Origin of the sequence: Nocardia sp. NPDC050793, assembly GCF_040654065.1 — a bacterium.
In the GTDB taxonomy this organism is placed as follows: domain Bacteria; phylum Actinomycetota; class Actinomycetes; order Mycobacteriales; family Mycobacteriaceae; genus Nocardia.
On the sequence record NZ_JBFAHG010000001.1, the window covers coordinates 801,619 to 857,227 of the forward strand.

Consider the following 55,609-nt stretch of genomic DNA (forward strand, 5'->3'; position numbering starts at 1 on the left):
TCTACGACATCCACTCCCCACGGGTGCCGAGCGTCGAGGAGATCACCGCCTCGCTGCGCGCCGCGCTGAAAGCCGTTCCCGCCGAGCGGCTCTGGGTGAACCCGGACTGCGGTCTGAAGACCCGCGGACCGGTGGAGGTGGAGGCCTCGCTGCGCAACATGGTGGCCGCGGCCAAGGCGGTGCGCTAGCACGAAGGCCGGGCCGCGCTTCCCGCGCGGCCCGGCCGCTGTGCACCGAATCTCACCCGCCCCCCGGCGGACTCGACCTCCCCCGGCCCCCGGCTGCACCTCTCGGCCAGAAGCGATCTCACTCTCCCTCCGCCGGACGCCCTTGCTGCCGCCGCTTTCTCGGCGTGTAACTCTCGCAAGCCTCCCCCGCCTCCCGCACCGGACGCACCCGCGCCCTGGGACTCACCCCTTGCCGCCACGACGGCACACACCTCGACCTTTCCATGTCACCCCTCCTCACACATCGACGAAACCTTGCTCCCCACTTGCTTTGTTCGACGCGCGCCGCGTCCGTTCGGTTCCCCCCGCGGAGATCCTCGGTGCGGCAGGTGATCTCCACCGGTCAGCCAACAACGATTTTCGGCTGATCGTCAACGCCGGTCTTATGACGCCATCCATCGCCCGTCGGGCGGTCGTCGTACTACGCGTACTGGGATGAGCATGCCCTGCAGATCTGGGCGCCAAGTCGCGCCACTGCCGAGCCGAAAGTTGACGCCCTCAGCTCACAGTGTGTCGCTAACGGAAGCACTGTGGCGACGGAACCCGGGCATGAATCGGTTGGTCCGTGCCTGGTAGTCGCGGTAGCCCGGCCTCTTCTGCGCGCTGTAGTACTCGGCCGGGACAGCGCCGGTGTAGTACACGAGACACCAGTACATGATCGCCGACAGCGCGAACAGCCCGAGGCTGGCGCCGATCGCCGCGACGGGCGTGAATTCGTCGAATGCTCGGCGCAGCACCGGCAAGCACAGGACGATGATCGCGTTCCACTGCATCCACTGGAAGAAGTAGTTGGGGTGTCGGCTGTACTTCCAGAGTCCGACGTCGCAATGCCCCCGCGTATTCGTCCTCGACATCGACCGGACGAAACGGATTTTCTGAAAGTCGGCGACCGACTCCAGTACCCACGACACCGCCCACAAGATGATGCCTGCCGCTGCGACTGCGCTCATTCCGGCACCGTCGATCGCGATCACCAGCGCTGCCGGTACGGCCATGACGGTGATGTTCGAGAATGCCTGGACCAGGATCTCGGCTACGATGTCGAGCCGCTCGCTGCCCAGGGTGGCCTTTGCCCACCGCTTTCGCTGGAACCGATAGCGCGGCAGCTCACGGTCGAGTTCGCCGTGGCGCCAGAGGACCAGTGCAGCGATACCCATGCGTCCGCCCATAACCAGGAAGACGACGGCCACAGCTATGGCGAGCGGGGATCTGTCACTCATCGCGAGCGTCAGGACGCCGAGGGCAACGAGCCCCCATGGCCATGCGATGTCGACATAGGACATCCGGAGAGTGCGCCACCCCGGGATGCAGGCAGCGCCGACAAAGATGGCGAACTGGACGCCGACGTTCACCAGCAGGAAATCCCGCAGCGCTGACTCGGTGAGCATGGCGCCGAGGACGACCAGGGAAGCGAGGGACGGAAAGGCGCGGTTCGCTAGTCCTCGCGCATTGCTCGATGGGGACGGCATGCGCAAACGGTAAGATACAAGTTAGCAACTTGCAAGTGGGGTACTAGCCTTGTGGATTGTGACCAGAGTCAAGACGACACCACGGCGAAGCCAAGCCGAACGACGAGCAGAGACTCAGGATCGGCTGCTCGGGGCGACGGTATCGATGCTCGTCGAGCAGGGGTTCGTCGCGTTGAGCGCTGCAGCGGTGGCCGCTCGTGCCGGTGTCAGCCAGGGCGCGATGCAGCACTACTACCCGACGAAGGCCGCGTTGGTGAAGGCCGCTCTCGAGCGCATCGTCGAACGCTACGTGGCCGATGTGCAGGCCGAGGTCGGCCCGTTGCCGCCGGGCGCCGGGCGGTTCGAGGCACTGCTCGACTTGCTGTGGGAGGTCCACAACCTGCCGATAAGCCGTGCACTGCTCGAGCTGTACGCCGTCGGCCGCAACGATGCGGATCTCGCCGACGTTGCGGCCATGCTGGCGAACCTCGCGACTACCGCCGTCGGCGATCTGGCCGGCGAGCTCGTTCCCGAGGTTGCGGCGCGAGACGGCTTCCACGAATGGTTGCTGACCACCCTCGCCACGTTGCGCGGCACCGCACTCCTGGCGGTACCCGGGGCCGAACAGGCCCACCTCGACTGGCCCACACTCCGCGACCGGCTGACGGCCTCACTCCCGTCACCGCCGTAGTCGGATTCCGCGCGCATCGCATGGAAGAGCGCGCCGGACGCAAGGTCGGATCGACCTCAGCCCGGGAGGCCGAAGGCGCGGTTGATGGCGGCCATGTCGAAGTAGTCGCGCCAGGCGGTGATGGCGCCGTTGTGTACTTCGAAGACGCCCATGACGGGCAGTGGGGTGTCGCGGCCGTTGCCGCGCAAGGTGTCGGTGCGCTCGTTCATGACGACGTTGCCGGAGGTCACCTGGTGGTGGATGTCGAAATCGATGGCGTCGAAGGTGGTGAGGAAGCCGGCGATGAAATCGCGGATGGCGGTGCGGCCGACGATCGGCTCCATCGGAATGTTGTGGTAGACGGCGTCTTCGGCGAAGTACGAGCTGATCCGATCGGGGTCGGGATCAGACCAGCTCTGGCACATCGCGCGGACGAGTTCGTCGGGACCGGTCATGGCAACGCTCGCTTCCTTGGCGCCGGGCGGGGCATCGGGTCGATCAACCGATTCAACCAAACAATTGCTTGGTTCAACAGCGGTTGCGCCGATCGGCCCGCGCTCGCGCCGCGCGGAGGCGTCCCACACACGTTCTGCACGCACCACATAGCCGGTGCCTATGTGGCGCGTACGAAACCTTTGTGGCAGGTGTAGCCCCGCCTCGGCCGTGGCCGTTGCGGAGTTCGCCCGGCCATGACTCCTATCGCTGCCCCACCCCGCTCGCGACGAGCAGCTCGCGCTGCGGCACCCCCGTGTACTCCGACAGCGGACGGATGAGCGCGTTGGCCGCCGACTGCTCGGCGATGTGCGCGGTCCAGCCGGTGATGCGGCTCAGCACGAAAATCGGCGTGAACATCTCGATGTCGAAACCCATCAAGTAGTACGCGGGCCCGGCCGGGAAGTCGAGGTTCGGGCGGATGCCGGTGGCCTCGAACATAGTTCGCTCCAGCTCGTCGTACATCCGCAGCCAGCGCGCACCGCCGGTCACCGCGGCCACGTCGTCCAGCGCCGCCTTCATGGTGGGCACCCGGGAGTCGCCGTTCTTGTAGACGCGGTGCCCGAAGCCCATCACCTTCTGCTTGGCGGCGAGCTTGCCGCGCAACCAGTCCGCCGCGCGCTCCGGCTCGCCGATCTCCAGCATCGTGTGCATCACGGCTTCGTTGGCGCCGCCGTGCAGCGGGCCCTTGAGCGCGCCGATCGCGGCGGTGACCGCGCTGTAGAGATCGGAGCGGGTGGAGGTGACCACGCGGGCGGCGAAAGTGGAGGCGTTGAAACCGTGCTCGGCGTACAGGATCAGCGACGCCTCGAAGGCGCGGACGATCCGCTGGTCCCGCACCTCGCCGAAGCACATGGTCAGGAAGTTCTCGGCGAAGCCGAGGTGCGAGTGCGGCGCGATGGGATCGAGGCCGCGGCGGCGGCGCATGTCGGCGGCGACGACCGTCGGCAACACAGCGGTCAGCCGTAATGCCCTGGCCAGCAGGTCTTTCGGCGCGGCGACACCGTCCGGGTCGGTGCCGGCGTCCTCCGCACCGAGGTAACTCACCACCGTGCGGACGACGTCCATCGGGTGGCAGGTGTCGGGCATCTTCTCGATCAGCGACAGAATCGACCGGTCGATCCGCCGCTGCGCGCGCTCACGCTGGCACAGCAGCTCGAGTTGGGCGACGTCGGGAAGTTCGCCGTACCAGAGCAGGTAGGCGACCTCCTCGAAGCTACAGTGCGCCGCCAGATCCTGGACCGCGTAGCCGCGGTAGGTCAGCGAATTGGTCTCGGGCACGACCTTGGAGACGGTGGTGGTGTCGACCACCACCCCGGCCAGGCCCTTTCTGATCTCGGTCATGGTTCACTCGCTCAGCGTGAAGGTGAATATTCCGGAGTCGAAGTCGTTGTAGCGCTGGTAGTCGAGAAGTTCGTAGAGCCGCGCGCGGTGCTGCATGCGGTCGAGCAGACCGGATTGCGTTCCGGTCTCGGCGACCTCGGCAAGTCCCTGTTCCACCGCGTACATCGCCAGCCGCAGCGCGGTCACCGGGTAGATCACCGCGTTGTAGCCGAGCTCCTCCAGCGTCCGCGCCGAGAGCAGTTCGGACTTGCCGAACTCGGTCATGTTGGCAAGCAGCGGAACATCCACGGCGGCACGGAACTTCGCGAACTCGGCCGCGTCGGCCAGCGCCTCGGTGAAGATCAGGTCCGCGCCCGCGTCGGCGTAGGCCTTGGCGCGATCGATGGCTGCGTCCAGTCCTTCGGTGCCGCGCGCGTCGGTCCTGGCGCAGATGACGAAGCCGGGGTCGCGGCGCGCCGAGACGGCGGCGCGCAGCCTGCGCACCATGTCGTCCACCGGCACAACGGCCTTGCCGTCGAGGTGGCCGCAGCGCTTGGGGTTGACTTGGTCCTCGATGTGGCAGCCCGCCAGGCCCGCGTCCTCGAGCATGGTCACCGTGCGCGCGGCGTTCATCGGCTCGCCGAAACCGGTGTCGGCGTCGATGAGCACGGGCAGATCGGTCACCCTTGCGATCTGCCGACCGCGCTCGACCACCTCGGTCAGGGTGGTCAAACCGATGTCGGGCAGCGCCAATTCGGCCGACACCACCGCGCCGGAGACGTACACGCCCTCGAAGCCGATCCGCTGGATCACCGTGGCCACCAGCGGGTTGAAAGCGCCGGGCAGGCGCTGGATGCGACGGGAGGTCAGTCCGGCGCGGAAAACCGCCCGCTTGTCGGCTGCGGTGGTCGCGGCGGCCATCAGGCCGGAATGGAGTTGGTCGGGCATCAGAAGATCCCCTCACGAACCTCCGGTGCCCGGCCGAGGACCTCGGGCGCCACGGTGAACGTCAGCTGATCGAGTTCGCCCGCATCGAGTTTCGTGGTGCGTTGCGCCGCGTCGAGAAAACGGTCCTGCTCCGCAGGATCTACTACCCCGTCGGCCAGCGTCCGAAACTTTTCGATGTACTGGGCGCGGGCGAACGGACGCGCGCCGAGCGGGTGCGCGTCGGCGACGGCCAGCTCGTCGGCGATGGTCTCGCCGCTTTTCAGCGTCACCACCGCACGCGCGCCGAATGCCTTCTCGTTCGGGTCGGTCGAGTGGTAGCGGCGCGTCCATTCCGGATCCTCGACCGTGGAGATCTTGTGCCACAGCTCGACGGTGTCCGGCCGCTGCGCACGCTCGGGGGTGTAGGAGTGCTCGTGGTGCCAGCCGCCGTCTTGCAGCGCCACCGCGAAGATATAAGGAACGGAGTGGTCCAGGGTTTCGCGGCTGGCGTGCGGGTCGAACTTCTGCGGATCGCCGGAGCCGGTGCCGATCACCACGTGGGTGTGGTGGCTGGTGTGCAGAACGATGGACGCGATCCGATCGAGATCGCCGATGCGCGAGCGCATCCGGCGGGCCAGGTCGATGGGGGCCTGGCTCTGGTACTCGGCCGAGTGCTCCTTGGTGTAGCTGTCCAGGATGGCCCGCTTCGCCTCGCCCGGGGCGGGCAGCGGTACCTGGTACTCGGCGCCGGTTCCGCCGAGCAGCCACGCGATGACGCCGTCGGCGCCCTCCCAGATCGGCGCGGGCGCGCCTTCACCGCGCATCGCACGATCCACCGCCTCCACGGCCATCTTGACCGCGAACGCCGGTGCGTAGGCCTTCCAGCTGGAGATCTCGCCCTTGCGCGACTGCCTGGTCGCGGTGGTGGTGTGCAGTGCCTGACCGATGGCCTGGTAGATGGTCTCGGTGTCCAGCTCGAGCAGCGTACCGATCCCCGCGGCGGCCGAGGGTCCCAAATGCGCGACGTGGTCGATCTTGTGCTCGTGCAGGCAGATTCCGCGCACCAGATCGATCTGGATCTCATAGCCGGTGGCCAGGCCGCGGATCAGCTCGGCGCCGGTACGCCCGGTGTGCTGGGCGACGGCGAGGATCGGCGGGATGTTGTCGCCGGGGTGCGAGTACTCCGCGGCGAGGAAGGTGTCGTGGAAGTCCAGTTCCCGCACCGCGACCCCGTTGGCCCACGCGGCCCACTCCGGGGAGACCCTGGTCTGCCTGGACAATCCGAAGACGGTGCCACCCGACCGCCCCGCACGCGGTCGATACGGGTGCGCCGTGGCCTGGGCGCGGGCGCTGGTGACCGGACGCCGCAGCACCGAGGCCGCGGCGACGGCCGCGTTGTCGATGATGCGGTTCACGATCATCTCGGCCACCTCGTCGGTCACCTCGACCGGATCCGCGGCCACCTCCGCTATCTTCGCGGCCAGATGTTCGCCACGCGGAAACGCCTCGTCGGCGGCGCGAGCGCGTACGATATGAGTCTTCATGCATCCTCCGGTGCCAGACGGTCTGCTCGGCAGGCCCAAGGGCCTCTCTTCGCACGCTACGCAGCGAACGTCGAAGCAAGAACCCCTTGCAAATGCCGATCTTTGTGGGCGAGAAGTGCCGAATCTGCGATGTTTGCGAAGACAATGCGGCTAGGATTCGCCCGTGCGCAAGATGTATGCGGGCGCCCGGTTGCGGCGATTGCGCGAGGAACGGCGGATGACGCAGGCGGCTCTGGCGAAATCCCTCGATCTCTCGCCCAGTTATCTCAACCAGCTGGAACGCGACCAGCGACCGCTCACCATTCCGGTGCTGTTGAAGCTCAACTCCACCTTCGACCTGGATGTGCAGTTCTTCGCCGCCGACTCCGACGCCAGACTGGTCTCCGATCTGCACGAGGTGCTCGTCGACGCGGCGGGCGGCGACAGCGCGCCGCTGGCCGAGGTCGAGGAGCTGGCCACCAGACAGCCGGAGGTCGCCCGCCTGCTGGTCGCCATGCACCGCCGATTGCGCGCCGCCACCGACCAGTTGGATCTGCTCTCCTCCCGGGTGGCCGCGCCCACCGGCGCACCAGGCGTCCCGATGCCCTACGAGGACGTCCGCGATTTCTTCTACGACCACCACAATCACATTCCGCACCTCGATCACCTCGCCGAACAGCTCTTCGAAGAGAGCGGGCTGACCATCGGCTCGCTGGACCGGCAGCTGGCCAGGATCGCCGAGGAGCGGGCGGGGGTGACCGTACTGGTGCGCGGCGACGGCGCCGACCCGTCGATCCCGAAGCGCCACTACGACCCAGAGAGCCGGACGCTGACGCTGGCCCGCAGGCTGCGGCCTGGGCAGCGCGCCTTCCAGATCGCGACCACACTCGGCTTCCTGCTCTTCGGCGCCGAGCTGGACGCGGTGCTCGAGGAAACCCCCTCGCTCACCGGGGAATCCCGCGCGCTGGCTCGGATCGGGCTGGCCAACTACTTCGCGGGCGCGCTGATCCTGCCCTATGGCCGGTTCCTGCGCTCGGCCGAGGAACTGCGCTACGACATCGACCTGCTGAGCCTGCGTTTCGAGGTCGGCTTCGAGACCATCTGCCACCGCCTGAGCACCCTGCAGCGGCAGGGCCAGCGCGGCGTGCCGTTCTTCCTGGTCCGCACCGACCGCGCGGGCAACATCTCGAAACGCCAGTCCGCCACGGCCTTCCACTTCTCCCGCGTTGGCGGCAGCTGCCCGCTGTGGGTGGTGCACGAGGCGTTCGCGCACCCAGGCCGCATCCTCACCCAGATCGCCGCCATGCCCGACGGACGGCGCTACCTCTGGATCGCCCGCACCTCGTTCATCGCCCCGCACGGATTCGGCACGGCCACCAAGAATTTCGCCCTCGGACTCGGCTGCGACATCGAATACGCCGACCGCCTGGTGTATTCCACCGGCCTGCACCTGGACGACCCGGCCGCCGCGGTGCCGATCGGCGCCGGCTGCAAGGTGTGCGAGCGGCCCGCCTGCCCGCAGCGGGCGTTCCCGCAGATCGGCAGTCCGCTTGCGATGTCGGAGAACACCAGCACCGATCTGCCGTATCCGCGGATGCTGCGCTGAGCCTCACCCGCGCAGGTGGGTCAGCTTCTCCGGGTTGCGGACCGCGTAGACGCCGCGCACCTTTCCGGTGTCCGCCTCGATGTCCAGCACCAGGACGGCTTGCAGCACGCCGGCGGAGTACACGATCGCGGACGGTTCGCCGTTGGTCCACCCGAACCGCACGGTCATGTCGGGCACGGAAGCGATCACCATCGGGCTGGTGATCAGACGCGCGACCTTGTCCGGCCCGTGCACCGGCCGCAGCGCCGCCCGCAGCACGCCGCCGCCGTCGGAGAAGAAGGTGACGTCCGGCGCGAGCAGTTCCAGCAGGCCCGTCACGTCCCCGCTGAGCTGAGCGGCGAGGAAGCGCTCGGTCACCGCCCGCTGGGTCCGCGGATCGGCCTGATATCGCGGGCGCTTGGCCCGCACGTGATCCCTTGCCCGGTGCGCGAGCTGGCGGATCGCAGGGGTCTCGCGGCCGAGGATCGCGGCGATCTCGGCGTGCGGATAGCCGAACACCTCGTGCAGCACGAACACTGCGCGCTCCAACGGGGTGAGCGTCTCCAGGACGACGAGCATCGCCAGCGACACCGATTCACCGCGCAACGCGATATCGGCCGCGTCCGCGCTGTCCCTGATCTCGGGGGTGTCGGAGACCAGCGGCTCGGGCAGCCAGGGGCCGACGTAGGTCTCGCGCCGACGGACGAGACCCTCCCGGCGGGAAAGCGCGTTGTTCACCGCGATTCGGACCAGGTATGCGCGCGGACTGGTGATCTCGCCGAGGTCGGAGCGGTTGCGCGACACCCAAGCCAGCCAGGTGTCCTGCAAAACGTCCTCGGTGTCGGTGACGGTGCCCAGCATGTTGTACACGATCGAGAAGAGCAGCTCGCGATGCTCGGCGAAGACTTCCGTCGCCTGTTCGTCCATGGTCTCGATCATCGTTCCTCCTGTGCCGGAAAGCTCGCGCGGCTGTCGTTGTTCGAGAGCGTTTCGAGGCACGAAACGTGACATCGGGGCCGCGAATTGTGATCTGACTCTCGCGATGTCACCTCCCCCCGAGGCGCGGGCTCTTGGTTTGCGAGAGGACGAAAACCGTCCGAACTCGCAGAGAAGGACCCGACAGTGCGATCACCGACCGAACCACCCTCGTACCTCGCGACCCGCCGCGGCAAGCTCACGCTGGCGCTGCTGTGCACAGTCGCGTTCCTCGACTTCGTCGACGGCTCGATCGTCAATGTCGCGCTGCCGACCATTCAGCGCGAGCTCGGCATGGACGTGTCGACGCTGCAGTGGGTCACCAGCGGCTATCTGCTCACCTACGGCGGGCTGATGCTGCTCGGCGGCCGCCTCGCCGACCTGATCGGCCGACGCCGCGTGCTCGTCGCGGGCACGCTGCTCATCGCCGTCGCCTCGGCGGTCGGCGGACTCGCCGACGCCAGCGGACTGCTGATCGGCGCGCGGCTGGCCCAGGGCGTCGGTGCGGCGTTGATGCTGCCCGCCGCGCTGTCCATCCTCACCACGAGCTTCCGCGAGGGAAGCGACCGCACCACGGCGCTGAGCGTGTGGGGCGGCGCCGCGGGCCTGGCGTCGGCGGCGGGCGTCTTCCTCGGCGGCGTGCTCGCCGAAGGCCCCGGCTGGCGCTGGGTGTTCTACGTCAACACACCGGTCTGCGTGCTGGTGCTCGCGGCCATCCCGGCGCTCGTTCCGAACGATCGGCGCAACGAGATCCGCGGCGGCTTCGACCTTTTCGGCACCGCGCTGGGCACCGGCGGCCTGATGCTGCTGGTGTACGGCCTGGTGAAGGCGCCGGAGCACGGCTGGGGCGACGCGACGACGCTGACGCTGCTCGGCGGCGCGGCGGCGCTGCTCATCGCTTTCGTGGTCAACGAGCACCGCTCGGCCGATCCGCTGGTGCCGCTGTCGATCTTCCGCATCCGCGGTCTCGCCGCGGCGAACCTGACACACCTGATCGTCGCGGCGGGCATGCTCGCGATGTTCTTCTTCGTGACGCTGTACATGCAGTCGGTGCTCGGCTACGGCGAATTCAAGGCCGGCGTGGCGTATCTGCCGGTGAGCCTCACCATCGGTGTGGCGGCGGGACTCTCGGCGAAACTGTTCGCCAGGGTGGGCACCCGGCCGGTCATCGTGGGCGGCGCGGCGATCACCGGTCTCGGCATCGTGTGGTTGTCGTTCATTCCGACCGACGGGTCCTACCTGGCGCACCTGCTGCCCGGCATGCTGGTCATGTCGGTGGGCGCGGGCGCGGTGTTCGTCGCGAACACCACCGCCGCCAATGCCGGCGTGCCCGCCGAGCAGGCCGGGCTGGCCGCCGCGCTGCTCAACACTGCCCAGCAGATCGGCGGCGCGCTCGGCATCGCCGTGCTGACCGCGATCGCCACCTCCCGCACCACGGCGCAGCTGGCGGCGGGCGAGCCGCAGCGGGCCGCGATGACCGACGGCTTCCAGCGCGCGCTGCTGGTCGGCGGACTGATCGCGGTCGCGGCGGCGATCATCGGGCTGTGGACCGCGGACTCGCGCGGCGAGAACGCCGATGACGCTGCCGAGGAACAGCCGAATGCCTTTGCGGCATAACGCTATCGAAAACGAGGGACGGACCAGCCCGGTCCGTCCCTCCTTCGCGTCATGACTTGGCCAAGTACTCCAGCCGTTCACCGTCGACGGCGGCGCGCATCATGCTCGCCAAACCGGGATGCTCGCGCAGTCCCGGATCGGCCTCGACCAGCTGCCTGGCGAGATCCTGTGCCGCGGTGATGACTTCCAGGTCGTCGAGCAGGGAGAGCAGCTTGAGCGAACTGGCGGTGCCGGACTGCGCCGCGCCCAGCACGTCGCCCTCGCGACGCTGGCGCAGATCGAGCACCGCGAGTTCGAAACCGTCGGTGGTGGCGGCCACCGCTTCCAGCCTCGTCATCGCCGAACCGCCCGGCGCGGCATCGGTGACCAGCAGACACAGCCCCGCGTGCTTGCCGCGGCCGATCCGCCCGCGCAGCTGGTGCAGCTGGCTGACACCGAACCGGTCGGCGTCCACGATCACCATCACCGTCGCGTTCGGCACGTCGACGCCGACCTCGACCACGGTGGTGCAGACCAGCACATCGATCTCCGCGTCGTTGAAGGCGCGCATGACCTGGTCCTTCTCGTCCGAGGGCAGCCTGCCGTGCAACAGGCCGACCCGGACGCCCGCGAGCGGTCCGGCGCGCAGCATGTCGAAGACATCGACCACGGCTTGGGTAGCCGGACCCTCCTTCTCCTCCGCCGACTTGCCGCGACCGCGCCCCTTGCCCGACCCACCGTTCTCCTCGTCGTCGCCGATGCGCGAGCACACCACGTACGCCTGACGGCCGTCCTTCACCTCTTCTAGGATGCGTTCCCAGGCGCGGTCCACCCAGTTCGGATGCAGCTTGCGCGGAACGACTTTCGACGTGATGGGCGAGCGGCCGCGGGGCAGCTCGGTGAGCGTGGAGGTCTCCAGATCGCCGAGCGTGGTCATGGCGATGGTGCGCGGAATCGGGGTCGCGGTCATCACCAGCAGATGCGGGCTGCTTCCGGCTTTCGCCTTGGCGCGCAACGCGTCACGCTGCTCGACGCCGAAGCGGTGCTGTTCGTCGACCACCACCATGCCCAGGTCGAAGAACTCCACGTTGTCCTGGATCAGCGCGTGCGTGCCGATGACGATGCCCGCCTCGCCGGTGACGGCCTCGAGCAGCGCGGCCTTTTTCGCCGACGCCGACATCGACCCGGTCACCAGCACCACCCGGGTCGATGTCTCGGCGGCGCCGAGCTCGCCCGCGGTGCCGAGCTCGCCGAGCATCCCGCGCAGCGACCGATAGTGCTGGGCGGCAAGGACTTCCGTCGGCGCGAGCAGCGCGCACTGCTGTCCTGCGTCGACCACCTGGAGCATGGCGAGCAACGAAACGATCGTCTTGCCCGAGCCGACCTCGCCCTGCAGCAGCCGGTGCATCGGCTGGGTGCGGCCCAGGTCGGCGGAGATCTCCGAAACCACTTGCCGCTGACCGGCGGTGAGCTCGAACGGCAGCTGCCTGTCGAAGGCCGCGGCGATGCCGTCGGTGCTCGGCGGGCACGGTCGCGCGATCCGGCCGGCCACCTCGTGCCGCCGTTCGGCGAGCACCAGTTGCAGCGCCAGCGCCTCGTCGAAGCGCAGCCGCTCCTTGGCGCGGTCGATATCGGACTTGTGTTCCGGCAGGTGAATCAACCGCAGCGCGTCGGAGACCGGCATGAGGGCGCGATCGTCGCGAACGTCCTCCGGCAGCGGATCGTCGATCGGGTCGAGCTGTTCGAGCACCTGGCGCACGCAGGCGAGCAGATCCCAGCTCTGCACCTTCGCGGTGGCCGGATACACCGGGATGAATTCCCGCTCCATGAACGAGACGTCAACGCCGCCAGCGCCTTTCGCACTCTCCGCCAGACCGCGCAGGTCGCCCCCGCCGCGCACCTTGGTGAAGGTGCCGACCGAATCGTCCTCGGTCTCGGGCAGGATCAGGTAGCCGGGATGGCTGAGATTCCAGCTGCCAGGCCGCCAGTAGCTCACGGTGCCCGACATCATCGCCCGAAGTCCTTCTTTGACGACGTATTTCACCTTGTCCCCGTTGAAGAAGGTGACGTCGACCGGGCGGCCGGAGCCGGTGTCCAGCAAGACTTTCAGCAGCGAGCCGCGCCGGTTGCGCATCGGCTTGAGCTCGGTCTTGGTGATCCTGCCGATGACGGTGATGTGCGAGCCGTCCTCGGGCGCCTCCTCGGTGAGCGGCTGACCCTGGGTGGCGTAGCGCAGCGGGTAGTGCCGCAGCAAGTCCTCGACGGTGTGCATGTCGAAGGCGTCGGACAGCGAATCCGCGGCCTTCACGCCAAGGATGTGGTCCAGCCGATCGCTCAGTGTCGCCATGTCTCCGCCCTCGTGCTCAACTCATTCCACCCCGATCTGCGCCAGATCCCCTTGCTGCCCACCGGGATACACCGTGACCTCGACACCGGGGAAGCTCCGCGCGATGTGCGCGCTCAATTCCTCGGCCAGCCCCGCGTCCGCGTCCGCGCCCATCAGCAGGGTGACCAATTCGCCGCCGAGGCCGAGCATCCGGTCCAGCAGCGTCTGCGCCGCGCCGCGCACGTCGCGGTCGATCACCACCACGTCGTGGCCGACCAGGCCGAGCCCGTCGCCAGGCTCGCAGGTGCCGACCATGGTCAGCGCCCGATGCGAGGCCGCGCGCAGCGAACCCCACCGGGTGGCGGCGGCCGCCTCCGACATCGCGAACGCGTCGTCCACCGCGATGCGCCCGCGATCGTGCACCGCGAGCGCCGCCAAGCCCTGCACCATGGAACCGCTCGGCAGCAGCAGCACGTCGCGGTGCGCGTCGCGCGCGGCGACACCCACGGCCACCAGCTCGTGCGCGGGCAACGCGCCGTTGGGCAGCACCAGCACCTCGCGGTGCGGCATCCGCCGGATCGCGGTGAGCAGCGCGTCCGAGGTGACCGGGTGCGCCCCGAGCACCACGGCGCCCGCCGCCTCGAAGAGCGTCGCGGCGCCCGAGCCCGCGGCGACGGCGAGCACACCGCGATCGGCGGGGCCCTCGCCGCGCGGAGGCGGCGGATCCAGATGGTCGCGGCCGACCGGGGCCGTGATGGCGAAACTCTCGATCCGGATGTCGCGCGGGACGCCCGCCGCGAGCCCGGCCTCCACGGCGGCGCCCGCGTCGGCGCAGTGCACGTGCGCGGACCAGTTCCCGCTGCCGTCGCCCACCACGACCACGGAATCGCCGAGTTCGGCGAGACGCTCGCGCAGGCGGGTGATGCGCGCCAGGTCGGTGTCGGAGAGCTGGTACATGACCTCGAAATGCGGGGCGCCGCCCTCGCTTTCCACAACCTGCCCGGCCTCCGCGACCGCGGCGAACTCGCCGGGCAGGTACTCGGGCCTGGTCGGCGTCTCGCCGAGAACGACCGCGACGAGCGCGTCCAGCAGCACTACCAGACCGCGCGCGCCCGCGTCGACCACGCCTGCCGCCCGCAACACCCCGAGCTGGGACGGGGTCTCGCCGAGCGCCTTCGCCGCGCCGTCGGCGGCAGCGACGGCGACCTCGGCGAGCGTGTCCTCGGCGCAGGCCGACGCGCAGTCGGCCGCGCATTCCAGCACGGTGAGGATGGTGCCCTCGATCGGGACGCTCAACGCTTCGCGGACCAGGACCGCGGCGCGGCGCAATGCGGCGCGCAGGGTCGTCGCGGTGAGCGGTCCCTCCGTCGTCGCCTCCGCGATGCCGCGCAGTACCTGCGAGAGGATGATGCCGGAGTTCCCCCGCGCGCCCGCGGTGGCGCCGCGCGCCAGTGCCGCGGCGACCTGATTCGCGCTCACCCCTGCAGGCGCGGCATCGGCCGCCCGCACCGCGGCGCGCATGGTGGCGAGCAGATTGGTCCCGGTGTCGGCGTCGGCGACGGGGAACACATTGAGCGCGTTGATCTCCGCGCGGCGCTGTTCGAGGTCGTCCAGACAGAGGCGGCTCCAGAGCCTCAGCGCCGCGCCGTCCATCTCTTCCCGCTGCCCCGGCACCGTCACCTCGCTCCCTTCTCGCCACCGGCGTCACCACCGTTCGCCAGGTTAGCTGGCGATACCGACAGCGGGTGCGTGACACCGAATCGGTATGCTTTCCTCGTGTTCGACGGCCGGGACGGCCCGTCCGACCGGATCCCGGTTTGGCGGATCGGCGCGGCATTGGCTACCCTTGCTGGGTTGCTCGTGCGGCCTCAAGCTGGCCTGCGCTGGCCGACGTCAGTCGGCAGGGCACATCACGACATTGTTTCCGGACATGCCGCATCGTCGTGCGGCGGTCCCCACATGACATGAAGGAGTTCGCGACTATGGCTGCCGTCTGCGACGTCTGCGCCAAGGGCCCCGGCTTCGGGAAGTCGGTCTCGCACTCGCACCGGCGCACCAACCGTCGCTGGAACCCGAACATCCAGACCGTGCGCGCGCAGGTTGCCCCCGGCAACACCCGCCGCATGAACGTGTGCACCTCCTGCCTGAAGGCAGGCAAGGTGGCTCGCGGCTGATTCGGCCGCCGGTCGATCAGCACCAAGACACACGCCCCGGCGCCCGTTACGGGTGTTCCGGGGCGTCGTCGTCGGTAGGTATTCCAGTACGCCGACCTCACCTGGGGACATCGCATGGCCGAGGCTCCCGCGCGACTGTGGCGGATCACGCCGCTCGCCGCCGAACACGTGCACAGTCTGGCCGAATGCCACATCGCCTGCTGGCGTGAGGCCTATCGCGGCCTGGTGCCCGATCACGTGCTCGACGCCTTCGACGTGGATCGACGAGCCGAAGCGTGGGACCGCATCCGCCGCGCCCATCCCGGCAGCACGCACGTAGCGGTCGTCGGCGACGTCGTCATCGGGTTCGCGAGCTCTAGCCCGTCTCGGGACCGTGCCCCGGTCGCTCCGCTCGAACTCAACGCGCTGTACGTGCGCGCCGACTGGTACGGCACGGACCTGGCCGCCGAACTCCTGTCCGCCGCCGTCGACCCGGATCAGCCGTGCTCGCTGTGGGTGTTCGAGGACAATCCGCGCGCCCAGGCCTTCTATCGCAAACACGGTTTCGCGCTGGAGGGCGCGCGCAAGGTGGAGGACTTCACCGTCGCCATGCAGGTGCGGATGATTCGCCCGGGACGCGCGACCGGGTAGAACCGAAGCCGGAACAGGCGTCGAAACCCCGCCCGAGCGAACGATAGGGTGCCCTCATGACCTCCACCGCGCAGACCGAGTACGTCACGACCGTCGACGGCGTCCTCCAGATCACGATCGCCACGGCCGCCAACGGCACCTCGATGGATTTCGCCGGGATCACCGCGGGCACCGCGGCGCTCGACGACCTCGGCCCCGAGATCGGCGCGGTCGTGCTGGTCGGGTCTGGCGCGAACTTCTGTGCGGGCGGCGACGTGCGCGGTTTCGCCGCCGCCGAGGACCGCGCCGCCCACATCCACGGCCTGGCGACGGATCTGCACGCGTTCGTCCGCGCGCTGGACGAGACCAGGGTGCCGGTGCTCGCCGCGGTGCACGGCTGGGCAGCGGGCGCGGGCATGAGCCTGGTCTGCGCCGCAGACATCGCCCTTGGCGGTCCATCCACCAAGCTGCGCCCCGCCTACCCGGGCATCGGTCTGAGCCCCGACGGCGGCATGTCGTGGACGCTGCCCCGCATCGTCGGAGCGGGACGGGCCCGCGAGATCCTGCTCACCGACGCCGTCCTCGACGCCGAGGAAGCCATGCGGCTGGGCATCCTCAGCCGCCTCGTCGCGGACGACGAAGTGCGCAGCGCGACACTGGCGCTCGCACAGCAGCTGGCGCTGGGGCCGCGCTCCACCCATGCCAGCATCAAATCGCTACTGGCGCAGTCGAATTCGGCGACGTTGAGCGAACAGCTCGACCTGGAGCGCGATTTCATCGCCGCGGCGGCGAACAGCCGCACCGGCCGGGAAGGGGTGGACGCCTTCGTGGCCAAGCGCAAGCCGGACTACCGAAACCCGGCCTGACCTACGTCAGGTTCTCCACAACGAACTTCGCGACCGCGTCGGTGAAGGCGTCGTTGTCGTCACCGGCCGCGGTGTGCGCCGCGCCGCCGATCTCGACGAGCTGGGCGTGCGGCACCAGCGCCTGGAACGCCGCAGCGCCCTCGGCGCTCACCACATCGGACTGCATGCCGCGCACCAGCAGCACCGGAATACGCAGGGCTCTCGCCGCCGCCTCCATCGGCTCGATCATCGCGCTCGGATCCTCGACGCGGTCGCGCAGCATGTCCGGGTCCCAGTGCCAGTACCAGCGGCCGTCGCGCTGGCGCAGATTGCGGCGCAGGCCGTCGGTGTTCTTCGGCCGCGGCCGGTGCGGCAGGTAGTCGGCGACCGCGTCGGCAACCTGCTCGAGGGTGTCGAAGCCGTCGCGATGTTTGCTGAGGAAGTCGATCACCCTGGCGACGCCCTCGGGCTCGGGGCGCGTGACGATGTCGACGAGCACCAGGGCGCGGATCGCCGCGCCGCCCGGCGAGGCCGAGGTCAGCAGCCCGGTGATGCCGCCCATGCTGGCGCCGACCACGACCGCACCCCCGCCCGGTGCGGCCGCGGCGTCGAGCTGTTCCAGCACGAGCGTCAGGTCCGCGACCATCGTCTCGCGCGTGTAGTCGCGGTCCGGCGACCACTGGCTGTCGCCGTGGCCGCGGGCGTCCAGGGTGATCACCCGCATCCCGGCGGCGGCCAGTTTCGCGCCGGTCTGTTTCCACGAGTGCCTGGTCTGCCCGCCGCCGTGCAGAAAGACGACGAGCGGGCCGTCGACCGGGCCGAACTGGTCGGCGGCCAGCTCGATGCCACCCGAACCGCGCAGCCGCAACCCGGTGGGCTCGAGAAGATAGTTCGCATTACTCACGATCTGAGGATCGCACAGTACGCGCACGGCTCGTCGTGAGCCTCGGTGAACGCGATGCTCAGCAGTCCAGGCGCATGGCGCTGAAGGTCCGCTGGAACAGGCACGCGACCTTCGCGTTCACGGACGCGGAGATGGTGGAGGAGCCGGTCGAGGTGAACTCCTCGGCCACCGGCGCGTTCTCGCTGGTCGTCGCGGCGGGCTCCAGCGCAAGCGGCGCGGCGGTCGCCGCCGACGTGGCGCCCGCGATGGCGGCGGCCATGGCCAGCGTGGCGGTGGTGCCGCGCAGGGCGCCGCGAAGGGTGTTGTGCTGCATTGCAGTGCTCCTCGATATTTTGTTCGTGCGGTGATGCGGGTGGTGCTGATTCCCGGCGGGCCGGGAGGCGGAAGGGATCAGGGCAGGCGCCAGTCGACCGGTTCGGCGCCCAGTTCGTCGAGCAGTTCGTTGACCCGCGAGAACGGGCGCGAGCCGAAGAAACCGCGGGACGCGGACAGCGGCGAGGGGTGCGCGGACTCGATGTAGGGCACCTCGGCCTGGCTCAGCAGCGGCTTCAGCGTCGAGGCGTCGCGGCCCCACAGGATCGCCACCAGCGGTTCGTCGCGCGCGACCAGCGCGCGGATGGCCTGTTCGGTGACCGCCTCCCAGCCCTTGCCGCGATGCGAGGCGGGCTGGCCGGGCGAGACGGTGAGCACGCGATTGAGCAGCAGCACACCTTGGTCCGACCACGGGCTCAGGTCGCCGCAAGATGGCGTCGGGTGACCGAGGTCCTTGTGCAGCTCGGCGAAGATGTTGGCGAGGCTGCGCGGCACGGGCGAAACATCGGGCGCCACAGAGAAACTCAGCCCCATGGCGTGGCCGGGCGTCGGGTACGGGTCCTGGCCGACGATCAGCACGCGGACCTTGTCGAACGGTCGCTGGAAAGCCCGTAGCACGTTCTCCCCCACGGGCAGGTAGCCGCGGCCGGCGGCGTTCTCGGCACGGAGGAATTCACCCATCTCCGCGATCCGGTCCTCGACCGGCGCCAAGGCCTGTGCCCAGCCCGAATCCATGATTTCCGACAGTGGTTTCGCACCCATGACCGCACAACCTATCGTGGTTCGGGCCCGGACGCAGAGTCCGCCCCACGGAACGATTCCCAGCCGCTGCCGCCCCGGTGCGGCGCACCGTCGACGGTGACACCCGCCCCGGCCGTGACCCGGCCGATCGCACGCCATCCTTCCGGCAGCTCAGCACCCTGCGGCCAGGTCCCGGCGAAGGCGTGATCCTCGCCCCCGGCCAGAACCCATTGCGCCGCATCGGCATCCAGCCGGGAAGCGAGTGCGTCCAGCGCGGGGTCGCGTAGTGCGGCGGCGTCGAGATCGATCGCGACGTCCGAGGCCTCGGCGATATGGCCGAGATCGGCGAGCAGGCCGTCGGAGATGTCGGTGAGCGAGTGCCCGGCCCGCCACGTCGAACCGAGCACCGCCTGGTACGGCGGCCGCGGGACACGGTGGGCGGCAAGCGCTTCGGCGAACTCCTCGGCATCGACGCCCGCGGTGAGCGCGGCCAGCCCAGCGGCCGACCAACCGAGCCTGCCCGCTACCGCCACCGTGTCGCCTACGCGCGCACCGGCTCTGGTGATCGGTGCGCCGCCGCGCAGATCGCCGAACGCGGTGACCGAGAGGACCAGTTCGGGGCTGCGCACCAGATCGCCGCCCGCGATCGAGCCGCCCGCGCGCGCCGCCTCGGCCCACATGCCGTCGGCCAGTTCGTCGATCACCGCGACGGGCGTCTCGGCGGGACAGCCGAGCGCCACCACGAAGGCCGTCGGCGCGGCGCCCATGGCGACCACGTCGGCGGCGTTCTGCGCGATCGCCTTGCGGCCGATCTCCCTCGGGCTCGACCAGTCGCGCCGGAAGTGCCGCCCCTCGACCAGCATGTCGGTGGTCACCACGAACCGGCCGTCGGGCGCGGCGACCAGCGCCGCGTCGTCGCCGGGGCCGAGCAACACGGCGGGCGACTGCACCCGGCGGGCGTTGATGCGCTCGATCAGCGCGAACTCTCCCAGCTCACGCACCGTCCGCGGCGCCGCGCTCTCGCTGATGACCGGTCCCTTCCCGAGGTTGTGCCAGCTGGAATCGGCTCGACGGTACCCTGTCCTGGGCAATCGAGACCACCGAGTCGGTGCGCGTGCCCGGCGCGACGCAGGCAGCGCGACCCGCGCCGACCGGCTCCAGCGAGCGCGAAGAGGAAGGACCGGTACGCATGGCGGCGGACTCGTCGGACAGCGACTCGTCGAAGGGCAACGACCTCACCGAGGGTGAGAAGGCGACCGATCTCGGCAAGGTCGAGACCGGGAACGCCGCGACGGATCGGGCCGACGAGAAGCCCGCCGACGACGACGCGGACGAGGAATCCCGCCCGTACCCACCGGCATTGATCGCCACGGCGGTCGCACTGCCGGTGATCCTCGTGGTCGCGGTGCTGGTCGCCGCCGTGCTGGCCCGCCGCATGTCCGTGGAGCGCGAGCCGCTGGCGCTCGGTCCGGTGCCCGCGCCCGCCGCGGCGGGCGAAGCCTGCACCGAGCTGCTGCCCGCGCTGCCCGCCGAGCTGGGCGAGTTCACCAAGTCGACCCTGGTGGAACCCGCTCCGCCCGCCACCCGCGCCTGGCAGCGCCCGGACGGCGGGAACGCCATCGTGCTGCGCTGCGGCCTGGACCGGCCGCTGGAATTCCATCGCGCCTCGCCGTTGCAGATCGTCAACGACGTGCAGTGGTTCGAGGTGCGCGACGACGCGGCCGAGGCGAGCACCTGGTTCGCCGTCGACCGCGAGACCTACATCGCGCTGACGGTGCCCGACGGTTCCGGACCGACCCCGCTCCAGGAGGTCTCCGACACCATCACCGCGAACCTGCCCGCCAAAGAGCTCGACCCAGGCCCGCTGCCGAACTGATCCGCGGCGCACACGCTCGGAATTCGGGCCGGTACCAAGGACTTTCGCCCGCGAACCGCGATGAGCGATCTCGACCGCGGTGCAGCCTTCGCAGTCGGCCCGAGCGGCGGAATCCCTGCGGAGCGGAAGTCCTGTCGTGGACGACCGGCGTGTCCGATCAGCGCAGACCGGTACCGCGGGCCAGCGCCGTCTCGATGAGCGTCGAGATCAAGACGTCGTAGTCGATCCCGGTCGCCTCCCACATGCGCGGGTACATGGAGATCGCCGTGAACCCCGGCATGGTGTTGATCTCGTTGATCACCGGCCCGTCCGCGGTGACGAAGAAGTCGACGCGGGCCAGTCCCTGGCAGTCGAGGGCGCGGAAGGCGCGCACCGCCAGCTCCCTGATCTGCTCGGCAACCTCGTCGTCGAGCTTCGCGGGCACGTCGAATTCGCAGACGTCGTCGAGGTATTTGGTGTCGAAGTCGTAGAACTCGGGAGCGTCGTCGTCGGGCATCCTGATCTCGGCGATCACGCTGGCCTCGACCCGGCCGTCCGGGAATTCCAGCACGCCGCATTCCACCTCGCGACCGACGATGCCTGCCTCCACGATCACCTTCGGATCGTGCGCGCGCGCCGCCGCGATGGCGGTGTCCAGCTCGCTCCAGTCGTCCACCTTCGCGATGCCGAGCGAGGAACCGGCGCGGGCAGGTTTGACGAACACCGGAAGCCCGAGCCGTTCCCGCTCCGCCGCCGACAGCGTCGCGACGCCGGGCCGCAGCACCACCTGCGTGCCGATCGGCAGGCCCTCGGCCGCGAGCAGCTTCTTGGTGAACTCCTTGTCCATGCCGGCCGCACTGGCCAGCACGCCTGGGCCGACGTACGGGACGCCTGCCAGTTCGAGCATGCCCTGGAGGGTGCCGTCCTCGCCGAACGGGCCGTGCAGGATCGGGAACACCACGTCGACCGAGCCGAGTGCGGCGCTCGGGTCGTCCAGGGCCACCAGCGACCCCACACGCTGCGGGTCGGGGGCCAGCGTCAGGGCGGTGCCGGAGGCGTCCACGGAGGGCAGCTCGTCATCTTTGCGGCGCAGCGCGGCGACGTCCGCACCGCCGAGCACCCAGCCGCCCTCGGCGGTGATGCCGATCGGGACGGCCTCGTACTTCTCCGGATCCAGGTTGCGCAGCACGCTGCCGGCCGACAGACACGAGACGGCGTGCTCATTGCTGCGCCCGCCGAACATCACAGCCACCCTGATCCGGTTCCTCATGCCCCGAACCGTACCCGCCCGCAGCGGCGCGCCGATCGCGGACCGGGCCGGTGTGCTGCGGTCATAGCGACCGCTACCCTGCGGCGATCACTCCGGCTTGACGCGACGGCCGAGCAGATTGCCGACGGCTTCGCGCACCGAGAGGCCCTCGTGGCACACCTGGTGCACCGCGTTGGTGAGCGGCATTTCCACATCGTGCGCTGCGGCCAGCGCGCGCACCGATGTGCACGACTTCACACCCTCGGCCACCTGTCCATGGGTGGCCTCCTGGGCCGCCTCCATCGATCCGCCCGCGCCGAGCACGTGCCCGAAGGACCGATTGCGCGACAGCGGCGAGGTACAGGTCGCGACCAGATCGCCGACCCCGGCCAAGCCCGCGAGGGTGACCGGCTCGGCGCCGAGCGCGACGCCGAGCCGGATGATCTCGGCGAGGCCGCGGGTGATCAGGCTGGCGATGGAGTTGTCGCCGAGGCCCATGCCGGAGGCGATGCCGCAGGCCAGCGCGATGACGTTCTTGCACGCGCCGCCGATCTCGCAGCCGATCACGTCGGTGTTGGTGTACGGCCGGAAATAGCCGGTGTAGCTGGCCTGCTGCACCGCCTCCGCGCGCGCGGGGTCCGCGCACGCGATCACGGTGGCCGCGGGCTGACCGATCGCGATCTCCCTGGCCAGATTGGGTCCGGAGAGCACCGCGATGCGACTCGGCTCGGTGCCGGTCACCTCGGCGATCACCTGGCTCATCCGCAGCAGCGTGCCGGTTTCGATGCCCTTGGCGAGGCTCAGCAGCGTGGCGTCGCGCTCGGTGATCGCGGTGTGCAGAGCCGGCTTCCACGACTCGAGATTCGCGCGCAGCGATTGGGACGGAACGGCGAGCACGACGAGCTCCGCGCCGTCCAGCGCACGCTCGTGATCGTCGGTCGCGGCGACCGTTGGCAGCTGCACATCGGGCAGGTAGAAGGGATTGCGGTGCTCGGTGGCCAATGCCTCGGCCACCTCGGCGCGCCGCGCCCAGATGGTGACCTCGGTTCCGGCATCTGCCAACACCTTCGCGAACGCGGTGCCCCACGATCCCGCGCCAAGTACTGCCGCCCTCGTCATCAGCCCAATATGCCATGGAAGGATTGGGGCCATGCGCCCGCACGCCGTGCACGCCGTGATCGCGGTCAAGAGCCTCGATCTGGCCAAGAGCCGACTGGCCGACCGGCTGCGCCCGGAGCACCGGGCGCGGCTGGTGCTCGCCATGCTCGCCGACACCGTGTCGGCCGCCGCGGCGGTCCCGCAGGTCCGGTCGGTCACCGTCGTCACCCCGGATCCCGCGGTCGCAGAGCTGGCGGGCGGGCTCGGCGCGCACGTGCATCCGGAACCGCGCATCGCCGACTCCGACGGGCTGAACACCGCGCTGTCCGACGCCGCGGACGCGTTGCGCCGCCGCCACGGAGCTGTCGAACTGCTCGCGCTGCAAGCCGATCTGCCCGCGCTGCGCCCGGAGGAACTGGCGGACATGCTGACGGTCGCACCGGTCGGCAGGCGCGCGGTCGTCGTCGACCACGCCGGGACCGGCACCGCCGCGCTCGTCGTCCGGGACGGCGTCGCCCCGCTGGATCCGCGCTTCGGCGCCGACTCCGCCCGGCGGCATATCGCGGCGGGCGCAGCGGATCTGACCGGACAGTGGCCGGGACTGCGCCTGGACGTCGACACCGCCGCGGATCTCGACCTCGCCGTCGAGCTCGGGGCGGGCGACGCAACCCGTGCGGTGCTGCGTGACATCGGCTGGTCCTGTCGTGTTCACGAACCCGTTCGTCACGTGTGCTAGGCGATCGCCGAAGCGGCGTGATTCGCCCGGCAATCCCGATGCGGACCTGCACACAGGGCGGATAGTAGGGGATGATCGTTGACGTGAGCGATACGGAAACCATCAAGCAACAGCAGCTGCTTCCCACGCCTCCACCGGCCGTCACTCCGGTGCGGTCGGACCAGGCTTCGCAGCGGTTGCCACGTGATCGCTACTTGAACAGGGAACTGAGCTGGCTCGACTTCAATGCCAGGGTGCTCGCCCTCGCGGAGGACGCCTCGCTGCCGTTGCTCGAACGCGCCAAATTCCTCGCGATCTTCGCCTCCAATCTCGACGAGTTCTACATGGTCCGGGTCGCCGGGCTGAAGCGCCGCGCCGAGACCGGGTTGTCGGTGCGCTCGGCCGACGGCCGCTCGCCGAGCGAGCAATTGGAGCTGATCGCGGCACGCGCGCAGGAGATCGCGGACCGGCACGCGCGGGCCTTCCTCGATTCGGTGCTGCCCACGCTCACCGCAGAGGGCATCGCCATCATCGAGTGGAGCGACCTGAACGACGATGAGCGTCAGCGTCTCTCGGCCTATTTCCAGGATCAGGTCTTCCCGGTACTGACCCCGCTGGCCGTGGATCCCGCGCACCCGTTCCCCTATATCAGCGGGCTGAGCCTCAACCTCGCCGTGACGGTGAAGGACTCCGCGACCGGCGGCGAGCACTTCGCCAGGGTGAAGGTGCCCGACAACGTGGACCGCTTCGTTCGCGTGCGGCGCAACTCGTCCGGTTCCTCGGTCGCCGCCTTCCTGCCGATGGAAGAACTCATCGCCGCGCACCTGGATCTGCTCTTCCCCGGCATGGACGTGGTGGAGCACCACTCCTTCCGTATCACCCGCAACGCGGACTTCGAGGTCGACGAGGACCGCGACGAGGACCTACTACAGGCGCTGGAGCGCGAACTAGCCCGGCGCCGCTTCGGATCACCGGTGCGGCTGGAAGTCTCCGACGACATGACCGAGCACATGCTCGATCTGCTGTTGCGCGAACTCGACGTGGATCCCGGTGACGTGATCCAGGTGCCCGGCCTGCTCGACCTGTCCTGCCTGTGGCAGGTGTACGGCGTGGACCGGCCGAACCTGAAGGACGCGCCCTACGTTCCGGCCACCCCGCCCGCCTTCGGCGAGCGCGAGACCCCGCGCAACGTCTTCCAGGCGCTGCGCGAGGGCGATGTGCTGGTACACCACCCGTACGACTCGTTCTCGACCAGCGTGCAGCGCTTCATCGAGCAGGCGGCCGCCGACCCGCAGGTGCTCGCGATCAAGCAGACCCTCTACCGCACCTCCGGCGACTCCCCCATCGTCAACGCGCTCATCGACGCGGCCGAGGCGGGCAAGCAGGTGGTCGCGCTGGTGGAGATCAAGGCCCGCTTCGACGAGCAGGCCAACATCAAATGGGCGCGGGCGCTGGAGCAGGCGGGCGTGCACGTGGTGTACGGCCTGATCGGTCTCAAGACGCACTGCAAGACCTGCCTGGTGGTACGGCGCGAAGGTTCGACCATCCGCCGCTACTGCCACATCGGCACCGGCAACTACAACCCGAAGACGGCCCGCCTCTACGAGGACGTCGGATTGCTCACCGCCGCACCGGAAATCGGCGCCGACCTCACCGACCTGTTCAACTCGCTGACCGGCTACTCCCGAAAAGCCAACTACCGCAACCTGCTTGTCGCTCCGCAGGGCGTGCGCGCAGGCATCATCGACCGCATCCAGCGCGAGACCGAACTCGCGCTACAGGGCGTCGAGGCGCGAATCCGCTTGAAGGCCAACGCGATCGTGGACGAGCAAGTGATCGACGCGCTGTACCGTGCCTCGCAAGCGGGGGTGCCGGTGCAGATCGTGGTGCGTGGCATCTGCGGTCTGCGTCCCGGTGTGCCCGGCATGAGCGACAACATCGAGGTGCGCTCCATCCTCGGCCGCTTCCTCGAGCATTCGCGGATCATGCACTTCCAGGCGCAGGACGAGTACTGGATCGGCAGCGCCGACATGATGCACCGCAACCTTGACCGCAGAGTCGAGGTGATGGCGCAGGTGAAGGATCCCAAGTTGCGCGAGCAGTTGGGCTCCGTCTTCGACTCCGCCCTGTATCCCACCACCCGCTGCTGGGTACTCCAACCGGATGGCAGCTGGCAAGCGGCGCCTGACCACACCGGCGAAGACGGTGAACAGGTCCGTGACCACCAAGAATTCCTCATGCGACTGCGGAGACCGGAACAGCCGTGAGTGCCACGACGGGATACGAAATGGACGGGGGCCCATTCTGGGATCCCCGAGTGACGGCCAATATTCACGCCGCGGGCGCCGTGCTGTGGCGCCGCGCCCCCTCGGCGCCGCGCGGCGTCGAGATCGCGGTCGTCCACCGGCCCAAATACCAGGACTGGTCGCTGCCCAAGGGCAAGATCGATCCGGGTGAGACCCCGGTGCTGGCCGCCGTGCGCGAAGTGCGCGAGGAGACCGGCCTCGACTCCCGCCTCGGCCGGTACCTCGGGCACGTCACCTACCCTATTCCCGGCCATCGCAAACTCAAGCGCGTCGATTACTGGGCGGCGGAAGTGTCCGGCGGCGAATTCACCGCCAATTCCGAAGTGGACCTGCTGACCTGGCACCCGCTGGATCGGGTGATGGACGCGCTGTCCTATCCGATGGATCGCCAGGTCGTGCGGGCATTCAGCAGACTGCCCGCCACCACCGACACCCTGCTGCTGGTGCGGCACGCGAAAGCGGGCCACCGCGACCGATTCGAAGGTCCCGACGACGAACGCCCACTGGAGCGGGCCGGGCGCGACCAGGCCAGGGCGTTGGTGCCGCATCTGCTGGCTTTCGGCGCGAGCGAGATCTATTCGGCCGATCCCGCGCGTTGCGTGCAGACGATGGAACCGCTGGCCGAGAAACTCGGCGCGGAGATCCATCTGGAACCGCTGCTGTCCGAAACCGGTTACGCGGCAGCGCGGGACGAGGCGAGGGCGCGGGCCGTCGAACTGGAGCCGCACGGCGCGGTGCGGGTTGTGTGCAGCCAGGGCAAGGTGATTCCCGATCTGCTGCCGTGGTGGGCGGGCCGGTCAGGGCTCAGTCTTCCGCCCGCGCGCAACCGCAAGGGCAGCGTGTGGGTGCTGTCTTTCGCGGGCGGGCGGATGGTGGCCGTCGATCATCTCGATCGGTCGCTGTCGACGGGCTTGGTGAAGCCGTAGAGCCATTTCCGCCGGCCATAGGCGCGGCGGGAGATCCCGCCCCGAAAACCGGGTGCGGACAGACCGAAACGGCCCCGGGGCGATCCCCGGGGCCGTTTCCGGTCCGTATGGCGTGATTAGTCGGCCGGGCCGCCGACTACGCCTCAGCGCGCGCGGCGGGCCGGAGCCTTCTTGGCCGCGGTCTTCTTGGCCGGAGCCTTCTTCGCCGCCGTCTTCTTGGCGGCGGTGGCCTTGGCCGTGGTCTTCTTGGCCGCCGTGGTCTTCTTGGCGGCGGTGGCCTTGGTGGCCGCCTTCTTGGCGGCGGGCGCCTTCTTGGCGGCGGTCTTCCTGGCCGCGGTCTTCGCCGGAGCCTTGGCTGCCGCCTTCTTCGCCGTCGTCTTGGCGGGCGCCTTGGTGGCGGTCGCCTTCTTGGCGGCGGCCTTCTTCGCCGCCGTCTTCTTGGCGGCCGCCTTCTTCGCCGCCACAGGGGCATTCACGCCGCGCTTGACCGCAGGGCCGGTCGCCGCGAGCTTCTGCTTGCCCGCGATGACCGCCTTGAACTGGGCGCCGGGACGGAACGCGGGCACCGAAGTCGGCTTGACCTTGACGGTTTCACCGGTGCGCGGGTTCCGAGCCACACGGGCAGCACGCTTACGCTGTTCGAACACACCGAATCCGGTGATCGTGACGCTCTGGCCTTTGTGCACCGCGCGCACGATGGTGTCCACAACATGCTCGACTGCCGCGGTAGCCGTGCGCCTGTCCGTACCCAACTTTTCGGTCAGAACGTCGATCAGTTCCGCCTTGTTCATTGAATCCTCCGCAGACTAATGGCCCGTCGTCGGACCGACTAGGTACCACGGTAAACCCACTTTGAGCAAGAGTCTATGTGCCACGCCAAAATTCATGGTGGTTTAGCACACGTCTAGCTACCGCTCGCCATGACGTCCAGCTATCGCCCCTGATTGATTACGCCTGCGAAATATGCGCGGGCAGGGTGGTGGGCTTCCAAGCCGGCCTTGCCTTTTCGAACTCGGCGATGACGTCGCTACGCCGCAGCGTCAGCCCGATGTCATCCAAACCCTCGAGCAGGCGCCACCTGGTGTAGTCATCAATATCGAACGGCAACACGACGGTTCCCGCCGTCACGGTACGCGCCTGGAGATCCACTACCAATTCGAGACCGGGCTGTTCCTCGATCATCTTCCAGAGCAATTCGACATCGTTCTGTGACATCTGGGCCGCCAACAGGCCACCCTTGCCCGCATTGCCGCGGAAGATGTCGGCGAATCGGGGCGAGATGACCACCCGAAAGCCGTAGTCCGACAGCGCCCAAACGGCATGCTCACGTGAGGAACCGGTACCGAAATCCGGACCCGCAACCAGCACACTACCCCGGTTGAAAGGCTCGGTGTTCAAAATGAAGTCCTGGTCCGCTCGCCAGCCCGCGAACAGTCCGTCCTCGAATCCGGTACGAGTGACTCGCTTCAGATAGACCGCCGGGATGATCTGATCGGTGTCGACGTTGGAGCGGCGCAGTGGCACGCCGATCCCCTTGTGCACGGTGAAGGCTTCCATCGGATTCTCCTGGGTAGATAGGGGGTGTCGTGCGGCGTCAGTTCAGATCCGCGGGCGAGGACAGGGTTCCGCGGACGGCCGTCGCGGCGGCCACCAGCGGAGAAACCAGGTGGGTACGCCCGCCTTTGCCCTGCCTGCCTTCGAAGTTGCGGTTGGAGGTGGAGGCGCAGCGCTGGCCAGGCGAAAGCTGATCCGGGTTCATTCCCAGGCACATCGAACAACCCGCCTGCCGCCATTCGGCGCCCGCCGCGGTGAAAATCTCGCCCAATCCTTCTTTTTCCGCCTGCGCGCGAACCCGCATCGAGCCCGGTACAACCAGCATTCGCACGCCGTCCGCGACGCGCCGTCCCTTCAAAATCCCGGCCACAGCACGCAAATCCTCGATGCGCCCGTTGGTGCACGATCCGACGAATACGGTGTCGATCGGGATCTGCCGAAGCGGAGTTCCCGGCTCCAAATCCATGTATCGCAGCGCTTTCTCCGCGGCCTCGCGCGCCGTCTCGTCGGCAATCTCGGCCGGGTTCGGCACCGCGTCGCCCAGCGGCAGGCCCTGGCCCGGGTTGGTGCCCCAAGTGACGAACGGCGTCAGCTTGCTCGCGTCGATGTGCACCTCGGCGTCGAAAACGGCGCCCTCATCCGTCTTCAGCGCGTCCCAGGCCGCCACCGCGGCATCCCAGTCGGCGCCCTCGGGAGCGTGCGGGCGACCCTTCAGGAACTCGTAGGTGACCTCGTCCGGCGCGATCATGCCCGCGCGGGCGCCCGCCTCGATGGACATGTTGCACATCGTCATCCGCGCCTCCATGGACATGGCGCGCACGGCCTCGCCGCGGTACTCCAGGACGTAGCCCTGGCCGCCGCCGGTGCCGATCTGAGCGATGACGGCCAGGATCACGTCCTTGCTGGTGACACCGTGCGGCAGCTGACCATCGATGTTGACGGCCATCGTCTTGAACGGGCGCAGCGACAAAGTCTGTGTCGCCAGCACGTGTTCGACCTCGCTGGTGCCGATGCCCATCGCCAGCGCGCCGAACGCGCCGTGCGTTGAGGTGTGGCTGTCGCCGCACACCACCGTCGTGCCCGGCTGGGTCAGGCCGAGCTGCGGACCGACCACGTGCACGATGCCCTGGTCCAGATCGCCCATCGGGTGCAGCCGGACACCGAATTCCGCGCAGTTGTGCCGCAGCGTCTCGACCTGGGTCCGCGAAATGGGATCGGCGATCGGCTTATCGATATCGATGGTGGGGACGTTGTGGTCCTCGGTCGCGATGGTCAGGTCGGGGCGGCGCACCTTCCTGCCCGCGGCCCGCAGTCCGTCGAAGGCTTGCGGACTCGTCACTTCGTGCACCAGATGCAGATCGATGTAGATCAGATCGGGCTCGCGCGAGGCGCCTTCGCCCTCGCCGCGCGCGACGACATGCTGATCCCACACCTTCTCGGCCAGGGTGCGTGGGCGGTCGGCCATTCTCGATCACCTTTCGGACGAGCAGCGGACCCGCGCGATTCGGGCTGAGTGCGCGTGGCCTGCTGCACAGAGTTGTGGATTCGGGTCGTCGGACATCTCGACCGCGTCGTCCCCGCCCGGCCGCTCGTCTCGACGGCGGCGTTCAAGGCGGAGTTTGACTATCTCAATATCCGAGACGCTAATATCGTTCTATGAGACAGCATAGCGGTATCGGCGTCCTCGACAAAGCAGTGGCGGTCCTCTACGCCGTCGCGGAGCATCCGTGCGGTCTCAACGAACTGTGCACCCGCACCGGCCTGCCGAGGGCCACCGCACACCGGCTGGCCGTCGGCCTGGAGGTGCACCGCCTGCTCGCCCGCGACAACAACGGAACCTGGCGTCCTGGGCCGGCCCTCGCCGAGCTGGCGGCAGGCGCCACCGACCCGCTACAGGAGGCCGCGGCCGCCATACTGCCCCGGCTGCGCGAGATCACCGGCGAGAGCGTCCAGCTCTACTGCCGCGACGGCGGAGCCAGGGTCTGCATCGCCGCCATGGAGCCGCCCGTCGGCCTGCGCGACACCGTCCCGATCGGCGCCAGGCTGCCGCTCACCGCAGGCTCGGCCGCCAAGGTGCTGCTCGCCTGGGCGGATCCGGAGTTGCAGCGCACCATTCTGGCCGACGCGGTCTTCGGTGAGCGCGCGCTGGCCGAAGTGCGCAAGCGCGGCTGGGCGCAGAGCGCGGCCGAGCGGGCGGCCGGCGTGGCCAGCGTCTCGGCTCCGGTCCGCGACACTGCAGGCAACGTGATCGCCGCGGTCTCGGTCTCCGGCCCGATCGACCGGATGGGCCGCAGGCCGGGCGCACGATGGGCGGCCGACCTGGTCGCGGCCGCGGACGCGCTACACAAGCGTCTGTAACACGTTTCAGATTTTGTTCTCTAGAGTTGGCCCATGGGAGTCAACCAACGGGCGCAGATCGTCATGTCCGACGCCGAGATCGCCGAGTTTTTGGAGCGAAGCCGCATCGCGACGCTGGCCACCGTCGGTCCGCAGGGCAGGCCGCACCTGACCGCCATGTGGTACGCGCTGATCGATGGCGAGATCTGGTTCGAAACCAAGGTCAAATCGCAGAAGGCGGTGAATCTGCGCCGCGATCCGCGCATCACGTGCATGGTCGAGGCCGGACAGACCTACGACCAGCTGCGCGGGGTGTCCATCGAGGGGCGCGCCGAGATCATCGAGGATCCGGAGCGGCTGTTCGCCGTCGGCGTGAGCGTGTGGGAACGCTACACCGGCCCTTACAGCGAAGAGGTTCGCCCGCTGGTGGAGAACATGCTCAACAAACGGGTCGCGGTCCGCGTCGTCCCCGAGCGGGTCCGCAGCTGGGATCACCGCAAACTCGGCCTGCCCGCACTGCCGCTCGGCGGCACCACGGCCAACGCTCTGGACTGATCGCGCGTGCGCCGCGACGCACCGGAAATCCAGCTGACAGCGGCGCTCCCGCAGGCTAGCGTCGAGTCGTTCGACACGATTCGGCCGGGCAGCGCCGCCCCGCGGGTAGCGCTGCGCGCGGCCGCGACGACGAGGAGCATGCGATGACGGAATCGGGTAGTCCCAACGGCAGTGCCGAAGAAGTGAAGCGCAAGTTCCGCGAGGCGCTCGAGCGCAAGAACGCCCAGCACGGCAAGGCGGCCGACCACATGAACGGCCACTCCAAGGCCACTTCGGTCCAGGGCAGCGCCAGCCACAAGCGAGAGTTCCGCCGCAAGAGCGGATAACGACGACCCGGCACGGGGCGCCCCGCGGATCACGAGGCTCACCACCCGGATCCCATCGAAGGCGCCCCGTTCCCTTTATGTCCTCCGCCGTTCCGCTGACGTTCCCCGCGGAGGTGCTGTTCGCACGCCTTGTGTCCGCTGCGAGGCGTACAAGCGGTCTGCGCGGTCGATCTGGACAGCGAGGTGCGATGGGACAGCACCGAGCCACCTCATCGGGGTACTCGGCGCCTCCGTCAACGCCGGACCTGCCGGGTATTTCGCCACCACCTGCGCCAGGAACGCCTCGGCCGCGGCAACACCACGAGTCCTGAGAACCAACGACTCGAAGGGACGCCCCAGCGCAACGGCCCCGCTCGCCACAGAGGCCAACAGGCCAAGACTCGAAGGGACAGCCCCACAACCCCGCCCACTCACCAAGGAGCCGAAGGGCCAAAGTCCCGAGGGACGACCTCGACGAAACGGCCCCGCTCACAGCAAGAACGCAAGCCCCAGTACCGCGACCACCGAGCAGGCGCTCCTGCCGTGGGGCCGACTCACCAAGAGACCAACGGGCCGAATGCTCGAAGTGACAACGCCCACCCCTCACCAACGGGCCGAAGGACGAAGCCTCGAGGCGACTACCCCCACGCAACGCGACAACCACCAAGGGGACCGGGGCCGGGCAAAGCCCTCTCACCAAGGGGTCGAAGGGCGAAACCCCCCAGCCAACGACCGCCACGAAACGTGACGAACCCACCAAGCCCCAACGGGCCAAAGACTCAAAGTGACGACCCCCACAAACGGGACCACCCGCCAAGGGGGGTCCGGGGGCAACACCCCTCCGGGCGGGGCGTGGGGGTCGCACCCCCACAAAACACCTGCGAAGCAAGAAAGGCCCATGCTCTTCATGAGCATGGGCCTCCCACTTGCGTAGCCCCGACGGGATTCGAACCCGCGCTACCGCCTTGAGAGGGCGGCGTCCTAGGCCGCTAGACGACGGGGCCAGGACTGATCACTCACGTTCTCAGTGATCTCCGGTTGATCTTTCGATCGGTGGAAGCTCGGTTAGTTTAGCTGACCGAAGCTCGGCGACCAAATCGCCGGATGCTGAACTACTTTCGGCCGCGAACCGAGAGACGTACAACATTCTCCGCTGGGGTACCAGGACTCGAACCTAGAATGGCTGAACCAGAATCAGCTGTGTTGCCAATTACACCATACCCCAGTGACCAGGTCTCTCGACCCCGCTGTCTGGCTGACCTCGGGGCCGCGTTCCGGCCGAGAAAGAGATTACCAAACCTCTACCGGTAAACTACAAATCGCCTGGTCAAAGCCATGTTTTCGGCCCAAAAGGCACCTCGGAGGGGCCGGTCCGCGCACGGCGAGCGAACCGGTCCCGACGCCACTCGCCCCCGCGCGGCCGCCCTACCGGACGACGTCCGTGAGCGTCCCCGCGCCGGCCGGAGCGAAGGCGGGCAGCCCTACTCCGCGGCGGGCGACCACTGCTGCGCCGCACGCAGCCGCGCCATCGTCGTCTCCCGGCCGAGCAATTCCAGCGACTCGTACAGCGGCGGACTGATGTGCGATCCGGTCACCGCGACCCGCACCGGCGCGAACGCCTTGCGCGGTTTGAGCCCCAAATCATCGATCAGCGCGACTTTCAGCGCTTCCTCGATAGCCGGGGTGGTCCAGGACGCCAAAGGCTCCAGCGCGGCAATTGCGGCGTCGAGTACCGGTACGGCGTCCGTGGCCAGATTCTTGGCGCCCGCGGCCGGGTCTATGGCGAACTCTTCGGCGGGTGCGAACAAGAATCGCAGGAGCTCCCAGGCATCGGACAGCACCACGATTCTGGTCTGCACCAATTCCGCCGCCGTGGCGAACACCTTCTCGTCCACTTCGGCGCCGATGTGACCGTGTTCGGTGAGGAACTCACGCAGTCGGCTCGCGAAATCGCCGGGTGCCAGCAAACGGATGTGCTCGGCGTTCAGCGCGTCGGCCTTCTTCTGGTCGAAACGCGCCGGGTTCGAATTCACTTTCGAAATATCGAAGGCGGTCACCATCTCGGCCATCGAGAACACATCGTGATCGTCGGCGATGCTCCAACCGAGTAGTGCCAGGTAATTCAGCAAACCCTCGGGGATGAATCCGCGGTCACGGTGAGCGAACAGATTCGACTCCGGATCACGCTTGGACAACTTCTTGTTGCCCTGCCCCATGACGAACGGCAGGTGCCCGAACTCCGGGGTGAACTCCGCCACTCCGATCCGCTCCAGCGCCGCGTACAGCGCGAGCTGGCGCGGCGTCGAGGAGAGCAGATCCTCGCCGCGCAGCACGTGGGTGATCTTCATCAGTGCGTCGTCGACCGGGTTGACCAGCGTGTAGAGCGGGTCGCCATTACCGCGGGTGAGCGCGAAATCGGGCACCGTGCCCGCCTTGAAGGTGGTCTCGCCGCGCACCAGGTCGTGCCAGGTGAGGTCCTCGTCGGGCATGCGAAGCCGGATCACCGGCGGCCTGCCCTCGGCGCGGTAGGCCGCGATGGCCTCGGGGCTCAGATCGCGGTCGAAGTTGTCGTAACCGAGTTTGGGGTCCCGGCCTGCCGCGCGGTGGCGCGCCTCGACTTCGTCGGGCGTGGAGAAAGATTCGTACGCCTCGCCCGACTCCAGCAGCTTGCGCACCACGTCGAAATGCAGCTCCCGCCGCTCCGACTGGCGGTAGGGCCCGTAAGGGCCGCCGACCTCGGGACCCTCGTCCCAGGTCAGCCCGAGCCAGCGCAGCGCGTCGAGGATCGCGCGGTAGGACTCCTCGGAATCGCGTGCCGCGTCGGTGTCTTCGATGCGGAAGACGAAGGTGCCGCCGGTGTGGCGGGCGTACGCCCAGTTGAACAGCGCCGTCCGGATCAGGCCGACGTGCGGTGTACCGGTGGGTGACGGGCAGAAACGGACCCGTACTTCAGTCATGGCTCTCTTTCGATCAGCGTTTGGCGGCAACGGGATTGGTGAGGGTTCCGACGCCCTCGACGGTGACGGACACCTGCTGGCCGTTCTGCACGGGCCCGACGCCCTCCGGCGTTCCGGTCAGGATGACGTCGCCGGGAAGCAGCGTCATGACCGTGCTCACCCATTCGATCAGCTTCGGAATGTCGTGCAGCAGTAGCGAAGTGCGGCTGCGCTGGCGAACCTCGCCGTCGAGTTCGGTGACGATCTCCAGATCCGAAGGGTCCAGCGAGGTTTCGATCCACGGACCGAGCGGGCAGAAGGTGTCGTAGCCTTTGCCGCGCGTCCACTGACCGTCCTTGCGCTGCTGATCGCGGGCGGTGACGTCGTTGGCGACCGTGTAGCCGAGGATCACGTCCTTGGCACGGGCGGCGGGCACGTCTTTGCACGGACGGCCGATGACGACGGCGAGTTCGCCCTCGTAATCGACCTGAGAGGAGCTGGGCGGCAAGATGATCGGGGCGTTCGGCCCGACGATGGAGGTGCTCGGCTTCATGAAGATCACCGGCTCCTCCGGCGCGGGACCGCCCATCTCCGCGGCGTGCGCGGCGTAGTTCTTGCCGACACACACCACCTTGCTGGCCAGGATCGGCGCGAGCAGGCGCACGTCGGCCAGCGGCCAACTCCGTCCGGTGAACGTCGGCGTACCGAACGGGTGTTCCGCGATCTCTTTGGCGATGCTGTCGCTTTCCTCCCCTTCGATGCTGACGAACGCGACCCCATCGGGACTGGCAACTCGACCTAGACGCATGCCCCGAAGTCTATCGACCGGCATCGACCTGCTCGAACGCACCCGACCGAGCGGTTCGATCGGCGCGCGCGGCCGACCGCTTCGGCACGTCAGGACGGATCTCGCCGCCGACCGGACGCGGGCATCGAGTGTGAGTTTCGACTCGATCGGCGACGCGTTCGCGCCGGTCGCCGGGGACCAGCCGCGATCGCGATCGCTCCCGGAGCGAGAAATCCACTCGCCCTCGGGTGTAACGTAACCCGCGATGTTCATTCAGTGAGACTTACGTTCCATATTGTGAGATTCGAGGTGTGGCCCATGGCGACCGTGACAGAGATTCGCGCGGCACGACGGTGGTCCATGCTCGCCCTCGGCGTCTTCGCGCAGGCATCGAGCGCCGTGTTCATCCACGGAACGCCCTTCCTGCTGCCCGCGCTGACGGCGCGCGGAATGTCCTTGCCCACAGCGGGTCTGCTGGTGGCGATGCCCACCGTCGGACTGGTCTGCACGCTCATCGCGTGGGGCTACGTGGTGGACCGAATCGGTGAGCGAAAGGTGTTGGTCGGCGGGCCGCTGGTGATGTTCGTCGCGGGCGCCGCGGCGGCCGCCACCACGAACGACATCGCGCTCGGCGCGTTGCTGTTCCTCGGCGGCGCAGGCGCGGCCAGCACCAACGGCGCCAGCGGCCGCGTCATCGTCGGCTGGTTCCCGCCGGAGCGGCGCGGGCTGGCCATGGGCATCAGGCAGACCGCGCAACCGCTCGGTGTCGGCATCGGCGCGCTGGCGGTGCCCGCTGTCGCTGCGGCGCATGGCATTTCGGCCGCCGTTCTGGTGCCTGCGATCATGGCCTGCGTCGCGGCGGCGGCCTGCTACCTGGGCATCATCGATCCGCCGCGACCGGAGGGCAAGGGCGTCGACCGGGCCAATCCGTATCGCGGCGACGCCACGCTGTGGCGCATCCACGCGGTGTCCGTGCTGCTGTGCGTGCCGCAGGGCGTGGTGTGGACCTTCGCGCTGCTGTGGCTGCACCGCGACATCGGCTGGTCGCTGGCCGCCGCGGGCGCGCTGGTGACGGCGACCCAGATCCTCGGCGCGTTCGGCCGCATCGGCGCGGGCGCCTGGTCCGACCGGGTCGGCAGTAGGCTGGGCCCGCTGCGGACCGTGGCCATCGCGGCCGTCATGTCCATGGCGGCCTTGGGCCTGACTGCTTGGACGCAGTGGTGGTGGGCCGCCATCCCGCTGCTGATCGCCGCCTCGGTGATCACGGTGTCGGACAACGGACTCGCCTTCACGGCGGTCGCCGAGATCGCCGGGCCGTACTGGAGCGGGCGCGGTCTCGGCATTCAGAACACCGGCCAAAACCTCGCGATGGCCGCCATCCCACCGGTTTTCGGCGCGCTGATCACGATCGGCGGTTTCCCCGCCGCCTATTTGGCCGCCGCGGCGCTGGCCACGGCCGCCATCCCGCTGGTCCCCGCCGACCGCGACGCCGCGCGCTGATCATCAGCCGGGCGGGTCGTCGCTCGCGACTGCGGTCCTCCCGGCTACTTCGGTCACACGATCACGAGTACGCAACTCGCGATCGAATCCGCTTGCCGTGCAGGATCGGCACGATGACGACGGCGCCCTTGGGAACGTGGATGCCGTTGAGCACACCACCGTCACCGACGCAGTCCGCCGAACCGATGTCCAACGCGCGCCTGCGATCCGGCTCGTCCCAGCCGAGCGGACCAGAGGTAAACCGTTGCGCCAGGAGCCGACTCACACTTCGAGCAGCGTCGCCGGATCGACGCTGACGCGAAAGCGATTGCGGTGACCGATGTTCGCGCTCAGCGTCGCCCCTGGTCCGACAGGCGGTTCGGCGCGGTAGACATCCCCGTCGAGGACGAGCGGGAAGATGCGCACGTCCGGGTGGTGTTCGACGATCCAATACTGCGGTATGCCAACGGCCGCGTACTCTCTGACCTTTCGCACCCGATCGGTGCGCTCGCTGCCGGTTCCCGGCGCGACGACCTCCACCGCCAGCAGCACCTCGGAGCCGGGCAGCAGCCGGGGCGGGTCGGCGACGATCGCCGTGCGCACGACCTCGCGAGGCACCACGACGATGTCGGGTTTCCGAATGCCGTTGGGCGTGCTCACTTCCCAGCCGCCGCCGAGGCAGACGTGCGTCGCCAAATCGGCGGCGACATCGAGGAAGCGCGCCAGCCGCTGGGCGACGTGATTGTGCCGTGCGCCGCGCGCCACTTCGATCAGCCAGCCGTCCTCCAGCTCGAAGCCCTTGCCGTCCTCCGGCAGCGCGTGCAGGTCCCGGATCGTGTAGGGACCCGGCTCCAGCCGCTTGCTCGCTCGTCGCATGGCCATCCGGCCTCCCTGGTTCGCACTCGACCCGAGGATAACCAGTTCACACGGGAAAACCCCGCACCCGAGCCGCCGGATGCGGGGCTTCGCCGACGGTGGTCAGACCGCGGCGGCGATGCGGTCGCCGACCTCCACCGTGGAGGAAGCGCCGGACCGCTCGGCCAGGTCCTTGGCGACGGCGGCCTCGATCCGAGCCGCGGCCTCGGCGTTGCCGAGGTGGTTGAGCAGCAGCGACACCGAAAGGATCGCCGCGGTCGGGTCGGCCTTCGACTGGCCCGCGATGTCGGGGGCGCTGCCGTGCACCGGCTCGAACATGCTCGGGTTGGCGCCGGAGGCATCGATGTTGCCGCTGGCGGCCAGGCCGATGCCGCCGCTGACCGCGGCCGCGAGGTCGGTGATGATGTCGCCGAACAGGTTGTCGGTGACGATCACGTCGAAGCGGCCGGGGTCGTTGACCATGTGGATGGTCGCCGCGTCGATGTGCTGGTAGGCGGTGGTGACGTCGGGGAACTCCGCGGCGACCTCGTCGACGGTGCGCTGCCACAGCGATCCGGCGAAGGTCAGCACGTTGTTCTTGTGCACCAGGGTGAGGTGGTTGCGGCGGGCCTGCGCCTTGGCGAAGGCGTAGCGCACCACGCGCTCGATGCCGAAGCGGGTGTTGGTGCTCACCTCGGTAGCGACCTCGTGCGGGGTCTCGACGCGGATCGCGCCGCCGGTACCGGTGTAGGGGCCCTCGGTGCCTTCGCGCACCACGACGAAGTCGATGTCGGGGTTGCCCGCCAGCGGGCTGGTCACGCCGGGGAACAGCTTCGATGGGCGCAGGTTCACGTGGTGGTCCAGCGCGAATCGGGTGCGCAGCAGCAGACCGCGCTCGAGCACGCCGCTCGGCACGGACGGGTCGCCGATCGCGCCGAGCAGGATGGCGTCGTGCTCCTTCAGTTCCGGCAGCACCGAGTCGGGCAGGATCTCGCCGGTCGCGTGGTAGCGCTTGGCGCCCAGGTCGTACTCGGTCTTCTCGACTCCGGGCACGACGACGTCCAGCACCTTGAGCGCCTCGGCGATGACCTCGGGCCCGATACCGTCACCGGGGATGACAGCAAGCTTCATGACAACTCCGTTCAGTGTTCGACCGGACCTGGCCGGACGCTCGGCGAGCAACGACACGGTACTAGGCGCACCGCCGTGTCCGGCCAACCGGGCGGGGCGCGCCCGGCCATCCTGCGCCGCGCCGGGAACATACGACGCGCCGCCACCCGTGGTGACGGCGCGCGCACGATCTGGCTTCACGCCCGAGGGCGTGACTGGATCAGAACAGGTCGACCAGCGCGATCTTGCCTGCGCCGACCGCCTCGGCGATGGCGTTCTGCACGTCGGCGGCCACTTCCTTGTTGACGCGCAGGATGACGGTGGCGCCTTCCTTGTTCACGTCCTGGCTCAGCTGCGCGGCCAGGATGTCGACGTCGGCCTCGCCCAGCTTGGTGCCGATCTTGCCCAGCGCGCCCGGCCGGTCCTCGTAGTTCAGCACGGCCAGGTTCAGGCCCTCGGCGCGCATGTCGTAGTTGCGGCCGTTGATGTTGACGATCTTCTGCACCAGCTGCGGCTCGGTGAGGGTGCCCGCGACGTTCAGGGTGCGACCGTCGCCGAACACGGCGCGCACGTCGACGACGCTACGGTGGCTCGGGCTCTCCGAGGCGGTGGTGACCGTGGCGGTGATGCCACGGTCCTTGGCGAGCGCGGGGGCGTTGACGAAGGTGACCGCCGGGCCCTGTCCGTCGGCCTCGGCCAGCGCCGAGAAGATGCCGCGCAGCGCAGCCAGTTCCAGCACCGCGACGTCCTCGGAGGCGAGCTCGCCGCGCACCTGGACCTCGATGCTGACGGGCAGCTCGTCGGACAGCGCGCCGATCAGCGCGCCCTGCTTGCGCACGATCTCCAGCCACGGGGCGACCTCTTCGCCGACCGTGCCGCCGGTGACGTTCACCGCGCCGGGCACGAACTCGCCTGCCAGCGCGAGCAGCACCGACTTCGCGACATCGGTGCCGGCACGGTCCTGCGCCTCCGAGGTGGACGCGCCCAGGTGCGGGGTGACGACGACCTGCGGGAGGTCGAACAGCGGGCTGTCGGTGCACGGCTCGGTCTCGAACACGTCGAGACCGGCGGCGCGCACGTGGCCGGACTTGATGGCCTCGGCGAGCGCGACCTCGTCGATCAGGCCGCCGCGCGCGGCGTTGACGATGATGACGCCCGGCTTGGTGAGGGCGAGCTTCTCCTTGCTCAGCAGGCCCTTGGTCTCCGGGGTCTTGGGCAGGTGCACCGAGATCAGGTCGGCGCGCTGCAGCAGCTCGTCCAGGGTGACCAGCTCGATGCCGAGCTGGGCGGCGCGGGCCGGGGAGACGTAGGGGTCGTACGCGATGATCTTGGTCTCGAACGCGGCGAGGCGCGCGGCGAACAGCTGGCCGATGCGGCCGAGGCCGACCACGCCGACAGTCTTGTCGAAGATCTCGACGCCGTTGAACTTGCTGCGCTGCCAGGTCCGGTCGCGCAGGGTCGCGTCGGCGGCGGGGACCTGGCGGGCCGCGGCGAGCATCAGGGTGACCGCGTGCTCGGCGGCGGTGTGGATGTTGGAGGTCGGCGCGTTGACGACCATGACGCCGCGCTCGGTGGCCGCGGGCACGTCGACGTTGTCGAGGCCGACGCCAGCGCGGGCGACGATCTTCAGGTTCTTGCCCGCCTCGAGCACCTCGGCGTCGACGGTGGTGGCGGAACGCACGAGCAGCGCGTCGGCCGTCGGGACCGCGGCGAGCAGGGCCGGGCGGTCGGGGCCGTCGACCCAGCGAACCTCGACACCGTCACCGAGCGCGTCGACGGTCGACTGGGCGAGCTTGTCGGCGATCAGAACAACAGGACGGCCTGCTTGGCTCACTGTGGGGTACTCCTGGGGAAAGGGGGTCGGCAGTTACCGCCGACCAGCTTAGTAGCCGAGATTTCGTCCGGCCGTACCACCCGGTAGGCGGCTGCCGTCAGTGTGCGAGCGACGCGGCGGGGAGCCGTGCGACCGAGGGCGAATGCCGTTCTGCCGTAACGCCACCGGGTCCGCGTCGGGTGCGGGGATCCAGGCGCGTCCTCCGAAACGCTCGGAAACACGGGAAGACCCCGCATCGAGGGGATGCGGGGTCTTCCATCGGTCGTGCCGATCGAACGGCACGGACTCGATCGAGTTACTCGATCGCGGAGTCGAATCAGCGGCCGCCGAAGGATCCCGTCCACAGGGTGTTCAGCACACCGTGCAGCGCGGCACCGAGAGTGTCGAACAGGCCGTTGATGGCAGCACTACCGGTGTCGATGATAACGGGGATCATATGAATTCCTCTTCGTCGAAATTATCCAGTCGAACTGGCTGACACACGGCACATCGGCGGCGTCGCGAATGCGGTTACGAAATTCCGGACATTTGTGACGCAGACTACATTCGTTTATCGAATGCGGTGCATGTCACCAGACATCCCATGAATCACCCGGCGAAAATAGGCTTCTACCTGCACGTTTACCCACTCCAAGGGCTGGTCGCACGTCCAGATTCAGCGAGCGCGCGCCGTTCGATAATCTCTGAGAGAACTCTGAGGAATCACCGGAGAACCTCTGAGAATTCCAGCTCGAGGGCCACCGAAAAATTCGGGCGCAGAGACACCGGAGCGCGGAATCGGAGACATCACGCGAGGCGCGATATTCCTCGGCACGAACACCATCGAAATCGCCCGAGGTACACCGCGGTCGGATGACACAGCATCGGGTCACGCCCGGCCGCGACCTGTGTGAGCCCCTCGTCCAACATCCCAACCAACGGCCCTGCGAGACACTTTCGGGATGCCGACGTTCGAACGTATCGATCGCACATCGGATGCGTGTCGATCGCATGTCGAGTGCCGGTTGGCGCGGGAATGGACGGGATGTAGGGCGATCACCGCCGAGGTGGCGGCGCGCCGCCCGGACGGCCGCGCAGAGCTGACGCAGATCGCGGTGCCGGATGCGCGCGAAAGCGCGTCGGCATTGTTCGTCGCGGTGTTCGACGCCGCGATCGCGGCGGGCAGGCCGCTGAACGGGCTCGCCGGCGCTCATCGCACCGAGCATCGCGACCGGACCGGGCCCGACAGTGGTTGGCGCGGAGCGTGTTCCGGCCCGAAAATGAGCTGAAGCGCACACCCCGCTCCACATACCATCGGCGCATGTCGTTGCGCGCTGTTCCCGAGTCGATGGATCCGACGGTGGTCGGGTCGGTCGACGCCGAGCTGGACCGGATCGAGCGCGAGCATCGGGTGAGCGTGCGGCTGGCCATCGAAAGCGGCAGCCGCGCCTGGGGTTTCCCGTCGCCGGACTCCGACTACGACTGCCGGTTCGTGTACGTGGCGGGGCTGGACACCTACCTGTCGCCCTGGCGCACGCGCGATGTGATCGAGACGCCACTGGTCGGCTTGCTCGATGTGAACGGCTGGGATCTCGGTAAGGCGCTGCGGTTGCTGGTCAAGGGCAACGCGGTGCTGATCGAATGGCTGATGTCGCCGATCGTGTACCGGGGCGACGCGCGATTTCGCGCCGAGTTGCAGGAGCTGGCCGAACAGGTCGCCGCTCGCGACAAGGTGGCGCGGCACTACCTGCATCTGGGCGCGCGACAGTGGGAACTGTTCGACCGCAACCGATCCCTGAAGAAGGTCTTCTACGCACTGCGCCCGGCGATGGCGCTGCGGTGGCTGCGGGAGCATCCCGAAGCGGCGGTGGCCCCGATGCACCTGCCGACGCTGCTGGCGCAGTGCGAGCTGCCCGCCGACTTGGTCGCGGCCGTGTCCGAGCTCACCGAACTCAAATCGCGGACAAGGGAAATGGGCAGCGGAGGCGTGCCGGCGCCGATAGCCGACTTCATCGCGAGCGAATTCGACGGCGCCGCGGACGCTTTCCCGCGCACCGCGCCCCAGGATCCGGAACGTGCGCGGGAGCTGACCGCGGAGTTCTTCCGCGCGCAAGCACTATCGGTCCGGTAGACGCGACCGAACGGAGTTCGTCGACAGACCGCGCGGGAAGGCGAGGGTACGTTCAGCCGATGACGCGCACGCCGATCGCTTCCGGACCGGACTTGCTCTGGCGCAGCTCGAACTCCACCCGCTGCCCGGCCGCCAAGGACCGGAACCCCGAACCCTCCAGGTCCAGGTAATCCACGAACACGTCCTTGCCGCCATCGTCTTGGGCGATGAAACCGAAACCCTTTTCGGTGTCGAACCACATCACTGTGCCCTGGGCCATACGCCGTACCTTCTCCGAACGCGCAGAACCGGGGAAGGGTACACCGGCCGAGGCCGATCGGTCCATCACCCTGCGGCCCCAGGGGCGTTACCTGGCCTGGAACGACGAGAGGCCCCGCACCGAACCGGTGCGGAGCCTCGAAGTGCGTGTCGAATCAGGCGACGACGCGGACGTCCTGGGCCTGCGGACCCTTCTGTCCCTGGCCGATCTCGAACTCCACGCGCTGCCCCTCATCGAGGGACCGGAAACCCGAGCCGCTCACAGCCGAGTAGTGCACGAAGACGTCGGGACCGCCGCCGTCCTGTGCAATGAAGCCGAAGCCCTTCTCGCTGTTGAACCACTTAACAATGCCTTGAGCCATTTCATACTTTCTGTTGACGAGCCAGGGACTTGCATAGACACCCCGGTCTCGTAGATCCACAATGCCATCATCGGACGAATTTCTCCACATTCGGCACCACCTACTGTGAGCTATTCAACGAATCTCGTGGTCGGCGTCTTACCGGACTGCCATCGACCGCCCAGCGAACAGGCCGGCATCCCAGCCGGTGCGGGCGATCGCCCGCAGTCGTCATCGCCCGCGCACATAGCGCAGCTGAGCGGGCTTGTTCACCTCGTACTCGTCGCGACCGGAAAGATATTGCGGTACACCGACTTCCCACCACGCACCCGCATCGGTCCAGTCGCCCGCCCGCGTGCGCACCACGACGACCGCGGGACGCGACGCCGTGACCGCGGCCGCCCTGGCTGCCGCGTAGGCGGTCCGAAACTGGTCGGTACTACGTGCAGCGAATATCGAGCAACCGAGCGCCGCCGCGTGCGCCGCGAAATCGACCCGCGGCGGGTCGGCGAGGGTGGTCCGGCAGTCCGCGTACTGATTGTTGAACGCCGCGCCGCCCTGCCCCTCCTGCAGCCGCGCGATCACCGCGTAGCCGTCGTTGTCGCACACCACTGCGACGAACGGATGCCCGGCGAAGGCGGCCGAGAACAGCTCCGAATTCAGCATCAAATAGGAGCCGTCGCCGAGCAGTGTGGTGACCAGACCGGGCCGGTGCGCCATGGCGGCGCCCCACGCGCCCGCGAGTTCGTAACCCATACACGAGAATCCGTACTCGACGTCCATGCTCGGCGCTCCTCCCGGGGCGCGCCAGCCGCCGATCAGCTCGCCGGGCAAGCCGCCGGAAGCGGTCATGACGTAGTCCTCCGGCGCGGAAAGCTCGTTGACGATGCCGACCACCTGCGCGTAGCTGGGCGTCCCCGGCGTCGGCGCGCGCAGCTTGTCGATCCCTGCGTCCCAGGTCTCGCGCAGCACCGCCGCGCGCCCGGACCAGTCCGCGGGGGCCGTCCACCCCGACAGCTGCTCGTCCAGCTCGGTGAGAGTGGCCGCCGCATCGCCGACGATCGGCAGCGCACCGTGCTTCACCGCGTCGAAGCGGGCCGCGTTGACGGTGACCAAGCGGACGTCGGGCGCGAAGACCGTCCACGAGGCGGTGGTGAAATCCTGTAGCCGGGTACCGACGGCGAGCACCAGATCCGCGTCGGCGGCGAGCGCGTTCGCCGAGGCCGAGCCGGTGATGCCGAGCGGCCCCGCGTGGAGCGGGTGATCGTGGGGTACCAGGGTCCGGCCCGCGGTGGTCTCGGTGATCGGAATCCCGTGCCGCTCGGCGAATTTCACCGCCAGCGGGCCCGCACCGGAATAGCGCACCCCGCCGCCGACGATCAGCAGCGGCCGCCGCGCGGTGCGCAGGACGGCGGCGGCCTCGCGCAGTGCGCGCAGATCGGGACGCGGTCGCGGCACGCGATGCAGTACCGGTGCGAACAGCGCGTCCGGGAAGTCGAAGGTCTCGGCCTGCACGTCCTGGGGCAGCGCCAGGGTGACGGGTCCGGCGTCGGCTGGATCGGTCAGCACGCGCGCCACCTGCGGCAACGTCGCGATCAGCTGTTCGGGTCCGGTGATCCGGTCGAAGTATCGGCTCACCGCGCGGAAGGCGTCGTTCACCGTCGCGGTCGCGTCGCCGAAGTGCTCCACCTGTTGCAGCACCGGGTCGGGCGCGCGTCCGGTGAAAGTGTCGCCAGGGAGCAGCAGGAGCGGCAGCCGATTCGCGTGCGCGACCCCGGCCGCGGTGACCATGTTCAGCGCGCCGGGACCGATGGAGGACGTGGCGACGCCAACCTGACGCCGGTGGGTGGCCTTGGCGTACCCGACCGCCGCCAGCGCCATCCCCTGCTCGGTGTGTCCTCGCCAGACGGGCAGCTCGTCGCGGCGCTCGTGCAGCGCGGTGCCGAGGCCGAGCACATTGCCGTGCCCGAAGATCGCGAAGGCCACCGGGAAGAGCGGCACCTCCGCCCCATCCAGCGTCTCCGAGCGCTGTGCGACGATCCAGGCCACCAGGGCCTGGGCGGTGGTCAGCTCCATGACGACCGTCCTTCCGGGCCGGTGACCGGGCAACGCGGGTCGGTCGGCTCCTCCGCCCAGCCGTCCCGGACCCAGGCGTGCGCAGGATCGTCGCAGAAGGCCATCGACCGTTCGGGCGCCGGACCGGCCAGCACATTGAGGTAGTACATGGGATAGCCGGGCGCGGCGACGCAGGGACCGTGGTAGCCGCGCGGTATGAGGAAGACGTCGCCGTCGCGCACTGCCGCGTTCTCGTCCACCGCGCCGTCGGCGGTGTAGTTCCGGTGCAGGCCGAAACCCTCCCGGGACGGCGTGACGCCGTCGCGGCCCGCGATGCGGAAGTAGTAGATCTCCTCGTTGACCACCTCGCACTCGCTCGCCTCGTCGTGCTTGTGCGGCGGATACGACGACCAGTTGCCGTCCGGCGTGATCAGTTCGCAGGCGTTGAGCTTGTCCGCGTGCTCCCACACACCGGGCACGCCGAAGTTGTTGACCTGCCTGGTGGCCCGGCCCGCGCCCCTGACCTCGATCGGAACATCCTCGGCCGGACCGTATTTCGGCGCGAGCCGCCGCGTGCACTTGGCCATGGGCATGGCGAGCAGCACACCGTCGCCGCTGGAGATCTCCGCTTCGGCGTCGCGCGGCACGTACGCGAAGTCCGTCACGCGGTGGAAGACCGAAGCGCGCCCGGCCAATTCGAGGACGATTCCGTCGACGCGGACGACGCACGAACCGGAGAGCGGCAGGACGAACGCCTCGTACTCGCCGGTGGACAGCGTTCTGGTCTCGCCCGGCGCGACCGTCACCACGCGCAGGCCGGTGTAGCGCCACCCGGCGTCCTCGGCGGTCAACCGGACCGGATCTCGGCCGTCGGACAGTGTCCCGGCCGGACGATGCAATGTCATCGGGACTCCTTCGTCATCGGGACGCCTTCAGCATGCGGGCCGCCGCGTCGACGGCGGCGGCGACATCGCCGTCCGGCGGATACAGCAGGGTGCGCCCGACCACCAGGCCGCGCACCACGTCGTGGTGCAGCGCGTCGTCCCATGCGGCCAGGTCCGCCGCCGGGTCTTCGGAGGGCACGCCGCCGAGCACCACCACCGGCAGTGTCGTGGCATCCAGCACCGAACTGTCCTCGGGCGCGGGGATTTTCAGCCAGGTGTAGGCGGAGGTGACGCCGAGACCGGAGGCGACCGTGATCGCCCGCGCCAGGGAGGGCGCGTCCTTGCTCATCACCAGCGCGCCGGATTCGTCGCGGTGATACGGCAGCGGCTCCACCATCGCCATCAGACCGTGCGCCGCCAGCTCGGAAACCGCCTGCGCGCAAGCGTGCAGGGTGGGCACCGTACCGGGATCCGAATCGACGAGGCGCAGGAGCATTTTGCCGCCGTCGAGGCGGCAGCGGACGAGCGCGTCGGCGTCGTAGCCGGTGAACCGGTCGTCGATCTCCCACTCCGCGCCCGCCAGGCCGCCGCGGTTCATCGAGCCGATCACCACCTTGTCGTCGAGCGCGTCGAGCAGCAGCAGTTCCTCGACCACGTCGGGCGAGCCGAGCACGCCGTCTACAGCAGGATCGGCCAACGCGATCAGCAGCCGCTCCAGGAGCATGCGCCGGTCGGCCATCGCGGTGCGGTCCGAGCCGACGCCGAGCGCGCCGCGAGCGGGATGGTCGGCGGCCACCAGGAACAGCGTCTCGCGGTCCGACAGCACGCTCGCGCGCCGAATCCGCTTGGCGTAGGCGCGCTCGACGGCCCCGGGGTCCTTGGCTCGCATCCGCAGCAGCTCGGCCCAGCGGTCGTCGGTCAGGTACGGAACGGCGTTCATCGGCACAGCAGCTCCTCGATCTCCGCCGCCGTCGGCATGGCGTCCGCGCAGGCCAATCGGGACGCGACCAGCGCACCTGCCGCGTTGGCATAGGTGGCGATCCGGTGCGGTTCCCAGCCGGCGAGCAGCCCGTGGACCAGCGCGCCGCCGAAAGCGTCGCCCGCGCCGAGTCCGCACACCACCGTCACCGGGCACGGCGGCACTGTCCAGCGCTCGCCTGCGGTGGCCACGAGCACGCCCTCTGCCCCGCGTTTGATCACCGCGAGCCGGACACCGCGCGCCAGCAGTCGATCGGCCGCCGCGTCGGGATCGGCGGTGCCGACCGCAACGCCTACCTCGGTGCGATTGCCGACGACGACGTTCACGTGGTCGATCAACCCGCCGATCTCGGCGCGCGCGGTCGCCTCGTCGGGCCAGAACATCGGCCGGTAGTCCAGGTCGAGCACCGTGTGCCCGCGCCGGGCACGCCGCTCCAGGATCGCGCGCTGGGTGCCGCGGGCGGGTTCGGCGCTCACACCGGTGCCGGTGACCCACAGCAGCGGCACGGAATCGATGACATCCCACGGCACGTCGTCGGGTGTCAGGGTGAGGTCGGGCGCAATCGGGGCGCGATAGAACAGCAGCGGCGGATCGGCGGGCGGATTCAGCTCGCAGAAGACCACGGGCGTCAGCAGATTCGGCGCGGTGCCGACGAATTCCGCGGCGACGCCGAACTCGGTGAGCGCCGCACGCACGTAGGAGCCGAAGCCATCCGGGCCGACCTTGGTGAGGACCGCAGTGCGACGGCCGAGGCGCGCGGCGGCCACGGCGACGTTGGTCGCGGTGCCGCCCAACGATTTCGCGAAGGAGCGAACCTCGGCGAGCGGCACCCCGCTCTGCTCCGGATACAGGTCGACGCCGACGCGGCCGATGGTCAGCGCCTCCGTCGTGCCCGCCCCCGCGGCCGCGGTCACGAGCCGACCACCCGCGCCAATTCGTGTTGCAGCGCGTCCAATTCGGCCCCACCCGCCATCTGCCTGGTCAGCTCGGGAAGGTCGATTTCGGATTTCTCATGGGCGCCCAGCACCTCGCCGCGCTCGAGCAGCAGGAAGCGGTCGCCGACGGGGTAGGCGTGGTGCGGGTTGTGCGTGATCAGGACGACGCCGAGACCGCGTTCGCGCGCCTGCACCACGTATTTCAGCACGATTCCCGCCTGCTTCACGCCGAGCGCGGCGGTCGGCTCGTCCAGGATCAGCACCTTGGCGCCGTAGTGCACGGCCCTGGCGATCGCGACGCACTGCCGCTGCCCGCCGGAGAGGGTGCCGACCGGCTGCTCCAGGTCCGGGATTTCGATTCCCATGTCGGCCAGTGCCTTTCGCGCGATCTCGCGTCCGGACTTCCGGTCCAGCAGCCGGAACGGCCCGTATCCGACCGTCGGCTCCGAGCCGAGCACGAAGTTGCGCCACACGCTCATCAATGGCACCACGGCGAGGTCTTGATACACCGTCGCAATGCCGCGATCCAATGCGGCGCGCGGCGAGTCGAAACGCACCGGTTCGCCGTCGACGCGCAGTTCGCCCTGATCGTGCCGGTGCACACCGGCGAGAATCTTGATGAGCGTGGATTTGCCCGCGCCGTTGTCGCCGAGCACGCAGGTCACCTCGCCCGCCTTGACCACGGTCGACACCCCGCGCAGCGCGACGACGCCGCCGTAGTTTTTGCCGATGTCGATCGTCTCGATCAGCGTGGCGGTCATCGGCGTACCCTTTCGGCTCGCTTCTGGAATCTGTTGTTCACCAGCACCGCGGCCAGCAGCAGGACGCCGAGGAACAGCATGAACCAGTCGCTGTCCCAGCGCGCGAACACGATGCCCTGGCGGGCCATGCCGAAGATGAGCGCGCCGATGGCCGCGCCGATCGCCGAACCGAAGCCGCCGGTGAGCAGGCAGCTGCCGACCACGGCCGCGATGATGTAGTGCAGTTCCAGCCCGACGCCCTGATTGGCCTGCACGCTCGCGAAGCGCAGGATGTTGCAGGAGCCGGCCACCCAGCCCGCGAACGCGGTTCCCATGAACAGCAGGATCTTCGTCCGGTTCGCGGGAACGCCGACGGCCCGCGCGCTGGGCAGCGAGCCGCCGACCGCGAAGATCCAATTGCCGAACCTGGTGCGCACCAAGATGATCGAGGCGATCGCGGTGAGCACGATCCACCACACCACCGAGGCCTGGATGCGAGCGTCACCGATGTTCAACGTGGCGGCGAAGACCCAGCCCGCCGACTCGTAGCCCTCCGCCGCGCGCACGCCCGACACCTGCACAGTGCCCGTGACCACTCGGGTGACGCCGAGGTTGAGCCCTTGCAGCGCAAGGAAAGTGCCCAGCGTGACGATGAAACTCGGTAACCCCGTGCGCATCACGACCCAGCCGTTGAACGCACCGACGGTCAGCGCGAACACCAGCGAGGCCAGCAGCGCGAACCAGACGTTCCAGCCCGCGTGCACCGCGAGCAGTGCCGTGACCAACGCGGTCGAGGCGGTCATCACGCCCGCCGAGAGGTCGAATTCGCCGCCGATCATCAACAGCGCCACCGCGACCGCCATGATGCCGAGCGTGGACGCATCGTCCAGCCAGGTCGCGATACCGAGCGGGCTGAGGAAGCGATCGGTGACGATCGAGAAGAACACGAACACCAGCAGCGCGCCGAGCGCGGCACCGATCTCCGGCCGCACGGAAAGGCGCTGGAGCAGGCTCGGCCCCTCCGTTCGCGCGGACGGCGTGACCTCGGTGTCCTGGGTCGTCGTGGTCATGTCCGTGCTCCTCACCGGGTGCCCTGCGCGACGAGCGCGGCGACCGCCTCGACGTTGTCCGCGTCGACGAAGCCCGGACCCGTCTGCACCGGCGTTCCGCCGCCGACGGTGTTCAGGTTGGTGCGGTACAGCTGGAGCAGCACGATCGGCAGATATCCCTGTTCGTACTGCTGCTGATCGATCGCGAACAGCAGCGCGCCCGCCCGGATGGCCTCGACCACGTCGGTGTTCAGGTCGAAGGTCGCCACCGTCGCGGCCGACCGGGATTCCCGCACCGCGTCCACGGCGCGGGCGGCGACCTGGGAGTTCAGCGTCAGTACCGCGTCGATGGAGCGATCCGCTTCCAGCGCGCCCTTGATCCGCGATTGCGCGTCGGTGGGGTTGTTGATGTCCACCTGGAGCGTCGCGCCGTTGCCGAAGGCGCGGGTGGCGCCGTCGCACCGCTGGTTGGCGCCGATGTTGCCCGCCTCGTGGATGACGCACAGCAGCTTCTTGCGTCCGGCGTCGGCGAGCCGCCTGCCCGCCGCCTGGCCCGCGAGCCCTTCGCTCTGACCGACGTGCGCAAACGCACCGTACGCCGCGCTCTCGCTCTCCCCCGAGTTGATGGTGACCACCGGGATTCCGGCCGCGACGGCGCGCTCCACCGAGGGCCGCAGCGCCTCCGGGTTGGCCATCGAGACCACCAGACCGTCGACGCCCTGCGCCACCGCGTTGTCGATCAGTGTCGCCTGCTGGCCCGGATCGCCCGAGGAGTTGTATTGGACGGCAACGCCGAGCTCCTTGCCCGCGGCCTCCGCGCCGTTCTTGACGACGTTCCAGAAAGCGTCGCCCGCGCTGCCGTGGGTGACGACCGCGACAGACTCCAATTCCCCTGCCGCGACCGGTGATTGCGTCGTGCCGACGACATCCGCGCCCGGACCGCTACAGGCCGCCAGGATCACGCCGACCGCAAGCGACAGACCGATGCGCATCGAAAGCCGTCGAATCAGAGTGCCTTCGGCGCCACTACCGGGTACCCCGAGCATGATCGGTCTCCTACATCCGCGCCGACGTCGAGGCGACGCCCAGATCGGCGAGGTAGCGCAGACTGCGTTGCGCGTCCCGGCTCGCCGACTCCACCGGGTCGGTCGGCCGCAGCGCCGTGTCTTGCTCGATGACGAACCAGCCGCGGTAACCGGCCGCGTGGACGTCGCGCACCAGCGCGGCGATGTCGACGTTGCCCTCGCCGAGCGGCGCAAACAGTCCGCGGCGCACCGCCTCGCTGTATTCCACTGCGCCACTTCGCACTTCGGCCGCGAGGTCAGCGCGCACATCCTTGAGGTGGACATGGCCGATGCGGTGCGGATGCCGCCGGGCCAGGGCGACCGGGTCGGTTCCGCCGATGAGCAGGTGGCCGGTATCGACGCAGAGATCCAGCTCGGAGTCCGCGAGGAATCGTTCGACCTCGTCCTCGGTCTGCACCTGCGTGCCGACGTGCGGATGCACCGCGGTGCGCAGTCCCTGCGCGGCTGCGATATCGCGAATGGCCGAGGCGGTGTGCAGGAGGGTCCGCCACCCGGTCGCGTTCAGCCGGGGGCGGAGGTCGTAGCCGTCCAACCCCGTGGCGGCGGCCAGCACCAAGACCTCGGCGCCGGTCGCGGCGAACAGTTCGGCCGCGTGCCGCGCCGCCGCCAGCGCACGCTCGGGCGCACGGTGCAACGGCAGCGCGAGGAATCCGCCCACAGCGCGGATGCCGAAGCCGTCGAGCAGCGCGCGCAGCGCGGCCGGGTCCTCGGGGAGGTAGCCGGGCGGGCCGAGCTCGGTCGCGGTGATGCCGAGTCGCGCCATCTCCGCCAGCACGGTGGGGGCGTCGAGCACATGGCCCCAGCCGGGGACTTCGCACACGCCCCAGGAAATCGGCGCGGCCGCGATACGCAGCGGGTAGAGAGACTCGGTCATCGCACTCTCCGGCCTTCGAGGTGAACAGGTGCCCTCGCTTTGGAGCGCTCCAACTATGTAACGCGGGCCACAGTGTGTCAAGGGGTGCGACCCATCCGCGCTTCCCTGTCGCGACCTCGTATTTCGTTGCACGACACGACAACTTCGCGCGGCGCGACAGCCGGTCGGAGCCGGGTTGGAGCGCTCTATTGTTGGAGCGCTCCAACCCGTGTAACGTCCGATCCGGCACCCGGCGTCGCGCGTTCGACGGGCCGGGAGCCGCACCTCGGGACGGCGGACGGAGGCGAGATGGCGCGACCGACGATGGAGGACGTCGCCGCCCGTGCCGGCGTCTCGCGGGCACTGGTATCTCTCGTCATGCGCGATTCGCCCAAGGTCAGCGCGCACCGGCGCCGCGCCGTGCTGGAGGCGGCGCGTGACCTCGGCTATCAGCCGCACATCATGGCCAGATCGCTGGCCAGCCGCACCTCCAATATCGTCGGCGTCCTCGTCTCGGATCTCCGCAACGCCTTCTTCGCCGACGTCGTGGAGGGCATGGACGCCGTCGCGCAGCGGTCGGGGCTCGAATTGATCCTGAACACCGGCCGACGCAGCGCCGCCCGCGAGCGCACCGCGCTGGAGAGCCTGCTGTCGTTTCGCCCCGGCGGGATCATCCTGCTCTCACCCGTCCTGCCAGCTGCCGCGATTCGTCAAGCAGCCCAACAGGTTCCGGTTGTCCTGGTGTCCCGCGGCTCCACCATCGCGGGTGTCGACACCGTCAACGACGACGGCGAGATCGGTGGAGCACTGGCTGTCGACCACCTGGTTTCCCTCGGCCACAGTCGAATCGTGCACCTGGACGGCGGCGGCGCCTTCACCGCCGCCGCCCGCCGCCGCGGCTACCGGACGGCCATGGCACGGCACGGCCTCGAGCCGATGATCATCTCCAGCGAGCACACCGACTCGGCAGGCATGGAAGGCGTGCGCAAGCTGCTGAAGATCTTCTCCCCTAGCGCTTTTCCCACAGCACTGGTGTGCGGCAACGATTTCAACGCCGTGGGCGCTATGTCGGCGCTCGAGGAAGCCGGGCTGCGGGTGCCGGACGACGTCTCGGTCGTCGGCTACGACAACACGTCACTGGCCGCGCTGCGTCACATCTCGCTCACCACCATCGACCAGCCGCGCGTCCGAATGGGCGGGCTCGCCGTGGAGGCGCTCGCCGAACGTCTGCGCGGCGGCCGCACCGATCCCGTCCGCCGCAGACTGGAGCCCCAGCTCGTCGTCCGCGGCACCACCGCCGCACCCGGATCCGAATACCCAGGCACGCAATCGAATTCTTACTGACCAGGAGGATCGATGAGCACCACCGTCACGTTGGGCCTTGCGGGCGTAGGCCGCATCGGCACGGCGCACGCCGAAACGCTGCACGAACTCCCCGGGGTCGACCGCGTCCTGGTCGCCGACATCGACACCACCCGCGCGCACGCCGCGGCGGCCAAGCTCGGGGTCGAAGCCGTCCCCGACATCCAGACACTGCTCGCCGCCGGCCTCACCGGCCTCGTCATCGCCACCGCCACCGACTCCCATCCGGCGCTCATCGCCGCCGCCGTCGACCGCGGCATCCCCGTCTTCTGCGAAAAGCCCGTCGCCCCCGACATCGACGGCACGCTAGCCGTTCTCGACCACCTGCGCGACGTCACGGTCCCCGTGCAGATCGGCTTCCAACGCCGCTTCGACGCCGGCTACCGCGCCGCCCGCGCGACCGTCGCGAGCGGCGAACTCGGCTGGCTGCACACCCTGCGGGCCACGACGCTCGACCCGGCGCCGCCGCCCGCCGACTACATCCGGCGCTCCGGCGGACTGTTCCGCGACTGCGGGGTCCACGATTTCGACATCATCCGCTGGGTCACCGGCCGCGAAGTCACCGAGGTCTACGCGCACGGCGCCAACCGCGGCGACGAATTCTTCACCGCCGCAAACGATGTCGACACCGGTGCCGCTCTGCTCACACTCGACGACGGCACCGTCGCCACGGTGAACCTGAGCCGCTACAACGGCGCGGGCTACGACGTCCGACTCGAAGTCCTCGGCTCGCGCGGCAACGCCATCGTCGGCCTCGACGACCGCGCCCCGCTGCGCTCCGTCGAACCCGGCCACCCCGCCCCGCCCTACCCCGCGTATCCCGGCTTCATGGAACGGTTCCGCCGCGCCTACACCGCGGAACTCGCCACCTTCGTCGCCGTCGCCACCGGCTCCACGCCCAACCCCTGCACGGTGGCCGACGCGCTCGAAGCCTCCTACATCGCCGAAGCCTGCGAACTCTCCCGCGCCGAGCGCCGCCCCGTCGCGCTCACCGAAGTGCGCCGCTGAGTTCCCCACCCCGTTCACACATCACGAAGATACCCGCCACCCAGGCACAGCCGAGGGAACCATAACCTGTCGGACCCCACCGCCAGACTGTTGATACTCAACACAACAGCCGCCGCGCACACCGGCGACACGCACCAGGGGGTCCCATGTTCCAGGTCGCGCTCACCGCTGTCTCACTCACCTGCATCGCCACCGCCGTCCTCGCCCTCACCGCAGGCGGCATCGCCGACTCCCTCGCCGCCCGCGCCAGCAAAGCCTCCGAATCCTGCTTCATCGGCGACACGCTCCCCACCGACAAGTTCTTCGAGAACCGGCAGAGATACGAACGGCTGCACCGCATCACGGTGCGGTTGATGGTGGGTGGTTTGGGGACGTTGGTGGTGGGGATCACGGTCTTGGGGGTGGCGGCGTGGCAGTTCAAACACGCGGGGCGTTGACGAGCCCACACGCGATCACCACACGGAGATGCACCGGCCGATCCGCATCTCCCAGACGCTGACGGGCCATCCGCGCATGCACCACCTGCGAACCTCTATCGGCGGAACACGCAGGTGACCATCGAGCAGGGAGAGCCATGCGGGAGGCGAGCGGCCGGCTTTCGAGCAGCCACGATCCGACAAGAAGGGGAATGACATGTTCGAACACGCCAGCAGCGTTCCTGACGATGCAACACCAGCCATCGAAGTCGTAGTCGCCCGGGATCCCGACGGGCCAACCGAGATACAAGTTTTCGTAGACGGATCCCCGAGAACAGTTACCGAGTACCACGTCGATCCAGGGTCAGGATGGACATGGGCCGACTGGACGCGCGCTCGGGACAGCAATCTCGCGAGCGCTTCGCACGCCGCCCGTGCAGCGCTCAGGGAGGTATACGCGAATCCGCCAGGCGGTGAGTACATCAGCGACCGCGGCGGAGCGAGTTGGCTCGACGACACAGAGCCGGACGGCGGATAGCACCAAACGGCAGCCGCAACGAGGTGTGTGGCTAGCTCAGTTCGAAGCGGCCACGCCGGGTATCGAGTGCTGTCCCGATCAGCTTTCGCGCGGCTTCGCCGGTGACCGACTGTCGGGCAAGGGTGTCGAATGCCCGGCCGTAGAGGGCGATCTCCCGAGGTTGGGTGACGGTCAGTTCGGCGCTGATCGCTTCGACGAGGACGATCTTCTGATCGAACATCGAAAAGTTCGTTGGCGCGAATGGTATTCCCGCCGTGGCGGGCACGATCCCGAGCGTGACTCGGGGTAGCCCGGTTACAGCAAGTAGCCGGTCCAGCTGCCCGGCCATCACACCATCGGTACCCACCGTTGTGTACAGCGCCTGCTCTCCTACGAGCAAGTGAAAACGGCGGTTTCCTCGGTACATGAGTTGTTGACG

The 55,609-nt window shown here is 68.9% G+C and carries 54 protein-coding genes and 2 tRNA genes (2 of these 56 running past the window's edge); 20 read left to right on the forward strand and 36 right to left on the reverse strand.

Annotated elements, in window-relative coordinates:
* Positions 1-188 carry the 3' end of a 5-methyltetrahydropteroyltriglutamate--homocysteine S-methyltransferase gene (gene metE / locus AB0H50_RS03620; RefSeq protein ID WP_357446120.1) on the forward strand. The gene continues 2,080 nt to the left of window position 1, outside the view, so 188 of the gene's 2,268 nt are visible here — the last part of the coding sequence; its start codon lies off the left edge, out of view; its stop codon occupies positions 186-188.
* Positions 189-730: 542 nt separating this feature from the next.
* Here metE and AB0H50_RS03625 read toward each other — a convergent pair.
* Complete coding sequence (locus tag AB0H50_RS03625; protein WP_357446123.1) at positions 731-1,579, reverse strand: DUF1295 domain-containing protein; 849 nt, start codon at positions 1,577-1,579, stop codon at positions 731-733.
* A 175-nt stretch (positions 1,580-1,754) separates the two neighbouring features.
* Here AB0H50_RS03625 and AB0H50_RS03630 point away from each other — a divergent pair, with 175 nt between their 5' ends.
* A complete protein-coding gene (locus AB0H50_RS03630) occupies positions 1,755-2,366 on the forward strand; it encodes a TetR/AcrR family transcriptional regulator (RefSeq protein WP_357446126.1) in 612 nt (203 codons plus the stop codon).
* Between the two features lie 56 nt (positions 2,367-2,422).
* On the opposite strand, the gene AB0H50_RS03635 is transcribed toward AB0H50_RS03630, so the two are convergent.
* From AB0H50_RS03635 to prpD, 4 genes are all read right to left on the reverse strand, one after another.
* The gene (locus AB0H50_RS03635; protein WP_357446129.1) at positions 2,423-2,800 is read right to left on the reverse strand and encodes a limonene-1,2-epoxide hydrolase family protein; all 378 of its coding nucleotides are present in this window, start codon (positions 2,798-2,800) and stop codon (positions 2,423-2,425) included.
* Between the two features lie 241 nt (positions 2,801-3,041).
* Complete coding sequence (locus AB0H50_RS03640; protein ID WP_357446132.1) at positions 3,042-4,181, reverse strand: bifunctional 2-methylcitrate synthase/citrate synthase; 1,140 nt, start codon at positions 4,179-4,181, stop codon at positions 3,042-3,044.
* A gap of 3 nt (positions 4,182-4,184) precedes the next feature.
* The gene (gene prpB / locus AB0H50_RS03645; protein ID WP_357446135.1) at positions 4,185-5,108 is read right to left on the reverse strand and encodes a methylisocitrate lyase; all 924 of its coding nucleotides are present in this window, start codon (positions 5,106-5,108) and stop codon (positions 4,185-4,187) included.
* Positions 5,108-6,631, reverse strand: coding sequence for a 2-methylcitrate dehydratase PrpD (gene prpD / locus AB0H50_RS03650; protein WP_357446138.1), 1,524 nt, complete (start codon positions 6,629-6,631; stop codon positions 5,108-5,110). The genes prpB and prpD overlap by 1 nt, the downstream gene beginning before the upstream one ends.
* 163 nt (positions 6,632-6,794) lie before the next feature.
* Between prpD and AB0H50_RS03655 the strand changes: the two genes are divergently transcribed.
* The gene (locus tag AB0H50_RS03655) at positions 6,795-8,216 is read left to right on the forward strand and encodes a short-chain fatty acyl-CoA regulator family protein (protein ID WP_357446141.1); all 1,422 of its coding nucleotides are present in this window, start codon (positions 6,795-6,797) and stop codon (positions 8,214-8,216) included.
* 3 nt (positions 8,217-8,219) lie between these two features.
* Here AB0H50_RS03655 and sigJ read toward each other — a convergent pair whose 3' ends face one another.
* Entirely contained in the window at positions 8,220-9,134 is a 915-nt protein-coding gene (gene sigJ, locus AB0H50_RS03660; RefSeq protein ID WP_357446144.1) for an RNA polymerase sigma factor SigJ, read from the reverse strand.
* Positions 9,135-9,317: 183 nt separating this feature from the next.
* Between sigJ and AB0H50_RS03665 the strand changes: the two genes are divergently transcribed.
* On the forward strand, positions 9,318-10,787 hold the full coding sequence (locus tag AB0H50_RS03665) for an MFS transporter (protein WP_357446147.1): 1,470 nt from the start codon (positions 9,318-9,320) through the stop codon (positions 10,785-10,787).
* A gap of 49 nt (positions 10,788-10,836) precedes the next feature.
* Here AB0H50_RS03665 and recG read toward each other — a convergent pair whose 3' ends face one another.
* Positions 10,837-13,113: an ATP-dependent DNA helicase RecG gene (gene recG, locus AB0H50_RS03670; RefSeq protein ID WP_357446150.1), complete on the reverse strand. Its 2,277-nt coding sequence runs from the start codon at positions 13,111-13,113 to the stop codon at positions 10,837-10,839.
* A 21-nt stretch (positions 13,114-13,134) separates the two neighbouring features.
* The gene (locus AB0H50_RS03675; protein ID WP_357447253.1) at positions 13,135-14,745 is read right to left on the reverse strand and encodes a DAK2 domain-containing protein; all 1,611 of its coding nucleotides are present in this window, start codon (positions 14,743-14,745) and stop codon (positions 13,135-13,137) included.
* Positions 14,746-15,074: 329 nt separating this feature from the next.
* On the opposite strand from AB0H50_RS03675, the gene rpmB reads away from it, so the two are divergent.
* From rpmB to AB0H50_RS03690, 3 genes are all read left to right on the forward strand, one after another.
* The gene (rpmB, locus tag AB0H50_RS03680; protein WP_039799620.1) at positions 15,075-15,266 is read left to right on the forward strand and encodes a 50S ribosomal protein L28; all 192 of its coding nucleotides are present in this window, start codon (positions 15,075-15,077) and stop codon (positions 15,264-15,266) included.
* A 114-nt stretch (positions 15,267-15,380) separates the two neighbouring features.
* Positions 15,381-15,896, forward strand: coding sequence for a GNAT family N-acetyltransferase (locus AB0H50_RS03685; protein WP_357446153.1), 516 nt, complete (start codon positions 15,381-15,383; stop codon positions 15,894-15,896).
* A 56-nt stretch (positions 15,897-15,952) separates the two neighbouring features.
* On the forward strand, positions 15,953-16,741 hold the full coding sequence (locus AB0H50_RS03690; protein WP_357446156.1) for an enoyl-CoA hydratase-related protein: 789 nt from the start codon (positions 15,953-15,955) through the stop codon (positions 16,739-16,741).
* A gap of 1 nt (position 16,742) precedes the next feature.
* Here AB0H50_RS03690 and AB0H50_RS03695 read toward each other — a convergent pair whose 3' ends face one another.
* From AB0H50_RS03695 to AB0H50_RS03710, 4 genes are all read right to left on the reverse strand, one after another.
* Positions 16,743-17,624, reverse strand: a complete 882-nt coding sequence (locus tag AB0H50_RS03695; protein WP_357446159.1) for an alpha/beta hydrolase — start codon at positions 17,622-17,624, stop codon at positions 16,743-16,745.
* 58 nt (positions 17,625-17,682) lie between these two features.
* Complete coding sequence (locus tag AB0H50_RS03700) at positions 17,683-17,937, reverse strand: hypothetical protein (RefSeq protein WP_357446162.1); 255 nt, start codon at positions 17,935-17,937, stop codon at positions 17,683-17,685.
* A gap of 77 nt (positions 17,938-18,014) precedes the next feature.
* Positions 18,015-18,698: a uracil-DNA glycosylase gene (locus AB0H50_RS03705; protein WP_357446165.1), complete on the reverse strand. Its 684-nt coding sequence runs from the start codon at positions 18,696-18,698 to the stop codon at positions 18,015-18,017.
* An 11-nt stretch (positions 18,699-18,709) separates the two neighbouring features.
* Positions 18,710-19,705 carry a thiamine-phosphate kinase gene (locus AB0H50_RS03710; protein ID WP_357447256.1) on the reverse strand — a complete coding sequence of 332 codons (996 nt, stop codon included), beginning with the start codon at positions 19,703-19,705 and terminating at the stop codon, positions 18,710-18,712.
* A 161-nt stretch (positions 19,706-19,866) separates the two neighbouring features.
* Here AB0H50_RS03710 and AB0H50_RS03715 point away from each other — a divergent pair, with 161 nt between their 5' ends.
* Positions 19,867-20,553, forward strand: a complete 687-nt coding sequence (locus AB0H50_RS03715; RefSeq protein WP_357446168.1) for a DUF3515 domain-containing protein — start codon at positions 19,867-19,869, stop codon at positions 20,551-20,553.
* Positions 20,554-20,710: 157 nt separating this feature from the next.
* Here AB0H50_RS03715 and AB0H50_RS03720 read toward each other — a convergent pair whose 3' ends face one another.
* Together AB0H50_RS03720 and AB0H50_RS03725 are read right to left on the reverse strand one after the other, a co-directional pair.
* Positions 20,711-21,802 carry a D-alanine--D-alanine ligase family protein gene (locus AB0H50_RS03720; RefSeq protein ID WP_357446171.1) on the reverse strand — a complete coding sequence of 364 codons (1,092 nt, stop codon included), beginning with the start codon at positions 21,800-21,802 and terminating at the stop codon, positions 20,711-20,713.
* A gap of 87 nt (positions 21,803-21,889) precedes the next feature.
* A complete protein-coding gene (locus AB0H50_RS03725; protein WP_357446174.1) occupies positions 21,890-22,900 on the reverse strand; it encodes an NAD(P)H-dependent glycerol-3-phosphate dehydrogenase in 1,011 nt (336 codons plus the stop codon).
* A 31-nt stretch (positions 22,901-22,931) separates the two neighbouring features.
* Here AB0H50_RS03725 and cofC point away from each other — a divergent pair, with 31 nt between their 5' ends.
* From cofC to AB0H50_RS03740, 3 genes are all read left to right on the forward strand, one after another.
* Entirely contained in the window at positions 22,932-23,615 is a 684-nt protein-coding gene (gene cofC, locus AB0H50_RS03730) for a 2-phospho-L-lactate guanylyltransferase (RefSeq protein ID WP_357446177.1), read from the forward strand.
* A 71-nt stretch (positions 23,616-23,686) separates the two neighbouring features.
* Positions 23,687-25,861 carry an RNA degradosome polyphosphate kinase gene (locus tag AB0H50_RS03735; protein WP_357446179.1) on the forward strand — a complete coding sequence of 725 codons (2,175 nt, stop codon included), beginning with the start codon at positions 23,687-23,689 and terminating at the stop codon, positions 25,859-25,861.
* A 20-nt stretch (positions 25,862-25,881) separates the two neighbouring features.
* Positions 25,882-26,826 carry a bifunctional NUDIX hydrolase/histidine phosphatase family protein gene (locus AB0H50_RS03740; protein ID WP_357447259.1) on the forward strand — a complete coding sequence of 315 codons (945 nt, stop codon included), beginning with the start codon at positions 25,882-25,884 and terminating at the stop codon, positions 26,824-26,826.
* 143 nt (positions 26,827-26,969) lie between these two features.
* On the opposite strand, the gene AB0H50_RS03745 is transcribed toward AB0H50_RS03740, so the two are convergent.
* The 3 genes from AB0H50_RS03745 to leuC all read right to left on the reverse strand — a co-directional run bounded on the left by AB0H50_RS03745 (position 26,970) and on the right by leuC (position 29,845).
* Complete coding sequence (locus tag AB0H50_RS03745; RefSeq protein WP_357446182.1) at positions 26,970-27,617, reverse strand: HU family DNA-binding protein; 648 nt, start codon at positions 27,615-27,617, stop codon at positions 26,970-26,972.
* A 157-nt stretch (positions 27,618-27,774) separates the two neighbouring features.
* Positions 27,775-28,383, reverse strand: a complete 609-nt coding sequence (gene leuD, locus AB0H50_RS03750; protein WP_357446185.1) for a 3-isopropylmalate dehydratase small subunit — start codon at positions 28,381-28,383, stop codon at positions 27,775-27,777.
* Between the two features lie 37 nt (positions 28,384-28,420).
* Complete coding sequence (gene leuC / locus AB0H50_RS03755; RefSeq protein ID WP_357446188.1) at positions 28,421-29,845, reverse strand: 3-isopropylmalate dehydratase large subunit; 1,425 nt, start codon at positions 29,843-29,845, stop codon at positions 28,421-28,423.
* Positions 29,846-30,036: 191 nt separating this feature from the next.
* Between leuC and AB0H50_RS03760 the strand changes: the two genes are divergently transcribed.
* The 3 genes from AB0H50_RS03760 to AB0H50_RS03770 all read left to right on the forward strand — a co-directional run bounded on the left by AB0H50_RS03760 (position 30,037) and on the right by AB0H50_RS03770 (position 31,598).
* A complete protein-coding gene (locus AB0H50_RS03760; protein WP_067781941.1) occupies positions 30,037-30,738 on the forward strand; it encodes an IclR family transcriptional regulator in 702 nt (233 codons plus the stop codon).
* 33 nt (positions 30,739-30,771) lie between these two features.
* Positions 30,772-31,272 carry a PPOX class F420-dependent oxidoreductase gene (locus AB0H50_RS03765; protein ID WP_357446191.1) on the forward strand — a complete coding sequence of 167 codons (501 nt, stop codon included), beginning with the start codon at positions 30,772-30,774 and terminating at the stop codon, positions 31,270-31,272.
* Between the two features lie 143 nt (positions 31,273-31,415).
* Complete coding sequence (locus tag AB0H50_RS03770; protein WP_357446194.1) at positions 31,416-31,598, forward strand: DUF5302 domain-containing protein; 183 nt, start codon at positions 31,416-31,418, stop codon at positions 31,596-31,598.
* A 910-nt stretch (positions 31,599-32,508) separates the two neighbouring features.
* Here AB0H50_RS03770 and AB0H50_RS03775 read toward each other — a convergent pair.
* The 4 genes from AB0H50_RS03775 to AB0H50_RS03790 form a co-directional block, all read right to left on the reverse strand.
* Positions 32,509-32,581 (reverse strand) — tRNA-Glu (locus tag AB0H50_RS03775).
* A gap of 149 nt (positions 32,582-32,730) precedes the next feature.
* Positions 32,731-32,802: transfer RNA gene (locus AB0H50_RS03780), tRNA-Gln, on the reverse strand.
* Positions 32,803-33,058: 256 nt separating this feature from the next.
* Entirely contained in the window at positions 33,059-34,534 is a 1,476-nt protein-coding gene (gene gltX, locus AB0H50_RS03785) for a glutamate--tRNA ligase (RefSeq protein ID WP_357446197.1), read from the reverse strand.
* Between the two features lie 13 nt (positions 34,535-34,547).
* Positions 34,548-35,321: a fumarylacetoacetate hydrolase family protein gene (locus AB0H50_RS03790; RefSeq protein ID WP_357446200.1), complete on the reverse strand. Its 774-nt coding sequence runs from the start codon at positions 35,319-35,321 to the stop codon at positions 34,548-34,550.
* A gap of 297 nt (positions 35,322-35,618) precedes the next feature.
* On the opposite strand from AB0H50_RS03790, the gene AB0H50_RS03795 reads away from it, so the two are divergent.
* Positions 35,619-36,800 carry an MFS transporter gene (locus tag AB0H50_RS03795; RefSeq protein ID WP_357446203.1) on the forward strand — a complete coding sequence of 394 codons (1,182 nt, stop codon included), beginning with the start codon at positions 35,619-35,621 and terminating at the stop codon, positions 36,798-36,800.
* Between the two features lie 61 nt (positions 36,801-36,861).
* On the opposite strand, the gene AB0H50_RS03800 is transcribed toward AB0H50_RS03795, so the two are convergent.
* The 4 genes from AB0H50_RS03800 to serA all read right to left on the reverse strand — a co-directional run bounded on the left by AB0H50_RS03800 (position 36,862) and on the right by serA (position 40,578).
* Positions 36,862-37,065: a hypothetical protein gene (locus tag AB0H50_RS03800; protein WP_357446206.1), complete on the reverse strand. Its 204-nt coding sequence runs from the start codon at positions 37,063-37,065 to the stop codon at positions 36,862-36,864.
* Positions 37,062-37,661 carry a Uma2 family endonuclease gene (locus AB0H50_RS03805; RefSeq protein WP_357446209.1) on the reverse strand — a complete coding sequence of 200 codons (600 nt, stop codon included), beginning with the start codon at positions 37,659-37,661 and terminating at the stop codon, positions 37,062-37,064. Before AB0H50_RS03805 ends, AB0H50_RS03800 begins: the two co-directional genes overlap by 4 nt.
* Positions 37,662-37,757: 96 nt before the next feature.
* The gene (locus AB0H50_RS03810; protein ID WP_357446212.1) at positions 37,758-38,765 is read right to left on the reverse strand and encodes a 3-isopropylmalate dehydrogenase; all 1,008 of its coding nucleotides are present in this window, start codon (positions 38,763-38,765) and stop codon (positions 37,758-37,760) included.
* A 199-nt stretch (positions 38,766-38,964) separates the two neighbouring features.
* A complete protein-coding gene (gene serA, locus AB0H50_RS03815) occupies positions 38,965-40,578 on the reverse strand; it encodes a phosphoglycerate dehydrogenase (RefSeq protein ID WP_357446215.1) in 1,614 nt (537 codons plus the stop codon).
* Between the two features lie 941 nt (positions 40,579-41,519).
* Here serA and AB0H50_RS03820 point away from each other — a divergent pair.
* A complete protein-coding gene (locus AB0H50_RS03820) occupies positions 41,520-41,846 on the forward strand; it encodes a hypothetical protein (protein WP_357446218.1) in 327 nt (108 codons plus the stop codon).
* Between the two features lie 32 nt (positions 41,847-41,878).
* A complete protein-coding gene (locus tag AB0H50_RS03825) occupies positions 41,879-42,688 on the forward strand; it encodes a nucleotidyltransferase domain-containing protein (protein ID WP_357446221.1) in 810 nt (269 codons plus the stop codon).
* Positions 42,689-42,740: 52 nt separating this feature from the next.
* Here the strand turns inward: AB0H50_RS03825 and AB0H50_RS03830 are convergent, their stop codons facing one another.
* From AB0H50_RS03830 to AB0H50_RS03875, 10 genes are all read right to left on the reverse strand, one after another.
* On the reverse strand, positions 42,741-42,947 hold the full coding sequence (locus AB0H50_RS03830; RefSeq protein WP_357446224.1) for a cold-shock protein: 207 nt from the start codon (positions 42,945-42,947) through the stop codon (positions 42,741-42,743).
* 154 nt (positions 42,948-43,101) lie between these two features.
* Positions 43,102-43,308 carry a cold-shock protein gene (locus tag AB0H50_RS03835; RefSeq protein WP_011210759.1) on the reverse strand — a complete coding sequence of 69 codons (207 nt, stop codon included), beginning with the start codon at positions 43,306-43,308 and terminating at the stop codon, positions 43,102-43,104.
* A gap of 210 nt (positions 43,309-43,518) precedes the next feature.
* Complete coding sequence (gene iolD, locus AB0H50_RS03840; RefSeq protein ID WP_357446227.1) at positions 43,519-45,363, reverse strand: 3D-(3,5/4)-trihydroxycyclohexane-1,2-dione acylhydrolase (decyclizing); 1,845 nt, start codon at positions 45,361-45,363, stop codon at positions 43,519-43,521.
* Positions 45,354-46,247, reverse strand: coding sequence for a 5-deoxy-glucuronate isomerase (iolB, locus tag AB0H50_RS03845; RefSeq protein ID WP_357446230.1), 894 nt, complete (start codon positions 46,245-46,247; stop codon positions 45,354-45,356). The genes iolD and iolB overlap by 10 nt, the downstream gene beginning before the upstream one ends.
* Positions 46,248-46,260: 13 nt before the next feature.
* Positions 46,261-47,166, reverse strand: coding sequence for an aldolase (locus tag AB0H50_RS03850; protein WP_357446233.1), 906 nt, complete (start codon positions 47,164-47,166; stop codon positions 46,261-46,263).
* Positions 47,163-48,119 (reverse strand): 5-dehydro-2-deoxygluconokinase, encoded by a 957-nt coding sequence (gene iolC, locus AB0H50_RS03855; RefSeq protein WP_357446236.1) that lies wholly within the window; start codon positions 48,117-48,119, stop codon positions 47,163-47,165. Before iolC ends, AB0H50_RS03850 begins: the two co-directional genes overlap by 4 nt.
* Positions 48,116-48,901: an ATP-binding cassette domain-containing protein gene (locus AB0H50_RS03860; protein WP_357446239.1), complete on the reverse strand. Its 786-nt coding sequence runs from the start codon at positions 48,899-48,901 to the stop codon at positions 48,116-48,118. The genes iolC and AB0H50_RS03860 overlap by 4 nt, the downstream gene beginning before the upstream one ends.
* A complete protein-coding gene (locus AB0H50_RS03865) occupies positions 48,898-49,950 on the reverse strand; it encodes an ABC transporter permease (protein ID WP_357446242.1) in 1,053 nt (350 codons plus the stop codon). Before AB0H50_RS03865 ends, AB0H50_RS03860 begins: the two co-directional genes overlap by 4 nt.
* A gap of 11 nt (positions 49,951-49,961) precedes the next feature.
* The gene (locus AB0H50_RS03870) at positions 49,962-50,975 is read right to left on the reverse strand and encodes a sugar ABC transporter substrate-binding protein (RefSeq protein ID WP_357446245.1); all 1,014 of its coding nucleotides are present in this window, start codon (positions 50,973-50,975) and stop codon (positions 49,962-49,964) included.
* A 10-nt stretch (positions 50,976-50,985) separates the two neighbouring features.
* Positions 50,986-51,888 (reverse strand): TIM barrel protein, encoded by a 903-nt coding sequence (locus AB0H50_RS03875; protein ID WP_357446248.1) that lies wholly within the window; start codon positions 51,886-51,888, stop codon positions 50,986-50,988.
* Between the two features lie 288 nt (positions 51,889-52,176).
* On the opposite strand from AB0H50_RS03875, the gene AB0H50_RS03880 reads away from it, so the two are divergent.
* The 3 genes from AB0H50_RS03880 to AB0H50_RS03890 all read left to right on the forward strand — a co-directional run bounded on the left by AB0H50_RS03880 (position 52,177) and on the right by AB0H50_RS03890 (position 54,674).
* A complete protein-coding gene (locus tag AB0H50_RS03880) occupies positions 52,177-53,211 on the forward strand; it encodes a LacI family DNA-binding transcriptional regulator (protein WP_357446251.1) in 1,035 nt (344 codons plus the stop codon).
* A 12-nt stretch (positions 53,212-53,223) separates the two neighbouring features.
* Positions 53,224-54,237 (forward strand): Gfo/Idh/MocA family oxidoreductase, encoded by a 1,014-nt coding sequence (locus AB0H50_RS03885; RefSeq protein ID WP_357446254.1) that lies wholly within the window; start codon positions 53,224-53,226, stop codon positions 54,235-54,237.
* Positions 54,238-54,383: 146 nt separating this feature from the next.
* A complete protein-coding gene (locus AB0H50_RS03890; RefSeq protein WP_357446257.1) occupies positions 54,384-54,674 on the forward strand; it encodes a hypothetical protein in 291 nt (96 codons plus the stop codon).
* A gap of 548 nt (positions 54,675-55,222) precedes the next feature.
* Here AB0H50_RS03890 and AB0H50_RS03895 read toward each other — a convergent pair.
* On the reverse strand, positions 55,223-55,609 hold the final stretch of the coding sequence (locus AB0H50_RS03895; protein ID WP_357446260.1) for a helix-turn-helix transcriptional regulator. The gene runs 465 nt beyond the window's last position; 387 of the gene's 852 nt are visible here — the last part of the coding sequence; its start codon lies off the right edge, out of view; its stop codon occupies positions 55,223-55,225.

Coding starts and splice junctions, on each gene's coding strand:
- AB0H50_RS03635 (WP_357446129.1), bottom strand. CDS start 2,800: ATGACCGGTCCCGACGAACTCGTCCGCGCGATGTGCCAGAGCTGGTCT.
- AB0H50_RS03640 (WP_357446132.1), bottom strand. CDS start 4,181: ATGACCGAGATCAGAAAGGGCCTGGCCGGGGTGGTGGTCGACACCACC.
- prpB (WP_357446135.1), bottom strand. CDS start 5,108: ATGCCCGACCAACTCCATTCCGGCCTGATGGCCGCCGCGACCACCGCA.
- prpD (WP_357446138.1), bottom strand. CDS start 6,631: ATGAAGACTCATATCGTACGCGCTCGCGCCGCCGACGAGGCGTTTCCG.
- sigJ (WP_357446144.1), bottom strand. CDS start 9,134: ATGATCGAGACCATGGACGAACAGGCGACGGAAGTCTTCGCCGAGCAT.
- recG (WP_357446150.1), bottom strand. CDS start 13,113: ATGGCGACACTGAGCGATCGGCTGGACCACATCCTTGGCGTGAAGGCC.
- AB0H50_RS03675 (WP_357447253.1), bottom strand. CDS start 14,745: ATGGACGGCGCGGCGCTGAGGCTCTGGAGCCGCCTCTGTCTGGACGAC.
- rpmB (WP_039799620.1), top strand. CDS start 15,075: ATGGCTGCCGTCTGCGACGTCTGCGCCAAGGGCCCCGGCTTCGGGAAG.
- AB0H50_RS03685 (WP_357446153.1), top strand. CDS start 15,381: ATGGCCGAGGCTCCCGCGCGACTGTGGCGGATCACGCCGCTCGCCGCC.
- AB0H50_RS03690 (WP_357446156.1), top strand. CDS start 15,953: ATGACCTCCACCGCGCAGACCGAGTACGTCACGACCGTCGACGGCGTC.
- AB0H50_RS03700 (WP_357446162.1), bottom strand. CDS start 17,937: ATGCAGCACAACACCCTTCGCGGCGCCCTGCGCGGCACCACCGCCACG.
- AB0H50_RS03705 (WP_357446165.1), bottom strand. CDS start 18,698: ATGGGTGCGAAACCACTGTCGGAAATCATGGATTCGGGCTGGGCACAG.
- AB0H50_RS03715 (WP_357446168.1), top strand. CDS start 19,867: ATGGCGGCGGACTCGTCGGACAGCGACTCGTCGAAGGGCAACGACCTC.
- AB0H50_RS03720 (WP_357446171.1), bottom strand. CDS start 21,802: ATGAGGAACCGGATCAGGGTGGCTGTGATGTTCGGCGGGCGCAGCAAT.
- AB0H50_RS03725 (WP_357446174.1), bottom strand. CDS start 22,900: ATGACGAGGGCGGCAGTACTTGGCGCGGGATCGTGGGGCACCGCGTTC.
- cofC (WP_357446177.1), top strand. CDS start 22,932: ATGCGCCCGCACGCCGTGCACGCCGTGATCGCGGTCAAGAGCCTCGAT.
- AB0H50_RS03735 (WP_357446179.1), top strand. CDS start 23,687: ATGATCGTTGACGTGAGCGATACGGAAACCATCAAGCAACAGCAGCTG.
- AB0H50_RS03740 (WP_357447259.1), top strand. CDS start 25,882: ATGGACGGGGGCCCATTCTGGGATCCCCGAGTGACGGCCAATATTCAC.
- AB0H50_RS03745 (WP_357446182.1), bottom strand. CDS start 27,617: ATGAACAAGGCGGAACTGATCGACGTTCTGACCGAAAAGTTGGGTACG.
- leuD (WP_357446185.1), bottom strand. CDS start 28,383: ATGGAAGCCTTCACCGTGCACAAGGGGATCGGCGTGCCACTGCGCCGC.
- leuC (WP_357446188.1), bottom strand. CDS start 29,845: ATGGCCGACCGCCCACGCACCCTGGCCGAGAAGGTGTGGGATCAGCAT.
- AB0H50_RS03760 (WP_067781941.1), top strand. CDS start 30,037: ATGAGACAGCATAGCGGTATCGGCGTCCTCGACAAAGCAGTGGCGGTC.
- AB0H50_RS03765 (WP_357446191.1), top strand. CDS start 30,772: ATGGGAGTCAACCAACGGGCGCAGATCGTCATGTCCGACGCCGAGATC.
- AB0H50_RS03770 (WP_357446194.1), top strand. CDS start 31,416: ATGACGGAATCGGGTAGTCCCAACGGCAGTGCCGAAGAAGTGAAGCGC.
- gltX (WP_357446197.1), bottom strand. CDS start 34,534: ATGACTGAAGTACGGGTCCGTTTCTGCCCGTCACCCACCGGTACACCG.
- AB0H50_RS03790 (WP_357446200.1), bottom strand. CDS start 35,321: ATGCGTCTAGGTCGAGTTGCCAGTCCCGATGGGGTCGCGTTCGTCAGC.
- AB0H50_RS03795 (WP_357446203.1), top strand. CDS start 35,619: ATGGCGACCGTGACAGAGATTCGCGCGGCACGACGGTGGTCCATGCTC.
- AB0H50_RS03805 (WP_357446209.1), bottom strand. CDS start 37,661: ATGGCCATGCGACGAGCGAGCAAGCGGCTGGAGCCGGGTCCCTACACG.
- AB0H50_RS03810 (WP_357446212.1), bottom strand. CDS start 38,765: ATGAAGCTTGCTGTCATCCCCGGTGACGGTATCGGGCCCGAGGTCATC.
- AB0H50_RS03820 (WP_357446218.1), top strand. CDS start 41,520: ATGCCGACGTTCGAACGTATCGATCGCACATCGGATGCGTGTCGATCG.
- AB0H50_RS03825 (WP_357446221.1), top strand. CDS start 41,879: ATGTCGTTGCGCGCTGTTCCCGAGTCGATGGATCCGACGGTGGTCGGG.
- AB0H50_RS03830 (WP_357446224.1), bottom strand. CDS start 42,947: ATGGCCCAGGGCACAGTGATGTGGTTCGACACCGAAAAGGGTTTCGGT.
- AB0H50_RS03835 (WP_011210759.1), bottom strand. CDS start 43,308: ATGGCTCAAGGCATTGTTAAGTGGTTCAACAGCGAGAAGGGCTTCGGC.
- iolD (WP_357446227.1), bottom strand. CDS start 45,363: ATGGAGCTGACCACCGCCCAGGCCCTGGTGGCCTGGATCGTCGCACAG.
- iolB (WP_357446230.1), bottom strand. CDS start 46,247: ATGACATTGCATCGTCCGGCCGGGACACTGTCCGACGGCCGAGATCCG.
- AB0H50_RS03850 (WP_357446233.1), bottom strand. CDS start 47,166: ATGAACGCCGTTCCGTACCTGACCGACGACCGCTGGGCCGAGCTGCTG.
- AB0H50_RS03860 (WP_357446239.1), bottom strand. CDS start 48,901: ATGACCGCCACGCTGATCGAGACGATCGACATCGGCAAAAACTACGGC.
- AB0H50_RS03865 (WP_357446242.1), bottom strand. CDS start 49,950: ATGACCACGACGACCCAGGACACCGAGGTCACGCCGTCCGCGCGAACG.
- AB0H50_RS03870 (WP_357446245.1), bottom strand. CDS start 50,975: ATGCTCGGGGTACCCGGTAGTGGCGCCGAAGGCACTCTGATTCGACGG.
- AB0H50_RS03875 (WP_357446248.1), bottom strand. CDS start 51,888: ATGACCGAGTCTCTCTACCCGCTGCGTATCGCGGCCGCGCCGATTTCC.
- AB0H50_RS03880 (WP_357446251.1), top strand. CDS start 52,177: ATGGCGCGACCGACGATGGAGGACGTCGCCGCCCGTGCCGGCGTCTCG.
- AB0H50_RS03885 (WP_357446254.1), top strand. CDS start 53,224: ATGAGCACCACCGTCACGTTGGGCCTTGCGGGCGTAGGCCGCATCGGC.
- AB0H50_RS03890 (WP_357446257.1), top strand. CDS start 54,384: ATGTTCCAGGTCGCGCTCACCGCTGTCTCACTCACCTGCATCGCCACC.